The 57,671-nt window shown below is 60.4% G+C and carries 61 protein-coding genes and 1 riboswitch (2 of these 62 cut by a window edge); of the genes, 25 read left to right on the top strand and 36 right to left on the bottom strand.

Translation table 11 applies throughout. From position 1 onward, the window contains the following. The 11 genes from BDB13_RS07185 to BDB13_RS07135 all read left to right on the top strand — a co-directional run. Positions 1-184 carry the final stretch of an MlaE family ABC transporter permease gene (locus BDB13_RS07185; protein WP_094271032.1) on the top strand. It extends 662 nt beyond the left edge of the window, so 184 of the gene's 846 nt are visible here — the last part of the coding sequence; the start codon falls outside the window, past its left edge; it ends in the stop codon at positions 182-184. After that, positions 181-1,425, top strand: coding sequence for an MCE family protein (locus BDB13_RS07180; RefSeq protein WP_094271031.1), 1,245 nt, complete (start codon positions 181-183; stop codon positions 1,423-1,425). Before BDB13_RS07185 ends, BDB13_RS07180 begins: the two co-directional genes overlap by 4 nt. Further along, positions 1,422-2,432, top strand: coding sequence for an MCE family protein (locus tag BDB13_RS07175; RefSeq protein ID WP_094271030.1), 1,011 nt, complete (start codon positions 1,422-1,424; stop codon positions 2,430-2,432). The genes BDB13_RS07180 and BDB13_RS07175 overlap by 4 nt, the downstream gene beginning before the upstream one ends. Next, positions 2,429-3,421, top strand: coding sequence for an MCE family protein (locus BDB13_RS07170; protein WP_254922739.1), 993 nt, complete (start codon positions 2,429-2,431; stop codon positions 3,419-3,421). Before BDB13_RS07175 ends, BDB13_RS07170 begins: the two co-directional genes overlap by 4 nt. Beyond that, the gene (locus BDB13_RS07165) at positions 3,418-4,500 is read left to right on the top strand and encodes an MCE family protein (protein ID WP_094274742.1); all 1,083 of its coding nucleotides are present in this window, start codon (positions 3,418-3,420) and stop codon (positions 4,498-4,500) included. Before BDB13_RS07170 ends, BDB13_RS07165 begins: the two co-directional genes overlap by 4 nt. Beyond that, a complete protein-coding gene (locus tag BDB13_RS07160) occupies positions 4,500-5,678 on the top strand; it encodes an MCE family protein (RefSeq protein ID WP_094271028.1) in 1,179 nt (392 codons plus the stop codon). The genes BDB13_RS07165 and BDB13_RS07160 overlap by 1 nt, the downstream gene beginning before the upstream one ends. Then, the gene (locus BDB13_RS07155; protein ID WP_094271027.1) at positions 5,584-6,822 is read left to right on the top strand and encodes an MlaD family protein; all 1,239 of its coding nucleotides are present in this window, start codon (positions 5,584-5,586) and stop codon (positions 6,820-6,822) included. Before BDB13_RS07160 ends, BDB13_RS07155 begins: the two co-directional genes overlap by 95 nt. Continuing rightward, positions 6,819-7,373: a hypothetical protein gene (locus BDB13_RS32840; protein WP_254922738.1), complete on the top strand. Its 555-nt coding sequence runs from the start codon at positions 6,819-6,821 to the stop codon at positions 7,371-7,373. The genes BDB13_RS07155 and BDB13_RS32840 overlap by 4 nt, the downstream gene beginning before the upstream one ends. Positions 7,374-7,461: 88 nt before the next feature. Beyond that, positions 7,462-8,343, top strand: coding sequence for an A/G-specific adenine glycosylase (locus tag BDB13_RS07145; RefSeq protein ID WP_094274740.1), 882 nt, complete (start codon positions 7,462-7,464; stop codon positions 8,341-8,343). A gap of 183 nt (positions 8,344-8,526) precedes the next feature. Continuing rightward, on the top strand, positions 8,527-11,127 hold the full coding sequence (locus BDB13_RS07140; protein WP_094271026.1) for a response regulator transcription factor: 2,601 nt from the start codon (positions 8,527-8,529) through the stop codon (positions 11,125-11,127). A 28-nt stretch (positions 11,128-11,155) separates the two neighbouring features. Then, positions 11,156-11,581, top strand: a complete 426-nt coding sequence (locus tag BDB13_RS07135) for an HIT family protein (RefSeq protein WP_094271025.1) — start codon at positions 11,156-11,158, stop codon at positions 11,579-11,581. On the opposite strand, the gene BDB13_RS07130 is transcribed toward BDB13_RS07135, so the two are convergent. Beyond that, complete coding sequence (locus tag BDB13_RS07130) at positions 11,566-12,309, bottom strand: alpha/beta fold hydrolase (RefSeq protein ID WP_094274739.1); 744 nt, start codon at positions 12,307-12,309, stop codon at positions 11,566-11,568. The two genes, BDB13_RS07135 and BDB13_RS07130, sit on opposite strands and share 16 nt — an antisense overlap. 44 nt (positions 12,310-12,353) lie before the next feature. Between BDB13_RS07130 and BDB13_RS07125 the strand changes: the two genes are divergently transcribed. From BDB13_RS07125 to BDB13_RS07115, 3 genes are all read left to right on the top strand, one after another. Next, positions 12,354-12,662 carry an antibiotic biosynthesis monooxygenase family protein gene (locus tag BDB13_RS07125; protein WP_094271024.1) on the top strand — a complete coding sequence of 103 codons (309 nt, stop codon included), beginning with the start codon at positions 12,354-12,356 and terminating at the stop codon, positions 12,660-12,662. A 53-nt stretch (positions 12,663-12,715) separates the two neighbouring features. Beyond that, positions 12,716-12,856, top strand: a riboswitch (cobalamin riboswitch). A 24-nt stretch (positions 12,857-12,880) separates the two neighbouring features. Continuing rightward, positions 12,881-13,075, top strand: a complete 195-nt coding sequence (locus BDB13_RS07120) for a CbtB domain-containing protein (protein ID WP_094271023.1) — start codon at positions 12,881-12,883, stop codon at positions 13,073-13,075. Beyond that, positions 13,066-13,818: a CbtA family protein gene (locus BDB13_RS07115; RefSeq protein WP_094271022.1), complete on the top strand. Its 753-nt coding sequence runs from the start codon at positions 13,066-13,068 to the stop codon at positions 13,816-13,818. Before BDB13_RS07120 ends, BDB13_RS07115 begins: the two co-directional genes overlap by 10 nt. Positions 13,819-13,879: 61 nt before the next feature. Here BDB13_RS07115 and BDB13_RS07110 read toward each other — a convergent pair whose 3' ends face one another. Together BDB13_RS07110 and BDB13_RS07105 are read right to left on the bottom strand one after the other, a co-directional pair. Further along, the gene (locus BDB13_RS07110; RefSeq protein WP_094271021.1) at positions 13,880-15,706 is read right to left on the bottom strand and encodes a flavin-containing monooxygenase; all 1,827 of its coding nucleotides are present in this window, start codon (positions 15,704-15,706) and stop codon (positions 13,880-13,882) included. Positions 15,707-15,804: 98 nt separating this feature from the next. Next, entirely contained in the window at positions 15,805-16,260 is a 456-nt protein-coding gene (locus tag BDB13_RS07105; RefSeq protein WP_094271020.1) for a MarR family winged helix-turn-helix transcriptional regulator, read from the bottom strand. A 115-nt stretch (positions 16,261-16,375) separates the two neighbouring features. Between BDB13_RS07105 and BDB13_RS07100 the strand changes: the two genes are divergently transcribed. Both BDB13_RS07100 and BDB13_RS07095 read left to right on the top strand, forming a co-directional pair. Beyond that, positions 16,376-17,875, top strand: coding sequence for an MFS transporter (locus BDB13_RS07100; protein ID WP_094274738.1), 1,500 nt, complete (start codon positions 16,376-16,378; stop codon positions 17,873-17,875). Positions 17,876-18,040: 165 nt separating this feature from the next. After that, positions 18,041-19,309 carry a GAF domain-containing protein gene (locus BDB13_RS07095; RefSeq protein ID WP_094274737.1) on the top strand — a complete coding sequence of 423 codons (1,269 nt, stop codon included), beginning with the start codon at positions 18,041-18,043 and terminating at the stop codon, positions 19,307-19,309. Here the strand turns inward: BDB13_RS07095 and BDB13_RS07090 are convergent. The 4 genes from BDB13_RS07090 to BDB13_RS07075 all read right to left on the bottom strand — a co-directional run bounded on the left by BDB13_RS07090 (position 19,288) and on the right by BDB13_RS07075 (position 22,583). Beyond that, positions 19,288-19,962 carry a DsbA family oxidoreductase gene (locus BDB13_RS07090; RefSeq protein ID WP_254922737.1) on the bottom strand — a complete coding sequence of 225 codons (675 nt, stop codon included), beginning with the start codon at positions 19,960-19,962 and terminating at the stop codon, positions 19,288-19,290. The two genes, BDB13_RS07095 and BDB13_RS07090, sit on opposite strands and share 22 nt — an antisense overlap. Positions 19,963-20,030: 68 nt before the next feature. Beyond that, positions 20,031-20,690, bottom strand: a complete 660-nt coding sequence (locus BDB13_RS07085; RefSeq protein WP_254922736.1) for a DsbA family oxidoreductase — start codon at positions 20,688-20,690, stop codon at positions 20,031-20,033. A 56-nt stretch (positions 20,691-20,746) separates the two neighbouring features. Then, positions 20,747-21,400 (bottom strand): response regulator, encoded by a 654-nt coding sequence (locus BDB13_RS07080; protein ID WP_094271017.1) that lies wholly within the window; start codon positions 21,398-21,400, stop codon positions 20,747-20,749. A 49-nt stretch (positions 21,401-21,449) separates the two neighbouring features. After that, entirely contained in the window at positions 21,450-22,583 is a 1,134-nt protein-coding gene (locus tag BDB13_RS07075; protein ID WP_169633824.1) for a sensor histidine kinase, read from the bottom strand. 247 nt (positions 22,584-22,830) lie between these two features. Here BDB13_RS07075 and BDB13_RS07070 point away from each other — a divergent pair, with 247 nt between their 5' ends. Together BDB13_RS07070 and BDB13_RS07065 are read left to right on the top strand one after the other, a co-directional pair. Beyond that, positions 22,831-23,346 (top strand): DUF4352 domain-containing protein, encoded by a 516-nt coding sequence (locus tag BDB13_RS07070; protein WP_094271016.1) that lies wholly within the window; start codon positions 22,831-22,833, stop codon positions 23,344-23,346. Then, positions 23,343-23,825 (top strand): hypothetical protein, encoded by a 483-nt coding sequence (locus BDB13_RS07065; RefSeq protein ID WP_094271015.1) that lies wholly within the window; start codon positions 23,343-23,345, stop codon positions 23,823-23,825. Before BDB13_RS07070 ends, BDB13_RS07065 begins: the two co-directional genes overlap by 4 nt. Here the strand turns inward: BDB13_RS07065 and BDB13_RS07060 are convergent. Both BDB13_RS07060 and BDB13_RS07055 read right to left on the bottom strand, forming a co-directional pair. Beyond that, positions 23,800-24,234 carry an OsmC family peroxiredoxin gene (locus tag BDB13_RS07060; RefSeq protein WP_094271014.1) on the bottom strand — a complete coding sequence of 145 codons (435 nt, stop codon included), beginning with the start codon at positions 24,232-24,234 and terminating at the stop codon, positions 23,800-23,802. The two genes, BDB13_RS07065 and BDB13_RS07060, sit on opposite strands and share 26 nt — an antisense overlap. A gap of 64 nt (positions 24,235-24,298) precedes the next feature. Beyond that, complete coding sequence (locus BDB13_RS07055; protein WP_094274736.1) at positions 24,299-25,510, bottom strand: TetR/AcrR family transcriptional regulator; 1,212 nt, start codon at positions 25,508-25,510, stop codon at positions 24,299-24,301. Between the two features lie 240 nt (positions 25,511-25,750). Here BDB13_RS07055 and BDB13_RS07050 point away from each other — a divergent pair, with 240 nt between their 5' ends. Beyond that, entirely contained in the window at positions 25,751-26,527 is a 777-nt protein-coding gene (locus tag BDB13_RS07050; protein ID WP_094271013.1) for an enoyl-CoA hydratase, read from the top strand. Positions 26,528-26,547: 20 nt separating this feature from the next. Beyond that, on the top strand, positions 26,548-28,137 hold the full coding sequence (gene fadD5, locus BDB13_RS07045; protein WP_094271012.1) for a fatty-acid--CoA ligase FadD5: 1,590 nt from the start codon (positions 26,548-26,550) through the stop codon (positions 28,135-28,137). Positions 28,138-28,202: 65 nt separating this feature from the next. Here fadD5 and BDB13_RS07040 read toward each other — a convergent pair whose 3' ends face one another. The 4 genes from BDB13_RS07040 to BDB13_RS07025 all read right to left on the bottom strand — a co-directional run bounded on the left by BDB13_RS07040 (position 28,203) and on the right by BDB13_RS07025 (position 33,104). Beyond that, the gene (locus BDB13_RS07040) at positions 28,203-28,682 is read right to left on the bottom strand and encodes a nucleoside deaminase (protein ID WP_094271011.1); all 480 of its coding nucleotides are present in this window, start codon (positions 28,680-28,682) and stop codon (positions 28,203-28,205) included. Between the two features lie 83 nt (positions 28,683-28,765). Beyond that, positions 28,766-31,309, bottom strand: coding sequence for an ATP-dependent Clp protease ATP-binding subunit (locus tag BDB13_RS07035; protein ID WP_094271010.1), 2,544 nt, complete (start codon positions 31,307-31,309; stop codon positions 28,766-28,768). Positions 31,310-31,701: 392 nt separating this feature from the next. Next, positions 31,702-32,649: an esterase/lipase family protein gene (locus BDB13_RS07030; protein ID WP_094271009.1), complete on the bottom strand. Its 948-nt coding sequence runs from the start codon at positions 32,647-32,649 to the stop codon at positions 31,702-31,704. 116 nt (positions 32,650-32,765) lie between these two features. After that, on the bottom strand, positions 32,766-33,104 hold the full coding sequence (locus BDB13_RS07025) for a histone-like nucleoid-structuring protein Lsr2 (protein WP_094271008.1): 339 nt from the start codon (positions 33,102-33,104) through the stop codon (positions 32,766-32,768). 825 nt (positions 33,105-33,929) lie between these two features. Between BDB13_RS07025 and BDB13_RS07020 the strand changes: the two genes are divergently transcribed. Continuing rightward, positions 33,930-34,340, top strand: coding sequence for a hypothetical protein (locus BDB13_RS07020; protein WP_094271007.1), 411 nt, complete (start codon positions 33,930-33,932; stop codon positions 34,338-34,340). Next, positions 34,321-35,016: a hypothetical protein gene (locus BDB13_RS07015; RefSeq protein ID WP_094271006.1), complete on the top strand. Its 696-nt coding sequence runs from the start codon at positions 34,321-34,323 to the stop codon at positions 35,014-35,016. The genes BDB13_RS07020 and BDB13_RS07015 overlap by 20 nt, the downstream gene beginning before the upstream one ends. Here the strand turns inward: BDB13_RS07015 and BDB13_RS07010 are convergent. After that, entirely contained in the window at positions 34,964-35,842 is an 879-nt protein-coding gene (locus tag BDB13_RS07010) for an IS3 family transposase (RefSeq protein ID WP_176459483.1), read from the bottom strand. The two genes, BDB13_RS07015 and BDB13_RS07010, sit on opposite strands and share 53 nt — an antisense overlap. 11 nt (positions 35,843-35,853) lie before the next feature. After that, complete coding sequence (locus BDB13_RS32835; RefSeq protein ID WP_094271004.1) at positions 35,854-36,159, bottom strand: transposase; 306 nt, start codon at positions 36,157-36,159, stop codon at positions 35,854-35,856. Between the two features lie 789 nt (positions 36,160-36,948). Here BDB13_RS32835 and BDB13_RS06995 point away from each other — a divergent pair. Continuing rightward, complete coding sequence (locus tag BDB13_RS06995; RefSeq protein WP_141210620.1) at positions 36,949-37,653, top strand: hypothetical protein; 705 nt, start codon at positions 36,949-36,951, stop codon at positions 37,651-37,653. Then, a complete protein-coding gene (locus BDB13_RS06990; RefSeq protein ID WP_094271001.1) occupies positions 37,650-38,027 on the top strand; it encodes a hypothetical protein in 378 nt (125 codons plus the stop codon). Before BDB13_RS06995 ends, BDB13_RS06990 begins: the two co-directional genes overlap by 4 nt. 49 nt (positions 38,028-38,076) lie before the next feature. Here BDB13_RS06990 and lysS read toward each other — a convergent pair whose 3' ends face one another. Genes lysS through BDB13_RS06975 form a run of 3 tightly spaced genes read right to left on the bottom strand, consistent with a single transcriptional unit; the run spans position 38,077 to position 40,933 of the window. After that, positions 38,077-39,588: a lysine--tRNA ligase gene (lysS, locus tag BDB13_RS06985; RefSeq protein ID WP_094274735.1), complete on the bottom strand. Its 1,512-nt coding sequence runs from the start codon at positions 39,586-39,588 to the stop codon at positions 38,077-38,079. An 11-nt stretch (positions 39,589-39,599) separates the two neighbouring features. Then, on the bottom strand, positions 39,600-40,085 hold the full coding sequence (locus tag BDB13_RS06980) for an anthrone oxygenase family protein (RefSeq protein WP_206041589.1): 486 nt from the start codon (positions 40,083-40,085) through the stop codon (positions 39,600-39,602). A 14-nt stretch (positions 40,086-40,099) separates the two neighbouring features. Then, entirely contained in the window at positions 40,100-40,933 is an 834-nt protein-coding gene (locus BDB13_RS06975) for an NAD(P)H-binding protein (protein WP_094274734.1), read from the bottom strand. Between the two features lie 80 nt (positions 40,934-41,013). Between BDB13_RS06975 and BDB13_RS06970 the strand changes: the two genes are divergently transcribed. Then, positions 41,014-42,009, top strand: coding sequence for an AraC family transcriptional regulator (locus BDB13_RS06970; RefSeq protein ID WP_094270999.1), 996 nt, complete (start codon positions 41,014-41,016; stop codon positions 42,007-42,009). Here BDB13_RS06970 and BDB13_RS06965 read toward each other — a convergent pair. The 18 genes from BDB13_RS06965 to dacB all read right to left on the bottom strand — a co-directional run. After that, positions 41,944-42,366, bottom strand: a complete 423-nt coding sequence (locus BDB13_RS06965) for a rhodanese-like domain-containing protein (protein ID WP_094270998.1) — start codon at positions 42,364-42,366, stop codon at positions 41,944-41,946. The genes BDB13_RS06970 and BDB13_RS06965 overlap by 66 nt on opposite strands. A gap of 2 nt (positions 42,367-42,368) precedes the next feature. Then, entirely contained in the window at positions 42,369-42,881 is a 513-nt protein-coding gene (locus tag BDB13_RS06960; protein ID WP_094270997.1) for a cysteine dioxygenase, read from the bottom strand. Between the two features lie 263 nt (positions 42,882-43,144). Then, positions 43,145-43,960 carry a type III pantothenate kinase gene (locus tag BDB13_RS06955; protein ID WP_094270996.1) on the bottom strand — a complete coding sequence of 272 codons (816 nt, stop codon included), beginning with the start codon at positions 43,958-43,960 and terminating at the stop codon, positions 43,145-43,147. Positions 43,961-43,962: 2 nt separating this feature from the next. Further along, complete coding sequence (gene panD, locus BDB13_RS06950; protein WP_094270995.1) at positions 43,963-44,409, bottom strand: aspartate 1-decarboxylase; 447 nt, start codon at positions 44,407-44,409, stop codon at positions 43,963-43,965. A gap of 27 nt (positions 44,410-44,436) precedes the next feature. Next, on the bottom strand, positions 44,437-45,369 hold the full coding sequence (gene panC, locus BDB13_RS06945) for a pantoate--beta-alanine ligase (protein WP_176459538.1): 933 nt from the start codon (positions 45,367-45,369) through the stop codon (positions 44,437-44,439). Beyond that, positions 45,362-46,303: a Rossmann-like and DUF2520 domain-containing protein gene (locus BDB13_RS06940; RefSeq protein ID WP_094270993.1), complete on the bottom strand. Its 942-nt coding sequence runs from the start codon at positions 46,301-46,303 to the stop codon at positions 45,362-45,364. Before BDB13_RS06940 ends, panC begins: the two co-directional genes overlap by 8 nt. 132 nt (positions 46,304-46,435) lie before the next feature. Continuing rightward, positions 46,436-47,512 (bottom strand): DUF6779 domain-containing protein, encoded by a 1,077-nt coding sequence (locus BDB13_RS06935; RefSeq protein ID WP_217902118.1) that lies wholly within the window; start codon positions 47,510-47,512, stop codon positions 46,436-46,438. Positions 47,513-47,581: 69 nt separating this feature from the next. Continuing rightward, entirely contained in the window at positions 47,582-48,049 is a 468-nt protein-coding gene (locus BDB13_RS06930) for a DUF3180 domain-containing protein (protein ID WP_094274733.1), read from the bottom strand. 17 nt (positions 48,050-48,066) lie between these two features. Next, a complete protein-coding gene (folK, locus tag BDB13_RS06925; RefSeq protein WP_094270991.1) occupies positions 48,067-48,570 on the bottom strand; it encodes a 2-amino-4-hydroxy-6-hydroxymethyldihydropteridine diphosphokinase in 504 nt (167 codons plus the stop codon). After that, positions 48,567-48,932, bottom strand: a complete 366-nt coding sequence (folB, locus tag BDB13_RS06920) for a dihydroneopterin aldolase (protein WP_094270990.1) — start codon at positions 48,930-48,932, stop codon at positions 48,567-48,569. The genes folK and folB overlap by 4 nt, the downstream gene beginning before the upstream one ends. Position 48,933: 1 nt before the next feature. Further along, on the bottom strand, positions 48,934-49,746 hold the full coding sequence (folP, locus tag BDB13_RS06915) for a dihydropteroate synthase (RefSeq protein WP_094274732.1): 813 nt from the start codon (positions 49,744-49,746) through the stop codon (positions 48,934-48,936). Positions 49,747-49,790: 44 nt separating this feature from the next. Next, positions 49,791-50,408 carry a GTP cyclohydrolase I FolE gene (folE, locus tag BDB13_RS06910; protein ID WP_094270989.1) on the bottom strand — a complete coding sequence of 206 codons (618 nt, stop codon included), beginning with the start codon at positions 50,406-50,408 and terminating at the stop codon, positions 49,791-49,793. Positions 50,409-50,467: 59 nt separating this feature from the next. Continuing rightward, positions 50,468-53,044, bottom strand: a complete 2,577-nt coding sequence (ftsH, locus tag BDB13_RS06905) for an ATP-dependent zinc metalloprotease FtsH (protein WP_094270988.1) — start codon at positions 53,042-53,044, stop codon at positions 50,468-50,470. Between the two features lie 270 nt (positions 53,045-53,314). Further along, a complete protein-coding gene (locus tag BDB13_RS06900) occupies positions 53,315-53,692 on the bottom strand; it encodes a PH domain-containing protein (RefSeq protein WP_094274731.1) in 378 nt (125 codons plus the stop codon). A 101-nt stretch (positions 53,693-53,793) separates the two neighbouring features. Then, entirely contained in the window at positions 53,794-54,348 is a 555-nt protein-coding gene (hpt, locus tag BDB13_RS06895; RefSeq protein ID WP_094270987.1) for a hypoxanthine phosphoribosyltransferase, read from the bottom strand. Between the two features lie 3 nt (positions 54,349-54,351). Further along, entirely contained in the window at positions 54,352-55,356 is a 1,005-nt protein-coding gene (gene tilS / locus BDB13_RS06890) for a tRNA lysidine(34) synthetase TilS (protein ID WP_094270986.1), read from the bottom strand. Next, complete coding sequence (locus BDB13_RS06885; RefSeq protein WP_094270985.1) at positions 55,357-56,424, bottom strand: zinc-dependent metalloprotease; 1,068 nt, start codon at positions 56,422-56,424, stop codon at positions 55,357-55,359. Beyond that, on the bottom strand, positions 56,424-57,671 hold the 3' portion of the coding sequence (gene dacB, locus BDB13_RS06880) for a D-alanyl-D-alanine carboxypeptidase/D-alanyl-D-alanine endopeptidase (protein WP_176459537.1). Its footprint extends 138 nt past the window's final position; only the last 1,248 of its 1,386 coding nucleotides appear in the window; its start codon lies beyond the right edge, outside the window; the stop codon is at positions 56,424-56,426. Before dacB ends, BDB13_RS06885 begins: the two co-directional genes overlap by 1 nt.

The raw sequence follows: 57,671 nt of genomic DNA, 5'->3' as shown, positions 1-57,671 counted from the left end.
CGCGGTCGTGGTCACGCTGGTGCACTGCTACTACGGATACACCGCAACCGGTGGCCCCGAAGGCGTGGGACGAGCGGCCGGGCGGGCACTACGCACCAGCATCGTGTTTCTCGCCTTCACCGACGTTGCAATGACGATTGCGCTGTGGGGATTGAAGCCACAGGTACCGGGCTTGACCGGATGAACACGACAGATACCAGCCGAATCCGGCTTGCGTTTCGCGGACTGTTCACGATAGCGCTGCTTCTCGCCGCGTATGCCTTCCTGTTCACTCGCGGAACCGACACCCACAGCGCATCAGCCGAGGTGAGCGCCGTGATACCCGCAAGCGCCGGCGCACTCCGGGTGGGATCGTCCGTGCAGTATCGCGGTGTTGTCGTGGGATCCGTCGCGAACATCGAAGCCGGCCCGGCCAGTTCCACAGTGGCGCTGGCCATCGACGAAGGCTCATTCGCGGACATACCGTCGACGACACAGGTGCGTCTCATGCCTCGCAACATCTTCGGCGACTTCTTCGTCGATCTGGTTCAACCCGACGGCCTGATGCGCGGCTCCGCGCTCACACCGGGCACCGAATTGTCCGCCGACCAGTCCGAAGTGGCGGTACAGCTGTACCAATCGATCTCGCGCATCTACTCACTCGTGTCGTCACTGGACCCTGCCGACATCAACGCGGCCCTCACCTCGGTGTCGGACGCACTGAGTGGCAAGGGAAGTCAGTTCGGCCAATCCCTCGACGCCGTTCACACCGCCCTCGTCGGCGCACAACCCGTCATCGACCATCTCGGTGACGATCTCGACGACATCGCAGTCCTCGCCGGCCAACTCGAACGCAGTGCACCGGATCTACTGGCAACGCTCGAGAACTCGATCACCATCTCGAAAACCCTCGTCGAAAAATCCGATGGGTTTGCAGCACTACTCGCTGCCGGAACGCGCAGCGCTTCCGCATCCGCGACCATGATCGGCGACAATCTAGATCGTATGATCACTCTTGTCGACGATTCCGATTCCCTCACCGCCGCAGTCACTTCGCGTCCGGATCAGATCACGACCTTCTACACCGGCCTTCGAAGTTTGACCGTCAATCTTCCCCCTGCTTTGGCGCACGGACCCTGGCTGAGCACCGATCTGAAACTTTCGGTCCGTGACCTGTACCCCTACCGTGCTACAGATTGTCCCCGATACGACGGCCCCGAAAACACCGACGGCCCCAAAGACACCGCCGACGCTGCCGGACCCAATTGCCCGGCCGTTCCGACCACATTCGGTGGAACCGTCGGCCCGGTAGGCAGTTCGCCCGAACAAGCCCTGATCTCAGCCCTGACACAGAGTGGACCATCGGCGCCCACACAGGGTGGAACAGCTTTGGACACACTGCTACTCGGCCCCGTCCTCCGCGGAACCACGGTGGTGGGCGGATGACCGTGCAGAAGAGTTTGATCCGCTTCGGATTGTTCACAGCCCTCTCGGTCCTGGCCACCATCGTTGTCGTGAGTACCCTGATCAATCCGATTTCAGGGCCCAGTTCGCAGTACCGTGCCGTCTTTGTCAACGCCTCGGGCTTGGTCACCGGCAGCGACGTCCAAATATCCGGGGTTCGGGTAGGTCGGGTCGATCGCGTCGAACTGGTCGACAACCAGGCGGTTGTCACCTTCGACTTGGAAGCAGCACAACGCATCCCGTCCGACGGACGCGCTGTGGTGCGCTACGCCGACCTGCTCGGAGCCCGAACGGTTTCGATCGAACCCGGCCCCAGTGGCATCGCGTCATCCAACTACCTCTCCCCCGGCGCAACCCTCCCACTGGAGCAGACGCAACCGGCTATCGACCTGACCGACATCCTCGGCGGCTTCCGCCCACTGTTCGACGCTCTGGATCCCGAAGAGGTCAATCAACTTGCAACACAGATTGTTCAGGTCTTCCAGGGCCAAGGTTCAACTATCACAAGCCTTCTGGAAAGAACCGTCGCAGTTTCAGAGAACCTCGCCGCTCGCGATGCGGTTCTCGACCAACTGACGGCCAACCTCGACAGAGTCCTTGCGGTGACAACCCGGAACCGCCCGAATTTCGTGGAAATGATCAATGCCTTGGACACACTGGTCGCCGGTCTCGCCGAAGATCGCGAACAGATCTCGGCCACATTGGATTCCGCCGGAGCACTGACCGGATCACTGGCAGATCTGCTGTCAAGGGTCCAACCGACCTTAGCGACCACGCTGACCTCCGTCGACCGATCGGCTGCGGTTGTCATCGACAATCGTGATTCTGTGGCCACCGGGATCACGACCTTCGACAAACTCTTCACACAACTCGGGGTTGCGATGAGCTACGGAAGTTGGGCGAACATCTACATCTGCAACTTCCGCCTCAGTGCGCTCGGCCAGTCGGCCCCCCTCGGCGGACCCGAACGTTCGGCGGTGTGCCGATGAACTGGCTCACCGTCAAACATCCGGCTCGCGCCGGAATCGTCTGCATCCTCGTGGTTATCGGAATCGTTCTGGCAGCACTAGCTGTGCCCCAACTGATCCTGAAGGTGAAGACAAACGAGTTCCACGCTCAGTTTGCCACTGCAGCTGGTCTCTCACCCGACGATCCAGTCAATGTCGCGGGTGTTCCGAGTGGCGTCGTGACGTCACTGTCGGTGCGCGGCAACTCCGTCGACGTCGCGTTCCGACTCGACAACGGCGTCACTCTCGGTGAAGATTCGCGGGCCGACATCAAGATCTCGACTCTGCTGGGCCGACGCTCACTCGACATCACCCCCGAAGGTTCGCGTTCGCTGCCGTCCGGCAGTTCCATCGCGATCGAGAACACCAGCGTCCCCTTCACCCTCGACGATCTCGGCCGCGGCGCAGGAACGACCGCGGACAACCTTGATCTGCAACAACTTCGGAACATGCTGACCGTGGTCTCCGATACTTCCCCGGACGATCCCGAATTGATCCGACGGTCCCTCGACAGCATCACTACCCTCTCCGTGGTTGTCACCGACAACGACGACGCCGTTCGCTCACTCCTGACCGGGGCACAGCAGACCACCGCCACTTTGGTCGAGCAGAAAGAAACCCTGGAAACCCTACTGGGAAACGCCGATCTCGTGATGGCAACGATCGCAGACCGTCGGGAGGTGTTGAACTCACTTATCCGCGATCTGAATCAATTGACCACCACGGCAGCACAATTCCTCGGAGAGAACCAACCGCTGGTCGATTCCGTCCTGGCCGACGTTCATGACGTGACCGCAGTCCTCGCAGAGAACGAGCAATCATTGACGACGCTGCTGGAGAACTTCGCCCCGAGCGTTCGGTACGTCACCAACGCAACGGGTAACGGAAACTGGCTGGACCTCAACTCCCCGTCCACGCTCATTCCGGACAACTGGTTGTGCGTCGTGGGACTTGTACAGGGGTGCCGATGACCGCCACCGGGAAGAAACTCACAATCCTTGCAGTGGTAGCGCTCTGCGCGATCGGAGGCATACTGTTTGTCACCCGCGACAGCAACAATCTCAGGCTCACTGCAGAATTCGCGTCGACCGACGCGGTCTTCGCCGGCAATACCGTCACGATTCTCGGGGTTCCCAGCGGCCGAGTAGAAAGCGTGACCCCCGCCGGATCACGGGTCCACGTGGTGCTGAGCCTCCCGAAGGGAACCCGGATTCCGGTAGACGCCAATGCCTGGGTTCTGTCCCCCGCTGTCATCAGTGATCGGACCGTCGAACTCGGTCCAGGTTACGAGGACGGCGAGTTCCTCCCCGACGGCGCGCTGATTCCACTCGAACGCACACATTCACCACTAACCTGGGATCAACTCACCAAGTCGGTCAACGAGTTGACCGTCGCGCTCGGACCAGGCGCGGGTGGTTCCGGGATAGGCGATCTCATCGACTCCAGTGCTCAGATACTCGATGGCAACGGCCAGGCATTCCACGATGCCGTGCAGTCGATTTCGCAGGCCAGCTCGGTACTGGCGGGGGCAAGTCCGGACATTACCGAATTGGTGGCCAACCTCGGAACCCTGGTTCAGTTGATCGCCGACAATCAGTCTCAGGTCGACTCACTGTCAAATTCCGTCACCGCCACCGCCCGTGAATTCTCTTCGCAGCGAAGCGATATCAGCGGCGCGCTGACCTCTATGACGACTGTATTGGGGCAGGTGTCGGCGCTGCTGACCGAACATGGCAGCACCGTTCCCACTGACCTGGGTAAGCTCGCCCAACTGACGGGATCGATTGCCACTAAACAAGATCAGCTTCGCGAGATCATCGATACCGCACCGACCGGATTTCAGAACGTCGCAAACCTCGTCACCGAGGAGGGCCGAGCGCGAGTCCGACTCAATGTCGCGACCAACGTTTCGCAGTTCGACACAACGCGAGCACTCTGCGAGAGAATGCCACTTCCGTTGTGCAGTGGTCCGGGGCTCGTCAACCCCATCGAATTCCCTTCGACGGCAGCAGGTCCTGATCTTGCCTGGATTTTGGGCGGGGGTCGTTGATGTCTGTATCACGATCAACACTGGGAGCACTTGCTGCACTGGCACTCACGTCGATACTGACTGGATGCAGCCTCAATTTCCAGCACCTTCCTCTCGGGCAAGGGATGACTGGTGATTCGTATCCGTTGACCATGGAATTTGTCGATGCGTCGCTACTCCCGATCGGTGGCGAGGTCAGAATCGGGCAGGCTGTGGTCGGCCGCGTCACGTCGATGAGCGCCGATCACTTTGCGGCAGTTGTTCAGACCGAGATCGATTCGACCATCTCGCTACCCACGGAGACTCGGGCGAGAATCGAATTGTCCACGCCTATCGGGGACGCCTTCGTCAATCTCGAGGTCCCAACAGAGTCGAGCGGGGCAACGTTCGAATCAGGGGCGAAGCTCGAACCCGGGGCAAGGATCTTGCGCTCACAGACCCTGCGCGGGCCTGACGTCGCACAATTGCTCGGCGCCGTCGGAACTCTGCTGAACGGAAGCGGTTTGGCGCAGGTGAAGAATATCGTGCACGAAGCTAATCAAATTCTGGACGGCCGCGAAGGCACCGTCACGGATCTCCTAGCCCGCCTCGATTCACTTCTGGGCACCCTCGACGAGCGGAAGGACTCCGTCAATTCCGCATTGGACTCACTGAACCGTCTCAGTACGGTCATCAGCGACGAAAGCGCCACTATCGACGAGGGGTTGCGAACTCTCACACCCGCATTGAGCGTCGTCGCCGACCAGCGGCAACCCTTGCTCGATCTGCTGGACGAGACGGACAGGCTCAGTACCGCAACAAATTCCGTTCTCGACCAGTCATCCGATCAGATAGCCGACGTGACGGAACGGTTGTCGCCGATCCTCGATCAGTTTTCGGCGATGGGCCCGACACTGGGTGACACGATGACGAACCTCGACAACGCCCGGGTTCTCCTCGAACGCGCCAGTCCGAGTGATTACGTCAATATCGATCTCAATGTTGATATCGAGGGAACTGTCACCGGAGTGCTGAACGAGATAATCCCGGGTGCGGCACCGCCGTTGCCACCGCTTCCTGCTACGTCACCGGGAACACCGGCAACACCTCTGCTCGGGGGACACGATGAAGAACAGGACCGTCTACTTCGAGATCGTTGCGTTTCTTCTGATCGCCGTGATCAGCACGACTTACGTTGTGCGCCAGGTCGGTGCCGGTGATCCGTTCACCGGGAGCTTCGCGGTAACAGTCGAATTGGAAAATGCCGCCGGAATTGCGCAGGGTTCGGAAGTGGCCTATCGCGGGGTCACCGTCGGAGATGTCGAATCTGTGCGGCTGTCAGCTGAACGAGACCTGGTTGTTCTCACTCTGAACATCTCTGCCGATCGAGAGATTCCACTCGATACCGTTGCGGCCATCAGCCAGGACACCGCTGTTCCGGTACTAAAAGTACAGCTGTCTTCTGAATCCGACAGCGGCCCTTATCTTGTCGATGGATCCGTCGTACCTCGTGAACGAACATCGATACCGGTGCCACTGGGTACGGTCATCGCAAACTTCAATACGACTGCGGACACCGTCGATCCCGCCGACCTCCGGACGCTCTCACGTGAACTCGGCACCGGACTGGGGGGACTAGGACCGGATCTGCAAGCCCTGGTTGACAATTTTGATGTTATCGCCCGGTCCGTCGCGCTCAACCAACCCCACCTCAACACTCTCGTCGAGAATTCACGCACTCTCTACACGGCCAACGAGGACAACGTGGCAGCACTCCCGGATGTTGCTCGGACACTTCGACAATTGACTGATCAAGTCAGGTCTTCGGATCCACAGCTGCGCACTCTGCTCGATCGAAGTCCCGCCGTCCTCGACAATCAGATACTGCCTCTCATCGAGCAAAGCCGTGAACCGTTCAGCCTCCTGCTGGCGAATTCTCTGGTTTCCAGTCAAATCGTCACAGCGCGGATGCGGGCTGTCGATACGCTACTCGTGGTGGTACCCAAGGGGTTCGAGAAACTCGGTAGCATCGTCAGGGATGGTCGTGCGCAGCTGGATTTGATCACCGCGGTCGGTCCCGTCTGTATCTACGACACCCCACGCCGCACCGTGCAGGATGTCTCGCCGACCACACTCGACAAAGACCAGCACTGTACTGACCGATCGGGCAAAATCCAGAACCGCGGCTCGCAGAATATTCCAGCCGGAACAGGAACAATCGGAGGTGTTGTCGAATACGACCCCGCAGTGGGCACCGTCGCGGCCGGCGACGGCACATCGATTCGTCTGGGTTTGAACGGCGGCCAGAAAACAGTGCTCGGAGACAACTCATTTGCCGCACTACTAGTACAAGGAACACATTGAGCGATCTCACGAAGTCCGATGTCACAAAGTCCGATGACGACGAATCCCAGGCGCCAGCACCCACAGTCCCGAAACGGCGCTTCGGGAGGAACACTCTGCTGGCCGTCGTCGGCGCTCTGGTTGTGGTCTCGGCCCTCGGCTGGGGTGGATACACCACGTGGCAACACTCACTCGACGACGAAGCCCGCACCACCGCGCTGGAACGTGGGCGACAATTCGCGACAGATCTTGCAACGTACAACTTCCAGAACCTCGATCAGAATCTGTCCGTCGTACGGGAAAACTCGGTTGGCGAGTTCGCCGGCCAGTACGCCCAGGTCGCTGCCAACCTCCAAGACATGATCGTTCAGTATCAGGCCACGTCGTCGGCGCAGATCATTTCCGCGGGGCTGGCCGACAGCGATCGTGACAGTGCCGAGGTCCTGGTCTTCCTTGATCAGACCATCACCAACACCAATTCACCTGACCCTCGCATCGATCGCAACCGTATGCAGCTCTCGCTCGTTCGCGAAGACGGGAAATGGAAGCTGAGCAACGTCCAACTGCTCTGATACGCGTCGGCACCTGCCGGTACAGTGACGCCGAACGTCGATGCCAGGTCGATGCGGAGATCAAATTCCCGGGAGTGTGTCAGTCAAGGTGGCAGTCGAGTCTTCTGTCCTGCTGAAATGGTATGCGGCGACGGCAAGAGATCTTCCGTGGCGACGCGAAGGCGTCAGTGCCTGGCAGATTCTGATGAGCGAGATCATGCTCCAGCAGACGCCGGTGGTCCGGGTCGCCCCCATCTGGGAAGAGTGGGTGCAGCGGTGGCCGGTCCCCTCGGCGATGGCTGCGTCGAGCCAAGCGGAGGTACTACGTGCCTGGGGAAAGCTCGGGTATCCGCGGCGCGCGCTTCGACTGCACGAATGCGCGGGCGTCCTCGCTACCCACCATGGGGATGCGGTTCCAACTGACGTCGACACCTTGCTGACGCTGCCGGGAATCGGCTCGTACACTGCTCGCGCGGTGGCATGTTTTGCCTACGGGCAGCGAGTTCCCGTCGTGGACACCAATGTTCGACGCGTAGTTGCCCGCGCAGTTCACGGTATCGCTGAACCGGGAAATCCCTCGAACACAAGAGATCTGGCCGATGTGGCCGAGTTGCTACCGCGGACGCGGGAGCGGGCTGCCACGTACTCTGCCGCGCTGATGGAACTCGGCGCCTTGATCTGCACGGCTCGGGCACCCAGCTGTGACGATTGCCCGCTGCCGAACTGTGCCTGGGTGGCGGCCGGAAAACCCGCTCACACCGGGCCGCCGAAGAAGGTGCAGAAATTTGCCGGAACCGATCGTCAGGTTCGCGGCAAGTTGATGGCGGTGCTGCGTGAGTGTCACCGTCCGGTCGAGCGTGCGCAGTTGGACATCGTGTGGCCCACCGACCCTGGTCAGCGCGATCGCGCGTTGCATTCCCTGCTGGTCGACGGATTGGTCGAACAGACGGACGATGGTTTGTTCGCATTGGCCGGCGAGGGCAACGCCTGAGACTGCATCGGTCGGCCAATCTATTGTGGCGGATATTTCCCAGTAAAAATGCCCTAAATCGGACATATTTGATGCGTACCGACTACGATTCCCCAAGCAACCGGATTGTTCCGATATTTCCCGATATGACTAGTCGGATTAGGTAGGGCCTTCCGAATACAAGAAAACAAAGGGAATACACGGATGTTGGGGCGGGACGGGGAGTTGACGGCGAACATGCCCGAACGTCGATCCCTCTCCGAGTTGCTCCCCCGCCAAAGCCTCTTTGCGACATTGGATCGTCGAACCGCACTGACGATCGTGCGCGCACCGGCTGGATACGGCAAATCTGCGCTCCTGGCATCCTGGCTCCACACGCGTAGCACGTCCGGACGCCTACCCGTCTGGGTTGCCGCCCCCCATCCCAGTTCTAGCACCGCGGATTACTGGTCGATGGTCCTCCGCCAATGCAGTCAGTCGGGTATCGCAATTTCGGCCACACCCGCCGATTCGTATACAGATCTCCTCGCAGCGCTGGCCGAGTCAGACAGATCCGTACAACTCGTGTTGATCCGTCCGGATCGGATTCCGAACGCCGAGTTGGAAAGCCAACTGATCGAACTTGTATCTCGATGCCACCACCTGGATCTCGTCGTAACACTGTCGGGCCTGACACTTTTCCCCGAGCCCTATCTCCTCGACATCGATCACACACTGATCGGTGCTGACGACCTGCTGTTCAGCATCGAAGACACCCGAATGCTCTTCGGCCTCTCCGACACAACTCTGCTTCCCGGCGAAGCCGAGCAGATCACCGCGACGACGGGCGGACTGCCCGCCCTGGTGCGATCAGTCGTTTCAGTCGTCAAAGCCCTTCCGCAACAAGACCGTCGAGGGGATCTTCTCGAACTGAACCTGCAACGCGCCATCAACAAATACATACACGAGAAAATCCTCGCCGATTCCGAAATCGCCGACCATCGCGAGTTCATCGTGACGTGCGCGACGGCACGAACCCTTGACGTGGATACCGCACGCCATCTGTTCGAGTCAGGCGAATCTCGCGAGCACATTCGCGGGCGCCTCCTCCTCCTGGAGACCGTCGGCACTTTCTCCCGAATTGAAACCGAGACCGAGGAAACGTGGGAACTTGCTCCAGCAGTTCGACGTTCGATCCTCGCACTGCAAGCGCAGTCCGGAATTGATCCAGCACAACAGATGTCGCTGCTCGCGCACTACCGACTCGATTCCGGACGCCACGCGTCGGCACTGAAGTACGCCGTCGAAGCACATGATTGGCAACTCGTCGTCCACATTATCGAACATCATTGGGTCACGATGATCTCCGACAACTTGGAAACCATTCGCTCTGCACTGCAAAGGCTTCCGGAAAAAGCCGTCGGAAAGAACGTTGCCGTCAAAGCGGGACGCAACCTCTACACCATGCACATGACCAAAAATGTCAGCCTCGTCGATACGCTCCCTACCTCTCCGGAAGAACTTCGGGCACTCGGCGCCGGAGATAGCGCAAAAGACGCACTCAGCGTCGGCTGCGTGCAATCGATCATGTTGCGCATAGCCGGCGAATACGAGCAGGCAGCCGAAACAACCCGTCGCCTATCGCAATTGAGCCGAAGCGCTCTCGAGAACAATCCTGACGACGTGACCGCGCAACTCCCGATCATGCACCTGCAATGGGGAATCACATTTCAGTTGAACGGAAGGTTCGCAGAGTCGACTATCGAGATGCGAACGGCCTACCGGGGAGGCCAATCGCAGGGAGCCGACTATATCGCCATCAACGCTGCCGGAAGTGCTGCAATGAACTGGGCGATAGTCGGCGAACCCCTGCAATCGCAGCGATGGACCCAACTCGAGTACCGGCATCCGGATGCTCACGACAGGCTCCGATCGATGGTCAAGGTATCCGGATTGGTCGCCCGCACGCTTGCATCGCTCGACACTCTCGACTTTGCTGCGGCAGACGAAGCCCTCACTGCGCTGGGTCACGCGGCCGAGAGGGAAGAACTGTGGGCATTTGTCATCTACGCCCATTGCCAATACGCGCTGGCTCGTCGGGACACATTCTCCGCACTGTCCTTGTTACACAGCGCGGTTGACGCACATCAGAAGCACCTGAAACCAGGTTCGTTTGCCGGCCCACTGATGCGTTCGACCGAAATCGATCTCACTCTTGCTCTCGGGGACGGAAACAAAGCGTCGGCGCTGGCCGCCGAGATCGACGACCCGGCAGACAATCCGTGGACCCTGACGTCTGTTGCCCGACTCCGCCAGAAGACGGGACAGAACGAAGCCGCAGTGGCACTGTGCCACCAATTCGATTGGGCCGGTGAATCATACCCGCGCGCACAGATGGAAACACTCCTCGTTCAGGCCGTCGCACATTGCCAGTTGGGTGAACACCGGCGAGCCGCAGAGGCCTGGTCCAAAGCGTGCAGCATCGCAGATCAGACCGGCAATCTGCGGTCGTTCTCGACCATTGCCCGGCCCGACATCGATCAGCTCGAATCCCTGGCGGAAACCAATTCCAGCGCACTCGCACAGTTCTTGAAAGTGATTCCAGCCGAAGCTTTTCCACAATCGTTGCAGATCGTCACATTGACCGAACGTGAACGCACCGTCCTCTCACTGATCGACGACGGACTGAGTTCGGCGGCAATGGCCGACAAACTCTTCGTATCCGTTAATACGATCAAGACCCAGCTGCGCACGATGTATCGCAAACTCGGTGCGCACAATCGAAAGGAAGCCCTCACCCGGGCACGGGAACTTCGACTGCTCTGAATCGGTCGACCGGATACATTCTGTAGGCATGAACACCGATACCTGCATCTTCTGCAACATCGTCGGAGCCGCCCAACCGGCGATCCGGATCCTCGAAACCGAGACCGTGCTGGCCTTCCTCGATGCACGACCGGTCAGTCGCGGGCACACGCTCGTAGTCCCCAAGCGCCATGCGACAAACCTGGACGAACTCGAAAACCACGAGGGCGCTGAGATGTTCCGCGTCGGGACGCTGGTAGCCGGAGCACTGCGTCGATGCGATATCGCGGCGGACGGAGTCAATTTTCTGGTCAACGACGGACGCGCGGCTGGGCAGACGGTCTTCCATTCCCACCTACACGTCGTCCCGCGGCACCTCGGAGACAAAGCGAAGTTCGCCGCGGGCCTGCTGGCCCGGCGAGCTGTCGAACTCGAGCAGGCAGGAGAGTCGATCCGCAGTCAGCTCGCTCTCTGAGCTATCAAGAATTCCGTCACGACGTCCCGATAACTCTGCGGTTGATCGTCGTGGACCAAGTGTCCGGCGTCAGCAATGCGTACGTACTGCGTTCCCGGACGCTGCGCCATCTCACGCATCTGACCGTCCGGTGTAATTGTGTACTCGCCCTCGATAAGCAAGGTCGGCGCAGTCACCGCAGCCCACTGGTCCCAGAAATGGCGCGTTCCCCATTCCTCGGAGATATCCCGGAATGTGGAGACGTCACCGTGGAGGTACCAACCGTCGTCGCGACGGGTGAATGAATCCAGAAAGTATTGTCCGGCAACCGGACCGAAAAACTCCTTTGCCGCATCCTCGGTAGCAAAAGGCTGAGGCCACGCCGATACCATCTGCGCCCAGTTCTCCGCGGTGCGTCCGCGGAAGTCGGGTGCCATGTCTTCGAGGACCAACGCCCGTACCTTTTCCGGATGTGCCGCTGCAAAACACCAGGCGTGGAGAGCGCCCATCGAGTGCCCGATCACGATCATCGGCTCGTCGATTCCCGCTACTGCCGCCGCGACGTCCTCGACGAACGCCTCCGTCGTCAGCTCCTTCGGTGCAGGTCGACCGTGCCCGGCCGCGTCAAACGTGTAGACGTGTCCGAACTCGCGAATCCACGGCACGTGCCGGCGCCAGGTTCGTGCACTACCCATGAGGCCGTGCAACAAAAGAATCGGCTGACCCGTCCCACCTTCGTCATGCAACACGAGTGTCACCGTACGCGGTGAGCGCGCGCGGTAATGTCGGATACATGGCAGTCGTGAAGATCAATGCAATCGAAATTCCCGAGGGCGCCGGCCCCGAACTGGAGAAGCGCTTCGCAGCACGCGCATCCGCAGTGGAGAACTCTCCCGGTTTCCTCGGGTTCCAACTCCTCCGCCCCACCGCGGGCGAGAGCCGCTACTTCGTGGTGACGCAGTGGGAGACCGAGCAGGCGTTCGCCGACTGGCGCGACGGTCCGGCCCGCGCAGCGCACTCCGGTGAGCGCGCGAAGCCCGTCGCTTCGGGTGCGTCGCTGCTCGAATTCGAGGTAGTTCTGGACGTCCCAGCCAAGAGTTGAGTGACGATCGTGAAGGATTTCGCTCGCCTGGCGAACAAAATCCTTCACGATCAGACGCCATTCGCTGCTATGGTTCGCTTGTAAACGCGATGGTCCGACAGGAATCCGGTGAAAGCCCGGAGCGGTCGCGCCACTGTAATTCGAGGTGAACAACCTCGACAGCCAGACACTTCGGCCATCGCATGGACCTAGGGGACGCGAAATCCCAGGAGGCTTCGATGGCACTCGCTTATTCTCCCGACACGTCGATCGATTCGACTCGTCTCGCTTTCATCGCCGCAGCAATAGTTGTGCTCGCGATGCTGACTCTCTACGTGGTCGGATTCGACCAGGGCGCAATCTCGCGCACCGGCATGTACATGCATGAACTGATGCACGACGGACGCCACTTGATGGGCGTGCCGTGCCACTAGCCGACAATTTCACGAAGCTTCTGATTCGTGGCTTGTTGGCCGGTTTGATCGCGGGCATCCTTGCCGGCGGGGTTGCATACGTGCTGGGTGAACCGCACGTCAATGCCGCCATCGCGATCGAGGAAGCCAGCAGTGCCGGCGGACATACCCATGGCAGCGAAGAAGCACCCCTCGTTACTCGTGACGGTCAACGCGCCGGACTGTTTCTCGCCACATCATTGGCCGGATTGGCATTGGGCGCGATCTTCGCCGTAGTTGCCAACTACACCCGACGGATCACCTCGATGGCCGGGCCGTTGTTGGCAATAACCATCGCTACAGGCGGGTGGCTCGCTATCGAAGCCGTGCCCTTCTTCAAGTACCCGGCCAATCCTCCCGCTGTCGGCGATCCCGACACCATCAACCAGCGGACGCTGCTGTGGCTTGCCACCGTCATTCTGGGCTTGTTGGCCGTCACCGCTGCGGCAGCCGCCGCGAAAGCTGTTTCAGCTCATGAGTTCCTCAGTGTCCGGATCGCCGCTCCAGTTGCTGCGTTCTTGGTGATCGTCGCGATCGGTTACGTATCACTGCCCACGATCAACGAGGTCGGCGACGATTTTCCGGCAACTCTGCTGTGGGAGTTCCGATTGTCGTCGCTCGCTACGCAGGCGACGTTGTGGCTCGTTCTCGGATTGGCTTTCGCCTTCCTCACCGAGCGCGCCTCGAAGGAAGTCGAAATCGCGAAAAAGTTCGCTGTTCGCTGAAACTGCTGTGCGCCTTTATTAACCGCCCGCGGTTAATAAAGGCGCACAGCACAAGCAGGCGTCAGCTCAGATGATGCACTTCCTGCAAGCCGTACACCGGCGTCGGGATGCCCTCGTAACGCGCTTTGAGTTGAAGCGCGAGATACAGCGAATAGTGCCGCGACTGATGCAGATTACCTCCGTGGAACCAGAGAGCTTCCTGCTGCGTCGGCTTCCACATGTTGCGCTGCTCGCCTTCCCACGGGCCCGGGTCCTTGGTCGTGTCCGAGCCGAGGCCCCACACCTTGCCGACCTTGTCCGCAACATCTTGACCGATCAGATCGGCAACCCACCCGTTCATCGAGCCGTAACCGGTTGCGTACACCACGACATCGGCCGGCAGTTCCGTACCGTCTTCGAGAATGACACTGTCAGCGGTCAATTCACGAACATTCCCGTGTGCCAGCTTGATATCTCCGTTGGCAACCAACTCGGCTGCGCCGACGTCGATGTAGTAGCCCGAGCCGCGTCGTAGGTACTTCATGAACAGGCCCGAACCGTCGTCGCCCCAGTCGTGCTCGAAGCCGGCCTTCTCGAGCCTGTCGTAGAAGTCCTTGTCCCGCTCACGGATTGCGTCGTACACGGGAATCTGAAATTCGTGCATAATCCGGTACGGCAGTGATCCGAACGTGAGATCAGCTTTGTGTGTGGTCATTCCGGCAGCCAGTGCACGCTCCGAGTACAGATCACCCAAGCCCAAGTCCATCAACGAATCCGACTTCACGATGTGCGTCGAACTGCGCTGCACCATCGTGACGTCGACGCCGTTCTCCCACAGCGCCCCGCAGATGTCGTGTGCGGAGTTGTTCGCCCCGATGACCACAACCTTCTTGTCTACGTACTGATCCGGGCCGGGATGCTTGCTCGAGTGGTGCTGATCGCCGAGGAATGTGTCCTGCCCCGGGAACGTCGGAACGTTCGCCTTGCCGGACATCCCGGTCGCCATCACCAACTGTTTGGGCCGCAACGTCAACACTTCACCGTTTCGGTTGACGTTGACTGTCCATTCCTGCGCCTTCTCGTCGAACGACGCCGAGGTGCAGGTGGTGGAACTCCAGTACGGAACCTCCATGACCTTGGTGTACATCTCGAGCCAGTCGCCGATCTTGTCTTTGGGGGCGAATACCGGCCAATTGTCGGGAAACGGCATGTAGGGCAGGTGGTCGTACCAGACCGGATCGTGCAGGCACAGGGACTTGTAGCGTCCGCGCCACTGATCGCCGGGGCGTTCGTGACTGTCGATCACGACGGCCGGGACACCGAGCTGACGCATACGGGCGCCGAGCGCGATACCGCCCTGTCCGCCGCCGACGATCACGACGTAAGGCTGTGCGGTGTAACCGAGTTCGCGGTCTTCGATTTCCTTCTGCTCTGCCCAGGTCACGCGGTTGGGGTCGGCACCGTGCTTCGCCCCGCGGGGTCGACGGGTTCCTTTACCTTCTTCGTGGCCTTTGAGTTCCTGGAGAGACGTCAGCAATGTCCAGGCCTCATCACCCTTCAATCGAAGGTGTCCGTGGGCCCGGCCGGTTGCAGTCTCGAATTCGATCCAGGCAGAAATGACTCCGTCAGCTTCGTCCGGCGTCTCGGTGGTGCGAAATCCAGACGGATCGGTGTCGTCGAGACGCTCGGTGAGCATGTCGACAATCTGCTCACGTCCTTCGACGGTTTTGATGTTCCACGTGAACGTCACCAGGTCACGCCAGAAACTGTCGTAGGCGAATTTTTCTGCGACGCGTGCGATGTCGCGAGCTGCCAGTGCTGCTTCGAAATCTGCCAGCCAGGCGTCGACGCGATCCTGAGGTGTCACAGCCACTGTGGGTGAAACCGTGGAATCGATGGTTTGCGTCATCACTTCTCCTTCTCGGAATGTGATACACAGCACACCGCATCGCAGGCTCAGGTCACAAGCGTTGCAATCCGTTGCAATGCCGGAGGACCGAACTCCAACTACGTACGGGGCCAGGGCCGCCCGGCAAGCCTTTCGATGTCGGTATTGAAACGCTGCAGCCATGACGCAAAGGTGGCGACGTCCTCGGGATCCCAATCTTCCATTACCTGACCCAGGCCGACGATATTGTCGGCACGCTCGGCTTCGAGCTTGCGCGCCCCCTCGTCGGTGATCCGAAACTTGCGCGCCATTCCCCCCTCCGGGTCCGAAATACGTTCTACAAGTCCGGAATTCAACATCGATGATGTTTGACGACTCAGCGTCGACGTATCCAACCCGAAGGCGTCAGCGAGTTCACCGATGGACATCGGGCCGTCAATACTGATGCGACTCAACAACGTGTAGGCACTGCGGTCGAGATTGCTGCCGTCACGCTTGGATCGAGGGACCTGCATGGTCAGATATCGCCCCAGGAGCATGGTCTCGAATTCGATCAAATGCGTGGGCTTGTCCATGCCGGTCCTTCTGTCGATCCACTCTTTGCCCCCGTCCATACGGGATCCGGCCCGACGGTACCCCACCGGTATGTGCACACTACAAACGATATGTATGCTGCACATCTCTTGCATGATGCAACTCGTTCGCATCGTAAACGATTCTTTACTTTATACAAATAAGGAGAAGCGCGTGGAAAGTTCGACGCAACCCGACGTCCGCCCCGGCGGCCTCGTCGGAGTGCTCGCATTTGCGGGCATCGTCGCTGCGCTCATGCAGACGATCGTCGTGCCACTGATCGGGGATCTCCCCAAACTGTTCAACACATCGGCATCCAACGCGTCGTGGGTCATCACGGCCACATTGCTCGCAGGCGCAGTGGCAACACCGATCACCGGCCGACTCGGCGATCTGTACGGCAAACGAAAGATGATCCTGATCTGCTCGATTCCCCTGATTGCCGGATCAGTTGTCGCCGCTACGGCGTCGTCATTGATGCCGATGGTCATCGGCCGCGGACTCCAGGGCATCGGCGTCGGCATGATCCCGTTGGGTATCAGCGCACTGCGCGATCTATTCCCCCCGGAGAAACTGCATTCCGCAATCGCCCTGATGAGCTCTTCCATGGGCATCGGCGGAGCCCTCGGACTCCCCATGGCTGCTGCCGTGGCAGAGCACACCAGTTGGCGCGTCCTCTTCTGGGGATCTGCCGTCCTCAGCGTTGCCATCGCAGTGCTGATCTGGTTCTTCGTTCCCACCACACCCGTGCACAATCCCGGTGGCCGCTTCGATCTGATCGGCGCCCTCGGCCTGGGAGTCGGCTTGATATCGCTCCTCCTGGGCGTCTCGAAAGGCGGCGACTGGGGCTGGACCAGCGGATCGATCCTCGGACTGTTCGCGACCACCATCATCGTCCTGGCAGCCTGGGGTTGGTGGGAGCTGAGCACCGACGATCCGTTGGTCGATCTCCGCATCGCCGCGCGGCCTCAGGTGTTGTTCACCAATGGGGCTTCCATCGCAGTCGGCTTCGCAATGTACGCCCAGGCACTGATCCTTCCGCAACTCCTTCAGCTGCCCGAAGCCACCGGATACGGCATGGGACAGTCGATGCTGGCAATGGGACTGTGGATGCTACCCGGCGGGTTTGTCATGATGACTGTCTCAGTCGCCGGCGCAAAACTCTCCGCTAGCCGGGGGCCCAAAATAACGCTGCTGCTCGGAACTCTGGTCATCGCCGCGGGTTACGGATCCTCGATGTTCCTCATGGGAACGCCCTGGGGACTGTTGATCGTCACGTGCATCTGCAACGCGGGAATCGGCCTTGCCTACGGCTCGATGCCGGCACTGATCATGGGCGCTGTCCCGCCGTCCGCTACCGGATCGGCAAACAGCTTCAACACACTGATGCGCTCGGTCGGCACCTCGATCTCCGCTGCCGTCGTCGGCGTTGTTCTCGCGCAGATGAGCATGGACTTCGGCGGGCACACCCTGCCGACGGAAGCCGGATTCCGCACCGGCCTTCTCATCGCTTGCGGCGCCGCACTGTTCGCGGCCGCCATCACGACGCTGATTCCGGCCCGAAAGGTGAATCCTCCAGTCGAAATGGTTGCACCGCAGCCTGTCGCGAAGGTCTGACTCTGCACATTGCAACCACCTGCAACCCTTCTATAGTGTGGTCGCCATCACATATAACTCTCTCATCGGCCAATGCCAACGAGGAGACCTGGATGAGCGCCACAACCACCGGATCGATCAGCCGCTGACATGTCCACTGTCGAGACTCGGCTACCCGAACCCGCGATGCCACCCGGCGAGGATCCTCGTAACTACGCGAGGACCCTCGCCGCGGTGTACGACGCGACGATGGCCGGCGACAAATCGCCGGCACGCCCCCGCGATGTGGTGCGTCAGTCCTGGCAGCGCTTGAAAGATCTCGGAGTAGATCCCGAGCAGAATCACACCGAACCGTCGATGGATGTAGCCGAACTAGACCTACGACGCCGCGAATCCGGCCTCTACGACGTTCTCGACGATGTGACTCGCGGGCTCGAATCAGTTACCGCGAGCGGTGAAAACATCATGGTGGTCGCGGATATCCACGGAACAGTGCTGTGGCGCAGCGGTTCCCATCGCGTACTGGATCAGGCCGCACGGCTCGGATTCATCGAGGGCGCGAACTGGGCAGAGAATTCGGTCGGCACCAACGCCATCGGCACCGCACTGGTGTCAAGTCAGGCCGTCCAGATATTTTCGGCCGAACACTATGCGCGCAGCCATCATTCGTGGACCTGCGCCGGTGCACCGATCCGAGATCCGCGCGACGGTCGTGTCATCGGTGTCGTGGACATCAGCGGCCCGGCCAAAACCGTCCATCCCACCACTCTTGCCCTGGTCGACGCCGTCGCACGCCTCGCCCAATCGCACTTGCGCGACAAACATCGCGACAACCTCGACCAATTACGTTCTGTCGCAGCACCGATGCTTGCGCGTGGCAGTTCTCCGGCACTGGTTACCGATTCTCACGGCTGGGTTGCTGCAGTCGATTCGCTCCCACATCGCACGCGAATCCTGCTTCCCACTGCAATGACGCCCGGCAAGACCTGGTTTCCGTCGCTCGGTCTGTGCGAATTGAATCCGCTCCCCGGCGGTTGGCTAATTCGCCCGACGACGTCCGGCACCGAGATCGCGGCCGCCGCGATACACATCGACCTCCGAGACTCCGAGAACATGTCCGTGACCGTGACATCAGGATCTGGGGAATGGACGTACTCTCCCACACCGAGGCATGCGGAAATTCTGTTTCTCCTGGGATCCGAGCGGAGCGGACGAACAGCATCGCAGTTGGCGCATGATCTGTTCGGAGACTCGGCCCGCACGGTAACCGTACGGGCCGAAATGTCTCGTCTACGTAAGAATTTGGCGGGAGTTGTTGCGGCGCAGCCCTACAGGTTTGTCGACGCTGCAGACGTCACCCTCTCCGTCCCCGACGTCGGCGCATACCTACTGCCGTTCTCGAGTGCTCCGGCAGTGTGCGCCAGCCGATTGCATCAGGCCGACTCGGAGGCCTGAGTGAGCAACTGCAAGAACACCTCTTCGGGCTGAGCACCGGACACTGCTATTGCACGATTGGCAACAAAGAACGGAACACCGCTCACCTGGAACTGACGCGCCATCGACAGATCCTCGCGAACCGCGTCGGCTGCTGCGTCGGAGGCAAGTTGCGCGCGGACGGTATCCGCATCCAATCCCACACTGACAGCGATGCGGACCAGTTCTTCGCGGTCGTCGATCACCTTGCCGTCACTGAAGTGCGCTTTGAACAGAGCCTCGAGTAGGTCAGCCTGCTTGTCTCCGGCCAGATGAAGCAACCGGTGTGCGTCGAAGGTGTTGGCGGCGATCGCGGTATCGAAATCGAGATCCAGGCCAACCTCGGCTGCCGTATTCGCAACCGAAGAGAACATCTGCCGCACCTGATCCGGAGCCATTCCCTTCATCTCGACCAGAGCCTCGAGTTCGGTGCGGCCCTCGCCCACCGGAGTCTCGGGAGCCAGCTGGTACGAACGCCAGATGACCTTGACGCGATCCTTGTTCTCGAAACGGTCGAGAGCAGCTTGGAATCGGGTCTTGCCGATGTAGCACCACGGGCACGCAACATCCGACCACACCTCGACGGTGAGGTCCTGGCCGGTCACATCTTGGTCAATCACAATTTGATCAGTCACCGAAGGTCCAACAACAAACACTGCTCCGAATAATCCCGACGTCATCCGGCCAGGCCACATCGGATAGCTCAGGCAGGTTGGGAAGCCGCAGCGAGTAACTGCAAGAACACGTCTTCCGTTTGTGCACCGGAGACCGCTATTGCACGGTTGGCAACAAAGAACGGAACACCGCTCACCTGGAACTGACGCGCCATCGACAGATCCTCGCGAACCGCGTCGGCTGCTGCGTCGGAAGCAAGTTGATCCCGAACCGTATCCGCATCCAATCCCACGCTGACGGCGATGCGGACCAGTTCTTCACGGTCGTCGATCATCTTGCCGTCCCTGAAGTAGGCCTTGAACAGTGCATCCAGAAGGTCCGACTGCTTATCCCCGGCCAAGTGAAGCAACCGGTGAGCGTCAAAGGTGTTGGATGCGAGGGCAGTGTCGTAATTCAATTCCAGACCGAGCTCGGCTGCCGTGGCCGTGACGTGGTCGAGGACTTCTCCCAGCTGATCCGGTGTGGTGCCTCGCCGCGCGGCCATGGCATCAACCACTGCGCGGCCCTCACCCACCGGAGTCTCGGGAGCCAGCTGATACGAACGCCAGATGACCTTGACGCGGTCCTTGTTCTCGAACCTGTCGAGCGCAGCGTGAAAACGGGTCTTGCCGATGTAGCACCATGGGCAAAGAACATCCGACCACACCTCGACAACGATGTCCTGGCCGGTCGCGTCTTGGTCAATCACAATTTGATCAGTCACCGAAGGTGCAACAACACAAACGGGTCCGATTAATCCCGACATCAGGTGACCAGGCCACATCGGTACGCAACCAACGACGCACTCACCCGGTTGTTCACTCCGAGTTTCGAGAACAACGACGAGATGTGCGACTTGATCGTGGTCTCACCGAGGTACATGCGCGCCGCAATATCGCTGTTCCCCAGACCTGTGGCCAACTCTGCCAGAACCTCGCGCTCACGGTCGGTGAGGACCGACAAAGCCGCCTGATCCGGAACCTGCTGACGTGGAGCAGACGCCACGATCGCTCGAAGCGAATCCCGACTGAACAAGGCGTGATCCGACGCAACGACGCGTACAGCCTGCTGAAAGTCTTCTGGTGCACCGTCTTTCCGCATAAAACTGTGCGCTCCGGCCTCCACCGCCTCGACTACGACGCCATCCACGTCGAATGCCGTCATCGCAATGACCTTGGGCGGATTAGGCATGGACATCAGCTCACGCGTCGCCTCCAAACCACCGACACGCGTCATCTTGAGATCCATCAGCACGACGTGAGGGCGAAATCGAGTGACCTTGGCAGCAACCTGGTCTCCGTCCTCGGCCTCGGCAACCACCACGATGTCCGGAGCGGCCTCGAGGATGTCTTTCATCCCGCGCCGAACCCAGGCGTCGTTGTCGACAATCAGCACCGTAATGCGCGAGTCTGTGTTCATGGTGCGCTCAGATTACCGAGCGCCACCGACAGATCCAGACACAGAAGGGCTACGCGAACCAGGGCACCCAGCAACTGACCACGAAATCGGGACCGACAACGCCGGCCTCGACCTTTCCGCCGATCTCTCGTGCCTGCTCGGCCAAACCTCTCAGTCCCGACCGCGAACCGACCTTCGTCATCGCCGGCAGATCGCTGAGCCTGTTCCGTGCCATGATCCGAATGCCGTCATGCGGTGATCCCGTGACAGAGATGACCAGAGCCTGGTCACTGGCGTACTTCTGCGCATTCGTGAGCGCTTCCTGCACAACGCGATAACAAACGTGTCCGGCCAACATGCCCACGTCACCGGGAAGCAATTCGGTTTCGAGGCGGCAATGGATTCCGGCGGCCCGCGCTCCGTTGACCAGGTCGCCGACGGCGTCGATGCCCTGATGCCCGCTTCGAGCACCTCGATCACCGGTTCCGCGAAGCACTCCCACGATGCTTTTGAGTTCGTCCAACGCCTCATGTGCCGTCGTCCGAATCATTGCCGCCGTGTTGACCACCTTCTCGGGATTGTCAGCGGCACTGACTTGCAGTCCGCCCGCGAACAACGAGATTCGACTCAAACTGGCCGCGATGGTGTCGTGCATGTCGCGGGCAATGCGCGTTCTTTCCTCGGTGCGAATCATCTCGTCACGCATGACATCGGTTTTCTCGGTAGCCAAATCACGGACGTGCTCTGCCTCGACAAGCGCCGATTTGGTTCGGACGAGTAGTGACAGCGCGAGAACGACGCCGACCATTACTGCTGCGACAAGCCACGGAATCCAGATTGCCAAGTTGTACTGCTCGAGCTCCGTGCCGTCTTTCGGCATGGCAGTTCCCAGAGTGAGTGCCGAGTACTCCCGATCGCGAAAAGCGTCGTAAGTCAACGAGATTCCACACACCACATAGACCGCCACCCCGGCAGCAATCAGCCGCGGCCCGCGGGCGAAGCGAGCAACTGTGAACAATGCGATCAGTGCGGCAGTTGCATCGGTTACGAAGAACAGAGGCCCCACCAACGTGATTGCGAGAACTTCCCAGGGACGCTGATGGCGCCAGATGAGAGCGATCCCGCCGGTCACGCTCAAGACAAATCCGATACCGATATTCCACGGTGGCATATTTCCCGACGACCCGGCAATGCTCACTGTCATGAGCGAACAGAAGATGCTCAAGGAGACGGCGGCAGTTGTCCATACGCGTCGCCGCACAGTACTTCCTCGGGTAGTGATCACCGAGTAAGCGTATCTACTGCCACCGACGACTCGAATCAACCGAAAGGACCCCCGACGCGCAAGAACACCGACCGAAAGGAGGAGCCGACCCGATCATTCGGCCGACGCGCCAGGCACCCGCAACACCGTTGACTAGTGCCATACCCACTCTCGAAAGGCGCACATCATGCGATCCCTCCGCACTCCCCTCGTTATCCTGGCCGTCGGCGCAGCACTGTTCGCGACCATCGCTTCGGGCGAATCCAACGAAGCAAAGAAGGCCGAAGGCGGCGGATCATCGTCGGCGCCCGCTTCGACATTCGGAGTCGGCGACGTCGTCGACCTCGGAGACTGGCGCGTCCAGGTACACGGCGTTGTCGACCCGTACGTCTCGACAAACCAGTTCCTGGCCCCGGATCCCGGAAATCGCTACGTCGTGATCGACACAGAGGTGACCAATAACAACGACAAGCCCGAGACTGTGTCCTCGGTGATGTGCTTCGAACTACAGGACAGCGCGAACAAGTCCTACAACATGACCATCACCGACAGCAGTACGTCCACCGTCGACGGCGAACTCGCCCCCGGAGCAGCCAAGCGCGGCGAACTGTCCTATGAGGTCCCCGAGGCAGCTACGGGCCTGCGCCTGCAGTTCAAGTGCGACCTGTTGTCGTCCGGTTCGGCAACCATCAACCTCTCGTGAACCGCCCAGGCGATCTGCTGCTGCGACCGTTGGTACTCATCTCCGTCGCCGTAGTCCTGATCAACGATCACGTACTCAAAGATGCGTTCGGGAATGTGTTGACCGGGAAGCTCTCCGATATCGCCGGAGTATTCCTGTTCCCGATCCTGCTACTTTCCGTATTGGAAGTTGCTCGCCGAACTTTAGTAGGCACCGCAGCGATCGCCTGGTCTGTCGCTGTCACCGGAATCGGCTTCGCTGCTGTGAAACTGATTCCGGTGGTTGGCGACGCGTATGAATACACGATCGGATTTCTCCGTTGGGCGGCAAAGGGATTCAGCGGTGATTTCGCGCCGATCCTCGTCTACCGGGACCCCTCGGATCTCTGGGTACTCCCGATCCTGATCGCGAGCTATTTCGTGATCACGCGAAACCGTACTCGAGCGCCGGAGGGGGCGCTCGAGTACGGAACCGTTAATCCAGTGCCGCGTCCAGCGTGATCTCGACGCCCGTCAGGGCCTTACTGACCGGGCATGTTTCCTTCGCTGCCTGCGCAACTTTCGCGAATGCGTCCGCGTCGAGACCGTCGACCTCGGCGCGGACGGTGAGCGTGATGCCGGTGAGCTTGAAGCCGACGGTGTCGGGGCCCAGCGAAACATCGGCGGTGATGTCGAGACTCTGCGGAGTTCCGCCGGCCTCAGCGATCAGCGCCGACAACTGCATTGCGTAGCAGGAGGAATGCGCTGCTGCGATCAGTTCCTCAGGACTTGTAGTGCCGCCGGCTTCGTCGGCAGCACGTTTGGGAAATGAGACGTTGAAGGTCGCGGCCCCGGAACTGGTGAGTTCGACCTGCCCGGACCCGGCTTCGAGTGTGCCGTTCCAGGCGGTGCGTGCGGTACGAGTTGGCATTGGGTGTCCCTGCTTCCGTCGACGGATGGATCGGTGAACGCCTTGCCGTTCAAACCTACCCACTTCAGCCGAGCAACGTCGCGCACAACAATGCCGAGACTCGTTCCGCTTCCGAGAAGCCAACGATGCGACCTACGTCGAACACCAGTCCCAATGCCGCGTGAACAAGGAATCTCGCTTGCACCACCGTCAATTCGGGCCTCGCTTCGACGCACAGGTGCGCCCACTCTTCGATGTTGAGTCGCTGAATCTTGCGCAATTCCGCACGTGCATCATCGGGCAAGTTTCCGATTTCCGCGAAATACACGGCGAGTAACTCACTCTGAGCGAAGAAGACAGCGACGTACCTCTCGGCAAGGGTGTGGGCTGCCTGCAGCGGGGTCTCCGATTCTGCCAACGCCGAACCCAAAGTCACGTTCAGTCGATCAGACGCACGATGGAATGCCGCAGCAAGAAGATCTGCCTTACTCGGAAAGTACCGGTACACACTCGAAGCGGTGATGCCGGCAGCAGTTCCGATTTCCTCGATACTGACCTCGTGATAACCGCGTTCGTAGAAGAGAAGTACCGCTTCATGAAGCAGTACTTCACGTTTCGACGTTCGGACAAGTCCCGGAATCTGCTTCATTATTTTCGTGGAATCGGCCGAAGGCGCGATCTGCGATAGATCGATATCGATAACCGACCAGCACACGGAGAGCATCAATGCTTCGATCTGTTTGGGCGGCAACGCCGACCGATGTGCCGTGACACTTCCGATCACACTCAGGACGGCTAATGTGACGAGGTCGAGGTGTGCACGATCGAGTTCCGGACGGACCGTCGACAATGGGTCCGCTATCCGTTGACGTAACGCAAGCACCTCGAGGCGCAGATTCTCGCGATCCGCCTTTTCCAGATAGCGGCCTTCCCATCGATAGAGTCCGCCCCGACGCCGATTCTCGAGGGTGACGCCGATGACCGCAACCATCACGGCTTGCAACTGTTCGCGTGGATCGTCACGCGCGCACCGTGCCGCATCAGTCGCGTCGAGCAACGCCCGGGACAGGTTCTCTACCGCGTGGACGAACAACGCGTACTTGTTGGGGAAATGGCGATACAGCGCCGGACCGGACACTCCGACCGCCGACGCAATATCGTCGATACCGACCGCGTGGTAGCCGCGTTCGCTGAAAGCCTCGGCCGCAACGGCCGCGATCTGCGCCTTGCGATCCTTCGGTCGGGTACGTGGAGCGGATTCACCACCACCTACAGCGACGCGCGTCCGTGTGGGCATGTATCCCTCCATCCGTTCAGCAACCGTACTCATTTTCTCCGAACACCCTTGACAGGCTCACTCAGGGTGTTATGTTAACCGACATTCGCACAAGTCTTGCAGAAAAGTCCACCACCGAAGTCAACACCACCGGCACGAGTTTCGGCTTGCACCAACGGAACACCTTCGATCAGACCGACCGTAAGAAAGTAGCTGTGAGCTGATGATTCGCATGTTTTGCAAAACCCGTTCCGGTTCGGCATGACGACCGCCACGGCCGGCCTGCTGTCGGAACTCCACAACGGCGTCCTGCGATTGACGTTCAACCGCCCCGAGCGCATGAACGCGATCGACCTGGAAACGATGAACGCGCTTGCCGACGCCATTGCCGGTGCCGACAACAACCCTGACGTTCGCACCATCGTCATCACCGGAACCGGACGTGCCTTCTGCACCGGAGCCGACCTCGCGGCTGCCGCGATGAATCCGGCCGATCCCCATGTCGTCATGGACTCTGCAAACGCCGTGATCCGCGCTATCACGAGCACCGCAGTACCAGTGATAGCCGCAGTCAACGGCCCGGCCGCCGGCGTGGGCGTCTCCATAGCTCTTGCCGCAGACCTGACGTACGCCGCCGAAAGTGCGTACTTCCTTCTGTCATTCGTCAACATCGGACTGATGCCCGACGGCGGCGCCAGCGCCTTGGTACCTGCAGCCATCGGACGAGCCCGGGCCGCCGAGATGTTCCTACTCGGCGAAAGGGTGTCGGCCGAGAATGCAGAACATTTCGGCCTCGTCTCTCGAACGCTTCCCGACGATCAATTCGCGGCCCACATCGAAGCCATCGCGACGCGTACCTCGAAAGCACCTCGACTCGCTCTCGAACTCACAAAAGCTGCCCTCAATGCCGCGACACTCGACCGCATCGATACAGCCTTGGAACTCGAAAAGACTGGTCAAGTAGAACTTCTTGTCAGCGCCGACTTTGCCGAGGGCGCAACAGCAATGCTCCAGAAACGCGCACCGAACTTCAAGTGATTCAAGAGAGGAAACCGTACATGGCCTCCATCGATACAGCGTCCGAGGTACAGCGTTTGCGACGTACCAACTGGAACAACCAAGTCGCTCACCACGCGCAGATGATTCCTGATCACACCGCATTGCGATTCCTCGGTGATTCCATCTCCTGGAGCACACTGAGCGAACGCGTCGACAAACTTGCCGACGCCCTCTCCCGGCGCGGCGTCAGCTTCGGCGACCGCGTCTTGATCCTGATGCTCAACCGCCCCGAATACCTCGAGGTAGTGCTTGCCACCAATGCGTTGGGCGCGATCGCAGTACCGGTGAACTTCCGTCTCACCCCGCCCGAGGTCACCTATCTGGTCAACGACTCGGGATCCAAAGTCATTGTCGCAGAAGGACCGCTCGCTCCACTAGCTGCCGCAGCGCGCGCTGCCTCCGATGGTATCGACATCTCCATCACCGTCGGAGCGCCGGCCGAAGGTGACAGCCTCACATACGAGGACTTGATCGCCGAGACCGGAGACAGCCACATCCCTCGCGACATCCCCGATGACACACCGGCACTCATCATGTACACCTCGGGAACCACTGGGCGTCCGAAGGGTTCGGTGCTCTCGCACTCCAATCTCGCGTCGCAGTCGTTGACCTGCATCCGCGCATTCCATCTGTTCAAAGAGGATTCCATCGGATTCTGCGCGACGCCGATGTTCCATATCGCGGCCCTCGGATCCATCGCTCCCAGCCTGCAATTGGGCACTGCCACTGTTATCCACCCGCTCGGGGCTTTCGACCCGGGTGCACTTCTCGACGTTCTCGAAGCCGAGAAGGTCACCAGCCTGTTCCTCGTTCCGGTTCAGTGGCAGGCGGTGTGTGCCGTCCAAAAGGCGCAACCCCGCGCATTGTCACTGAAGAACATTTCCTGGGGCGCGGCGCCGTCATCGGACACGATCCTGCGTGCAATGGCGGAATCTTTCCCCGATGCGTTCAACGTCGCGGTCTTCGGCCAAACCGAAATGTCACCTATCACTTGCGTTCTCGACGGTGAAGACGCAATTCGCAAACTCGGATCCGTGGGACGTGTCATCCCGACGATCTCGGCGCGTGTTGTCGACGAGAACATGGACGACGTCGCCCCCGGAGAGATCGGCGAGATCGTCTACCGCGGCCCGACGATGATGAGCGAGTACTGGAACAACCCGCAAGCCACTGCCGACGCTTTCACCGGCGGATGGTTCCACTCCGGCGATCTGGTTCGTGTCGACGACGAAGGCTTTGTGTACGTCGTGGACCGCAAGAAGGACATGATCATCTCCGGCGGTGAGAACATCTACTGCGCCGAGGTCGAGAATGCTCTCTACGAACACGACTTGATTGTCGAAGCCGCAGTTGTCGGGCGCTCCGACGCCAAGTGGGGCGAAGTGCCCGTAGCGATTATCGCCATGGCACCCGGCGCCAGCGCTGATCTGACAATCGAAGAACTCGGCACGTTCCTCGACGATCGCTTGGCCCGCTACAAGCATCCCAAGGACATCGTTGTAGTGGAAGCCCTGCCGCGCAATGCAAGTGGCAAGGTAGTCAAGGGTGAACTGCGCGAGAAGGTTCGATCAGTCGACGCAGTTTCCTGATTCTCACTGAACAAGCCTGACGGGCGGCGCCTCATCGAGGTGCCGCCCGTAGATCGTCCGAAACATCAAACGCTGCGCGAGTGCAGCGTGTGATGTAGTTCGCGAACCTGTGGCAGCAATTCTGAAATCGGACCTTCCACAGGAACATTCGGGGCAACCTCGTTGATCGACAGAGACTTCACCGGCGCCGGCGGCACTCCCCACTCCGCCAACCATTCACCGAGTTGCGCGGCAGAACAGATATATACGATCCTGCCCAGTCCCACCCAGGCATGAGCGGCCGCACACATCGGGCAGTGCTCACCGGAGGTGAATACCGTTGCGGTGGAACGCTCTTCCGGCGTCAAGTACTGAGCAGCCCATCTGGCCAATTCGAATTCCGGATGGCGGGTACTGTCTCCACCGGCAATCCGGTTTCGATCCTCAGCGAGAAAAGTTCCGTCAGCAGCAGCGAGGACGGACCCGAACGGCTCGTCGCCGGCATCCAAGGCCTCCGTTGCCAATTCGACGCAACGACGAAGATGCCCCATGTCGATATCGTTCATTTCCTTCTGCCCCTCCACTTTCAAATACACGAACGGGCGGCACCCAATGGGTACCGCCCGTTCTCGTTAGTGCTCTGTACTACTTACTCTGCAGCGCTTTCACTCTCGCCGGCCTTGGACAGCTCGATCGGCGGCGCGTCCGGCACATCGATCGGCTTCTTGGTAGGCGTGAACGTGAACTTCGCGTCCTCGCCCGAGCCTTCGCCGTCCCAGCCTTCGACGTCGACGAGCACGATGTGCCCGGGTCCGATCTCTCCGAAGAGGATCTTCTCCGACATCTGGTCCTCGATCTCACGCTGGATGGTGCGACGCAGCGGCCGCGCACCCAGTACCGGATCGAATCCGCGCTTGGCCAGTAGCGACTTGGCCTTGTCGGTGACCTCCATGGTCATGTCCTTGTTCTTGAGTGCCTTCTCGACACGAGCAAGCATCAGGTCCACCATCTGAACGATCTGCTCGTTCGTGAGCTGATGGAACACGACGATGTCGTCGATACGGTTCAAGAATTCCGGACGGAAATGCTTCTTCAGCTCGTCGTGCACCTTGAGCTTCATACGCTCGTAGTTCGATCCGCTACCCGAGCCCGAACTGAAGCCCAGGCCGACAGCCTTGGAGATGTCGGACGTACCGAGGTTGGACGTGAAGATCAGCACCGTGTTCTTGAAGTCGACGGTACGACCCTGACCGTCGGTGAGACGGCCGTCCTCGAGCACCTGCAGGAGCGTGTTGTAGATCTCCTGGTGTGCCTTCTCGATCTCGTCGAACAGCACCACGGAGAACGGCTTGCGACGGACCTTCTCGGTGAGCTGGCCGCCCTCTTCGTATCCGACGTACCCGGGAGGGGCACCGAACAGACGCGAAGCGGTGAAGCGGTCGTGGAACTCGCCCATGTCGATCTGGATCAGAGCGTCGTCGTCACCGAACAAGAAGTTGGCGAGCGACTTCGCCAGCTCCGTCTTACCGACACCCGACGGGCCGGCGAAGATGAACGAGCCCGAGGGACGCTTGGGATCCTTCAGACCTGCACGGGTACGACGGATCGCCTTGGAGACAGACCTGACGGCCTCTTCCTGTCCGATGATCCGCTTGTGCAGTTCGTCTTCCATGCGGAGCAGACGCGTGGTCTCCTCCTCGGTGAGCTTGAAGACGGGGATGCCGGTCCAGTTGCCCAGAACCTCGGCGATCTGCTCGTCGTCGACCTCGGCGATGACGTCCAGGTCGCCCGCACGCCACTGCTTCTCACGCTCTGCGCGCTGAGCGACGAGGGTCTTCTCCTTGTCGCGCAGGTTCGCAGCCTTCTCGAAGTCCTGCGCGTCGATCGCAGATTCCTTCTCGCGACGCGCGTCGGCGATGCGATCGTCGAATTCGCGCAGGTCCGGCGGTGCAGTCATCCGACGGATGCGCATTCGCGCGCCCGCCTCGTCGATGAGGTCGATCGCCTTGTCCGGCAAGAAGCGGTCGTTGATGTAGCGGTCCGCCAGCGTCGCAGCTGCAACGAGTGCACCGTCAGTGATGGATACGCGGTGGTGAGCCTCGTAGCGATCACGAAGACCCTTGAGGATCTCGATGGTGTGCTCGACGGTGGGCTCGCCCACCTGCACGGGCTGGAAACGACGCTCGAGAGCAGCATCCTTCTCGATGTACTTGCGGTACTCGTCGAGAGTGGTGGCACCGATAGTCTGCAGCTCACCGCGGGCCAGCTTGGGCTTGAGGATGGAGGCCGCGTCGATAGCGCCCTCGGCCGCGCCCGCACCGACAAGAGTGTGCAGCTCGTCGATGAACAGGATGATGTCGCCGCGAGTGTTGATCTCCTTGAGAACCTTCTTGAGGCGCTCTTCGAAGTCACCGCGGTAACGGCTGCCGGCCACGAGCGACCCGAGGTCGAGCGTGTACAGCTGCTTGTCCTTGAGGGTCTCGGGGACCTCGCCGTTGACGATTGCCTGAGCCAGGCCCTCGACCACAGCGGTCTTACCGACACCGGGTTCACCGATGAGAACCGGGTTGTTCTTGGTACGACGCGAGAGAACCTGCATGACACGCTCGATTTCCTTCGAGCGGCCGATGACCGGATCCAGCTTGCCTTCGAGGGCAGCTTGCGTCAGGTTGCGACCGAACTGGTCGAGCACCAGCGAGGTGGACGGCGTGCCGGCCTCTCCGCGAGTGCCACCGGTTTCGGTGGGCTCCTTGCCCTGGTAGCCCGACAACAGCTGAATGACCTGCTGGCGGACGCGGTTGAGATCGGCACCGAGCTTGACCAGAACCTGAGCTGCGACGCCCTCACCCTCGCGGATGAGACCGAGCAGAATGTGCTCCGTGCCGATGTAGTTGTGTCCGAGCTGCAGCGCCTCGCGCAGACTCAGCTCCAGGACCTTCTTGGCACGCGGAGTAAAGGGGATGTGACCGGACGGAGCCTGCTGGCCCTGGCCGATAATCTCCTCGACCTGGCTGCGGACTCCCTCGAGGGAGATACCCAACGACTCCAACGACTTGGCGGCAACACCTTCGCCCTCGTGAATGAGGCCGAGGAGGATGTGCTCCGTACCGATGTAGTTGTGGTTGAGCATCCTGGCTTCTTCTTGAGCCAGGACAACAACGCGCCGCGCGCGATCGGTGAACCTCTCGAACATCGCTCTCCCTCACACTCTCCGGCGGGCAGGTTCGAGACCGGATGTCTCGTCCCTGGTCGCCGCGTTTCGCTCCGGCACTACAGACTGATCGCCTCGCCGGTCAGCGGACATGACGTCCACGAATCGACTTAGGTTGCACGACCCCACTTATTACTCTAGTGGGCGCGAAGTCCACCTGCTGCTCCTCCACCCGATTGGCAGGGGATACCGGCTTGCTTACATTCCATAACGTCGCAGCTCCGGCAATCGTTTCCCGGTTCCTGTACGCCTGAAGCGAACAGGTGCGCAAGGCGAGTTCAAGACCAGTTGAGCCGATTATCGGGAGCGGCATCGTCGGTACGCATGAGGAATCGTCGGTTCCCGGCGCCGGTCAAACGACTCTCACTGGAAACTCAACCCACAATGGGCCAGACCGGATTGCACGGTACCGGTCGCGGGTGCGCAGGATCGAGCGCGTTGAGAGCAAAGGTCGCAGCTCGCAGCGACGCGGCAATCGCGAGGTGATCGGAGATGTCCTGCTCGCAACTGTCCTGCACAACGATATTTGTTGCATTCGGTCCTGGTTCCAGACCGTTTGTGTACGGAAGGACCAGTTCGTCGTAGCGCGTCGTGATGTTGGTGTATCGAACACCGGGCGCATAAACGCCACCGGCGCGAAGAGCCTCGATGAAGTCCGAACCCGCCCCCATGTTCAGGCAGGCTTTACAGATGGGGAACCCTGCCTGCGCCGTCTCGGATACTCCGAGATCACGCAGAGTACGACCGATGCTTACCTGCTCGTTCCCGAGCGTTCCTTTCCACAGCGGCGCCACCGAGACTACGTTGTCCACCTTGCCTGCACCGCCGAGAGACTTTGCGTAATAGCCACTGATGATCGTGCCCTGGGAGTGGCCGATCAGGTCAACTTTTTCGGCACCGGTGGCCGCTAGAACTTGATCGACAAAACTCGACAATTGTTCTGCACTGGAGGAAATTTCCTGCATCGCACCGATAGCCGACAGCGGCCAGGGCTGATCGGGAAAATTGCCGTAGGTCAATGCGAAAACGCAGTAGCCCTCATTGGCAAGCAACGGCGCGTAGGTAGCCCAGTTGGTCTGACGATTACCACCCGTACCATGCACGAGCACAACAGGATTGGGATGTGCCGCAGTCGGCTTGCATGAAAAGTCATTCGATCCCGGAGCAGATCCACCCGGATTACCCAACTCCAGTGGAACGCCGGCAAGAAATGCATTGGGAACAGGCAAGGGGGCCTGCGCCGACGCCACCGACGTCGAAACCGTCCCGACGAGCATTGCCGCGGCAAGGACCGCTCCCCCGAAAAAACCGATTCTGCGCACGATCGACTCCTCTGATGACAGATGCGAACGGACGCGACGCTAACAAACCGACACCTGCCCGCATGGCGTTTCGAGGAAGTGAGTCCGAAATCTGCCCAGTCGACGCTTGTATCTACTCAGATTGCGTTCTCGTAGGCCTTGCGCACTTCGATCGAGATGCGACCGCGCGGAGCCATCACATAGCCGGCGGTCTTTGCCCACTCACGAATGTTCGCACTCTCATCCCGTTCGGAAATCGGACGATACTTCGAAGTCGCACCGTTGGCCCCCTTGCGCGCATCAGACTTGCGTGCGTGAGAAATCCACGCGCTCAACATATCTCGCAGTTCCGCAGCATGCGCCGACGTCAGATCGATTTCGTATCCGACCCCGTCGATCGAGAATTCGACAGTCTCGTCAGCCTGCGAGCCCTTGTCGAGATCATCGACCAATGTGACGACAACTTTCTTCGCCATGACCCCGTCCCCACTAGTTGTAAAAATGCTTGTCAAGCTGCGACGTTAACACTTGGACGAACGTCCTGTCTGCTTTATGCAGGATCCTGTTCCGACCCAATTGTCCGCGTTTCACTGAGAAACATATTTTGGCCGCCGCTCATCGAGGTGCGTTCGATACCTCACCGAGTCCGCTCGACCGAGCATGTTGAAACCATCGCGCCGGAATGAGCAGTGATTCAACCATCGGCGCCTCGAGAACTTTGCAAGGATGTTGTTCGAACGAACTCGGCGACCTCTAGCCGACAGAATTCGTGCGGGCACATCAGGGGGTGATGCGCGAACAGGGGAAATATGGCAGACAACGACGCAAGAAAAGTATCTCTACCGGGCGATACTCAACATCGGAGGCGCCATCGTCGGACTCTACGCCTTCGTCTTCATCACGGGCCACATCGGAAACTCACGCATCGACGATGTCCCCAGCCCTGAAACACTCGAATCAGCCTTAGCACCAGGAACATACGCGAGCTTGATGCCGACAACACCTCCACTTCCACTACCACCAGGATTCCCGTCGATGAGCCAACCTCCACCGGTGATTCACGTCGAACCCGGCCAACCCCAACCCATTACCACCAAATTCGGCCTCACCTACGACATTCCACCAGGTTGGCGAAATATCGCTCGATCTGTCGCTGGATGGAACACCAAAGACGAACCAATCACGGTAGGTGCCATCGGACAATACGGATACAACTACTGCGCGGATATCAAAGGCAGCACACTAGCGATGACCGGCGCACCCGGACGCAATGGTGTCGACATAGATACCGCCGCACAAGAATGGGTCCACAAGCCGACGCAATCTTCGCCGATAAGAACGGCAATACCGCCAGCATCATCTACAACGAACCCACCCACTTCACCATCTCCGGCCGCCCCGCCATCCACTACACCGCAACCGCCACCAACATCCCGCCAGATCACGAATGCGACCCTCCGTCAGCAACATTCGATGTCCTGACCACGCCCGGCTATGCCACCGCCGAAGTATTGGTTTTCGTAATCGAGTCCTACCAAGGCCTGCCGAGCGCCCTAGACCGTTCCACGGTCGATCAAGTCATCTCCACCATCCGTCCGACGGAACGGCAGGCCACCACACACAACTACTTCGACCTCAAACCGATAGAGTTTGTGCGGACACATCAGGGGGTGATGTGCGAACGGGGGAAATGTGGCAGACAACAACTCTAAAAGAGATCTCTACCGGGCGATACTCAACATCGGAGGCGCCATCGTCGGACTCTACGCGTTCGTCTTCATCATGGGCCACATCGGAAACTCACGTATCGACGACGTTCCCAGCCCGGAAACACTCGAATCCGCCTTAGCGCCAAGCACATACCTGAGCGCGACGCCGACAACACCTCCACTTCCACTACCACCCGGCTTTCCGTCGATGGATCGCCCACCAACCAAGATTGCGGTCGAACCCGGCCAACCTCAACCCATTGCCACCAAATTCGGCCTCACCTACGACATCCCACCCGATTGGCGAAACATGGCAACCGCCGCATCCGGTTGGACCACGTACAAAGACACAATTCTCTTCGGCGCGATTGGTCAATACAAGTACAACTTTTGCGCCGAATCAGACGGCAGCACTCTCGCGATGACCGGGGCAACTGGGCGAAACGGCGTCGACATCGACACCGCCGCACAAGAATGGGTCCACAAGGCCGACACAATCTTCGCCGACAAAAACGGCGCTCCCGCGATCATCACCTACAGCGACGCAACGCACTTCACCATCTCCGGACGCCCCGCTGTCCGATACACCGCAACCGCTGAGGTTCACCCCGAAAAGTGGACAGTGGTCACGCGACCATCAAGGTCGCGGTCAGTGACTTTTCGTAGTTCGTGGGGCTGAGCATCCCGATCGTGGAGTGCCTACGGCGAGTGTTGTAGATGTGCATCCAGTTGTCAACTGCAGCAACTAATTCCGATGCATAGGCGAAAGCGTGTCGGTAGTAGTACTCGTGCTTGAACGTGGACCACAGACTCTCCGCGCCGGCGTTGTCCCAGCATATTCCGGTAGCTCCCATCGAACGGCGCAGCCCGTACCGTTCGCACGCCTGCTTCATGATGTCGGCCGTATATTGACTTCCTCTGTCCGAGTGCATGATTGTGCCGGCGACATCCCCGCCGCGAGCTGCTACCGCCATGTCCAAGGCTTCGATGACCAGTTCGGTCCGCATGTGATCGGCCACCGACCATCCCAGAACCTTCTTCGAGTGCTCGTCCTTGATTGCGCACAGGTACATGTCACCTTCACCGCAGGTCAGGTACGTGATGTCGGAAGTCCACACGGCGTCGACGCGGCCCTGATCGAACCGTCGTTGCACCAGGTCGTCCGGAAAGGAAGCAAACGGGTCGGCGACGGTGGTACGGATTTTGAACGTGCGCGGGCTGATTCCGACGATGCCGAGTGACCGCATGATCTTCGCGACGGTCTTCTCGGTAATAATCTCCCCGCCGTCGTGAAGTTCGGCGGTGATCCGCGGGGACCCGTACACACCTTTCGATTCTCTGTGGATGTCGAGGATCTTCACTTCCAGGTCCGCGCGCCGCTGTTGCCGTTCACCCAATCGTGTTCGGACACTGCGTTCTTGGTGTTTGTAGAAACCGGAGGTCGAGACATTGAGGAGTCGCGCCATCCGGTGGATCGCGAAGTTCGCGCACTCCGCAGCGATCAACGTGTAGAGCTCTACTTTTGTTGATGCGCCGCGAAGTACGCGGACGCTTTTTTCAGGAACGCTATGTCTTTCTCCTGCTCGGAGACCTGCTTGCGCAGTCGTGCCAGTTCGGTACGTTCCGCGGCGGTCAACGGTTGATCTCCGGACGTTGCAGCAGCATCGATGCGTCGTCGTTCGTCGGCGACCCACCGCCCGAGCAGATTCTCGCTTAACCCGAGGTCGCGGGCGACCTCGGCGATGGTGCGGCCGGTATCGATCACCCGGCGGGCGGCTTCGACCTTGTACTCGGTCGTGAACGACCTGCGCTTGCGGGACATGAGGACATCCTCCCAGCGGAACCTTTAGTCCCGCTATCTCGGTGTCCACCATCCGGGGTGAACCTCACGCCACCAATATCCCCCAGAGGACGGGTGTGATCCGCCCTCCGCAACATTCGACATCATTGCCACGCCTGGCTATGCCACCGCCGAAGTCATGATTTTCCTAATTCAAGCAGACCAAGGACTTTCAGACTCACTCGACCAGAACACAATTAGCAGCATCATCTCAACGATCCGTAAATCGGAAGACTAGGGAAGGCGGGCACCAACTATGGGCAAAACATTGACCGTTAACTCGACTGAGATTGCCGGACTGTCAAATCTTGCTACCCACATCGGCGAGGACGCTGGTGTCGGCTGTCGTTTAGTGCTGCACCACACCCCTCCGTTCGGAGATTTTGACGGAGAGTTGATGCGACTGCTCGCAACTCCACTCCAGGCGTATACCGATGTCACGTACCGCCGCTACGCCAACCTAGCCTCGGACTGTGGCACGACCGGATTTAATCTCAATCGAGCAGCGTGGATGTACCACGATCAAGAGAACCGTAACTACGACGCACTGAACGCTCATAGTGCAATGTCGATTGTGGACACATCTCCTTACAATTCCGAAAATCCTATCCCCGGGGCTGCGTTGCCCTACGAAAGTCCGGCCGAGTACAAACCGGCAAACCCCGTCGACTTTCCCTCGCCCCAGTCCGCGACCGACGATATCCGCAGAGTCATTGCCGACGCAGCTGGATGGGTAGGGGACGTCGACAACGGGATCAAAGTTCTGACAAATTGGAGCCCGCTCGAGCACCTGATCAAACCGCTCAGCGGAAACTGGAACGAACTCAAGCGAATTGGCGACGCTACAAGACTTCCGGCGACGGGATCGAGAAGTGCGGCAAGAACCTCGAGCAAGGCACGAAACGCGTCGACGAATCCTGGGATGGCATGGCCAGCGTCGAATTTCAAGATTACTCACGCAAACTGACGGCCGCGATGGTCTGGGAGGGCCCCGTCGGCAATGTATCCAAGGAAGTTCTTTACGTCATTTCGGACATGATCAAACGAGGGATCGAAACGGCGCTGAGATTTTTGAAGAACAAGCTCGAAGAATTGGTGACAATCGATGGCGTTACCGCCGCAGTCAAAATGTTTCTCAGTAAAATTCCCATGATCGCCCCGGTTGCCACAAGTGCCGATCTCAGTATCGGAATCCTTGCAACCGCCGGAAAAATCCGTGAGATCGTTGAGGACATCCGCACCCTAGTAGACGCTTTGCGTGAATATCTTGACCTCGTCACCTCGCCGTCCGGCGCACTCAGCGAACTGTCCGAAAAGGTACTGGCCCCCGTTGTCGCAAAGATGGACACTGCAAAGAAGAGGACGGAACTGACGCTCGCGGTGACTCGCACTGCCGATGCCGAAGGCCCGATGAATGTTCCGAAATCCGGCTACTCGCCAGGTTCCGGAAAAGATCCCTGGGCTGATGCCGTATGAGTAGCGATGTCCCGCCCGAATTGCGCAGCATCTACAACAAAATCATGAATGCCGCAGCGCAAGTAGATACGGCCGCAATAAGATTGGATCGGGTTTCCAACGGAGACTGGGATCCCAGAACCGATGTGACTGACGAACTGATGGATGCGCTGGCAGCGAAAGAAGGGGCATCACCGGAGCTTCGGCAGTACGCCGAGCGAGTGGCCAATGGCGAATGTCGTTGGGACCAAATCGAATCGCGGGTGAAGGTTCTGCCGATCGAAGTTATCGAGTTGAAGCAGTCACCACGCGTCATCTGGTATCCGGCGCCACCGAAGCCCGTCGTTGACGAGTACTACGACCCGTACCGAATTCCGTGGGAGCGACCAATCTGAAAAGGGTTCGGCCGCAACATGTGCAGCCGAACCCTCATCGAGTACAGATCTAGCGAGCTGACGGCCGCACGATCGGGAACAGAATCGTCTCACGAATACCGAGGCCGGTGAGGGCCATCAGCAGGCGATCGATGCCCATGCCGGTTCCGGTGGTGGGCGGCATACCCTGCTCCATGGCTGCGAGGAATTCCTCGTCCAGGACCATGGCCTCGTCGTCACCGGCCGACGCGAGTCTCGCCTGATCGACAAAACGTTCACGCTGGATGACCGGGTCAACCAACTCCGAGTAGCCGGTGGCCAACTCGAAACCGCGAATATAGAGGTCCCACTTCTCCGTGACACCCTTCTTGCTGCGGTGATCACGCGTCAACGGTGATGTTTCCACGGGGAAGTCGCGCACGAACGTCGGCATGTACAGCTGATCGCCGCACTGGTGCTCCCACAGTTCTTCAACGAGCTTTCCGTGGCCGTAGCCCTTGTCCTTGGGAACCTCGAGGCCGACCTTCTCCGCCAAGGCAAGAAGTTCGTCGACCGTCGTATCCGGGGTGACCTCGGTACCGATGGCCGCCGACAGCGACGGGTACATCTCGAGAACCTGCCACTCGCCACTGACGTCGTATTCGGAACCGTCGGCAAGTGTGAGGACCTGGGTACCGAATGCTGCCTGCGCGACTTCCTGAACGAGTTCGCGGATCATCTTCGCGGAATCGTCGTAAGTCCCGTAAGCCTCGTACGTCTCGAGCATCGCGAACTCGGGCGAGTGAGTGGAGTCGACGCCCTCGTTGCGGAAGTTGCGGTTGATCTCGAAGACCTTCTCGATACCGCCGACAACACAACGCTTGAGGAAAAGTTCCGGCGCGATACGCAGGTACAGGTCGATATCGAGTGCATTGGAATGTGTGACGAACGGACGCGCCGCAGCGCCGCCATGCAACGTCTGCAGCATCGGCGTCTCGACCTCGAGGAAACCCCGATCTTCGAGCGCATTGCGCAGTGCGCGAACCACCGCGACGCGCTTGCGTGCGTTGTCGCGAGCTTCGGGGCGAATGATCAGATCCGCGTAGCGCTGACGCACGCGAGACTCTTCGCTCATCTCCTTGTGCGCGACCGGCAGGGGACGCAGCGCCTTGGAGGCGATCTGCCACGCGTCGGCCATCACACTGAGCTCACCGCGGCGGGAGCTGATGATCTCGCCGTGAATGAAGACGAAGTCGCCGAGGTCGATGTCGGACTTCCAGGCAGCCAATGCGTCTTCGCCGACGCCGGCGAGGCTGATCATGGCCTGCAGTTGGGTACCGTCGCCCTCCTGCAGGGTGGCGAAGCACAGCTTGCCGGTATTGCGCATGAAGATGACGCGGCCGACGACGCCGACAATCACGCCGGTAGCGGTGTCAGGCTCGAGTTCCGGGTACTCGGCGCGGATCTGCGCCAAGGTGTGGGTGCGATCCACGGAGACCGGGTACGCCTCCTGCCCTTGCGCCAGGATTCGCTCACGCTTTTCGCGTCGGATCCGGAGCTGCTCGGGGGTGTCGTCGACTGGCTGCGCTTCTACATCACTCACGGGGTACAAGACTACTGGGCCGCGTCCACCGTGCGTATCGCTGGTAGTACTGCTGAGACGGCGAGCACGATTCCCGACGCCAGGTAGAGGCCGACGCGAACGTGATTCCACATCGTCCAGCCGGCCGCGTAAGCAATCCAGGATGCTTCGTCGGCAGTCCCGACCGATGCAAATGCGTCGTTGCGGGGGACGTGGTAGATCACGGTCACGGCAAACGCAGCGAGAACGCCGACGCATCCGACGAGGGCAAGAACCCAGCCTTCCGGTCTCGATATCGATGCCCAGACTGCTGCAGCGATCGCCATGACTGCCGATCCCACCAGAGGCAGCATCAACGCGCTACGCGGCGCTTCGACATTCATCGCCTGCATCGACGTGATTGCGGAGTGCGCATCCACCGATCGCAGAGCCGGCATCACGAAAGACGAAAATGCGAACAATGCGCCACCGGCCAGTAACGCGCCGAAAGCGGTCAACCCGATCAGGACTTCCAACATGACTTCCTCTTTCTTCACGACCAGACCCCCGTTCGCGCAGCCTCAGCAGCAAAGACGCTGAAATCCCGAGCCGGCCTTCTCAACACGTCCTCGACGACGCCCGTCGCATATTCGTTGCGTCCGTCGAGAACCTCGGAGAACAGGTACGCCAGGAGGCCGACAACGTCATCGGGGACACCTTCCTCCTTCATTCCTTCGGAAAACTGTTGCAGTTCAATTGTTTCGAAAGACACCAGGCGTCCCGACGCCACCGAAATCGCATCCACAGCCTCAGCGAACGTCAGTGTCCGCGGGCCTGTCACCTCGAGAACTCGGCCGACGAGATCCGCACGCGTCAACGCGGCTACCGCTACATCGGCAAGATCGTCGACATCGATGAACGGCTCCCCCACCCCGCCGACCGGAAGTGCCAGATGCCTTGTCTGAATCGGTTCGAGCAGATAACCCTCACTGAAGTTCTGAGCGAACCAACTTGCCTGCACCACTGCCCAAGCCAAGCCGCTCACGGAAAGAGTCTGCTCAGCTTTCTGCGCGGCCGGTTCACCGCGGCCCGACAGGAGAACGATCCGGCGAACACCACTACGTTGTGCAATGTCCGCAAATTCTTGAACATCGGCACTCGATTCGGGCACCGCCAGATCGGGTGCGTACGTCACATATGCACCGTCGACGCCGGTCACCGCCGCTCGCCACGTATCGCGGTCATTCCAGTCGAAAATCGTCCCGGATGTTCTGGATGTGATTCGGGTTTCCACTCCCGCCGCCGCCAACCTCTGAGCAACGCGCTTACCGGTCTTTCCGGTACCACCGATCACTACCGCCGATTGAATGCCAGGTGTTGTAGTCATGTACTCATTCGACCGCGCCAAAGCAATACGATCCATAGCTGAAAGTCGCAAAAACATACGCCTGCGTCTACCGTGAAATTATGGATGCACTGTCGATGATGCTGTCGGGATCGCGAGCAGAGGGAGCATTTCTGCTGCGTTCGCTTCTTGATCCGCCCTGGTCACTTCGCATCGAAGACCACGCGCCAGTCACGGTGCTGGCTGTCCTCCACGGCAGTGCCGTCGTCATCTCCGATACCGGCCAGACCGAGAACCTTGCAACCGGAGACGTCGCACTTCTGCGCGGACCCGACTCTTACACGGTCGCCGACCATCCCGACACCCCGATTCACGTCATCATCGACGAAATGCAGAACTGCACAGCGGTCGACGGTTCACCACTCGAGGACATGTCGGTTCTCGGCATTCGCACCTGGGGCAACTCGACGAACGGCCAGACCGTCATGCTCACGGGCACATACCGTTTGGACAGCTACGTCAGTCGGCAGATTCTCGACAGTCTTGCTCCTGTCGCGGTCGTACGACGAAGTACCGAAACAGAGTCGATGACAACGCTTCTGGGACAACAGATATCCGCCGACGGACCCGGACAGGAAGTCTTGCTTGATCGTCTCCTCGACTTGGTTCTGATTTCAACCGTCCGAACGTGGTTCACCAAGCATCCGGATCATGCACCACAGTGGATCACAGCGTACGAAGATCCCGTCATCGGTCATGCCTTGCGGCTCATGCACAACCGACCGGAACACCGGTGGACCGTCGAAAGCTTGGCCCATGAAACCGGCTGTTCCCGTGCCGCTTTCGCGCGCCGATTCACCGCACAATTGGGCATCGGACCAGTTGGGTATCTGACGCAATGGCGACTCTCCGTTGCCGCGAATCTACTCGCCGACCCGAGCCGGACGGTGTCGTCCATCGCACGAGAAGTGGGCTACTCCAGTCCCTTTGCGCTGACGACGGCATTCACCCGCCATCACGGCATGAGTCCGAGATCGTTCCGCGAAGCGGGACTAGTGAGCTGCGACCGCCGCCAACTCACGGGTGCAATGACGCACACCGCTGAGCGCACCGAGTAGTCCGGCGGCCTTGATGGCCTTGTATCCGCCCGCGAGATCGGTAGCGTTTCGCAGGCCGAGCTGCTGCAACGACGCAGCTGCCAGGCTCGAGGTGTATCCCTCGGAGCAGACGATGACCCACTCGACGTCGTGGTCGGTGGCCAGAGCGAGGTGCGCGCTGCTGCTGGGATCGAGACGCCATTCGAGGACATTGCGCTCGATGGCGAGAGCGCCGGGAAGGGTTCCTTCAATGGCGCGCTGAGCCTGCGGGCGAATATCGACAAAGATCGCCCCGCGGTGGAATGCCTCGGTGAGCTGGAAAATGTACATGCGATCGATCTGAGTGCGGGCGTCGTCAAGCATTTGGTCGATAGTCATTTTCAGGCTCCTTCGGGCTGGTCGGTCAGCTCGGTACGGGTGCGGCGAAGTGTGCGGTGATCCGTCACTTCGTAGAAGGACATTGCCGTCAACGGCGGAGAGTAGGCATGAACACTCAAAGTTGGTGAATCAGCACTGATTTCGATTGGCTCACTGGATGCCTCCGGCGTCCGTACGACGTCGTGTACCCACCCGAGTTGAAAGGCCGCCTGATCGCCGGCGTCGAGTTGACGCTCCAGCAATTCTTCACCAGCCCAACGATATTCGGTGAGCGAACCACTGAGCACCGTGAGCGCACCGAAAGATCCTGCATGGTCATGCAATTCGGTGTTGCGTTCCGGCACCCAACTGATGAGCCAGACATCGACGTCGTCGTCGGAATGCAGGCGAGTTGCCCAGCGCTCCGTGGTGGAAAACGCCTCGGGAATGAGGTGGTCGAAACGTCCGTCGAGAACACCGTTGGCACCCTCGTCAGTGAGGCGAAGGAGGTCAGCGGTACGCAACCGCGTCGGCAACGAAGCCCCGGTGCGGCGACGTCCGGAAGAGCCACGATTAGCACTGCGACCTGCGGAAACGCCGCCGTCAGATGCAAGAGTAGGGACTAAAACAGAGAGATCTGCAGAATATGTGGATAGCACGAGCTAGCTCCAAGGAGATGTGAATTGGTCAAGGCAGCGGTCAGCCTCGACAACACTCCTGAGCACTCATGCAACGATTCACGTTGACCATTGTGGCACAACTTCTGCAATCGCGAAACAGGTGAACCGAATCTACTTCGTCACTCGACCGGCCGACGACCCGATCCACGACGTGCCTGATTGCGTTCGAACACCAACCTCAGCCCTTCCAGAGTGAGATCACGTTCGAGATGTTCGATGGTGGAGGATTCCGGAATGATCAGGGGCGCACTGTCTCCGGTAGCTATGACGGCCACATCGGGGCCACTGAACTCCGGCAACTCCTCGCGGACACGGCGCACCAACCCGTCGACCAGTCCGGCAAACCCGAACACGGCCCCGGACTGCATGCACTCCACCGTGTTCTTTCCGACCACCGAACGCGGACGGACCAACTCGACCTTGCGCAGCGCGGCAGACTGCGACGCCAAGGCATCGGTCGAGATTTCGAGCCCGGGCGCGATACAACCGCCGAGGAACTCCCCCTTGGCCGAAACGACGTCGATACACGTCGAGGTACCGAAATCGACGACGATGCACGCACTCTCGTAAAGATAGTGCGCGGCAAGACTGTTCACGATCCGGTCGGCACCGACCTCTTTGGGGTTGTCCACCAGGAGCGGCACCCCGGTACGGACCCCGGGCTCGACCACCACATGCGGAACATGCCCCCAGTAGCGTTCGAGCATCACCCGAATCTCACGCAACACCGACGGAACAGTCGACAGCGCAGCAACTCCGGTGATTTGATCGACGTGCTGACCCAGCAGCCCCCGGAACGTCAACGCCAACTCGTCAGCTGTCATCCGCGGGTCGGTACGCATTCGCCAGTCCTGCACCAGCTTCGAATACTCACCGACCCCGGTGAACAGGCCGAGAACGATGTTGGTGTTCCGCACATCGACCGTGAGCAGCACCGCTACACCAGGCTGGATTCGCGCGAAGCATCCAAAGTCGACAGCATGCGCGGCGTGATCAAACCGGAGCCTTCCGGCGCATGTGCCGGATCACTGCCGAGTTCGATCTGCTTGTTGTCAGCGTCGACGAACACCACGCGCGGCTGATATTCCTTGACTTCCTGCTCGTTCATCACGCCATATGCGATAAGGATGACCAGATCGCCAGGCTTGACCAAATGCGCTGCCGCACCGTTAATTCCGATGACACCCGTGCCACGCTCGCCCGCAATGACATAAGTCTCGAGCCGGGCGCCGTTGTCGATGTCGACGATGCACACCTGCTCACCTTCGAGCAGATCAGCAGCATCCATCAGATCCTGATCGACGGTGACCGAGCCGACGTAATGCAGGTCGGCGTGCGTCACCGTGGCGCGGTGGATCTTCGACTTCATCATTGTGCGAAACATTTCCGGGCCTCTTCTCGTAAAAAGCGATCAGTGAGCGAGCAGGTCGTCTACAGCGTCAGCGGAAGGATCGGTGTCGCGCTCGAGGAATCCTGTTCCCACAGCAACACCCACGTTGTCGATCAGACGCGTCGTACCGAGCTTGGCGGCCACCAACAAACGGCCGTCGCCGCGCTCCGGAGCGGGTCCGAGATCAACGCCGCGAACCTCGAGGTAATCCACCTCGATCTCGGGAACCGCAGCCAGCACAGCGCGTGCGGTCTCGAGAATTCCTTCGGCTCCGCCCGCTGCGGCATGTGCGCCGGCAATCAGGGCCGCCGACAATGCAACAGCAGCCGTGCGCTGACCCTCGTCGAGGTAGCGGTTACGCGAGGACAAAGCCAAACCGTCGAACTCACGGACCGTCGGAACCCCGATGATCTGCACGTCGAAGTTGAGATCCCACACCATCTGACGGATCAGCGTCAGCTGCTGGTAATCCTTCTCGCCGAAGTACGCGTGATTGGGAGCAGCGATCTGCAGCAGCTTCGCCACCACCGTCAACATGCCCGCAAAGTGCGTCGGACGTGCGCCGCCTTCGAGTTCGCTGCCCAACGGCCCCGGCAGGATCGTGGTGCGCTGGCCACGCGGGTACATCGTCTTGACTGTCGGTGCGAACACCAACTCGACGCCCTCGGCGCGAAGCAGTTCCAGATCGGCGTCAAGAGTGCGCGGGTACGCGTCCAGATCCTCGCCGGTGCCGAACTGCAGCGGGTTGACGAAGATCGACACGATCACAACGGCGCCCGTGAGCTTTGCCTGACGAACCAGCTCGATGTGCCCGGCATGAAGCGCACCCATCGTCGGCACCAATGCCACCTGGCGTCCGACGCCACGCAATGCCCGCGAGACCCGCCGAAGCTTGTCCGCATCGTGGTGCACTGTCAGTTCGCCGCGCTTGTATCCGCCCTGCAAATCACTCACGACGGTCACCTCCTGTTTCAGTCAAGATGTCGAACAATGTGGTGGGGGCGCCCACCCGCTGGGCCGATCGCAAAGACATCGCCCGATATCCGGCTGCAAGCTCCGGGTCGAGATCCGTCAGTACTCGTAAATGTGTCGCAACGGCCTCGGTATCACCGCGAGCCACCGGCCCGGTCAGGGCCGAAGGGCCGCGTCGCAACGCGTTGTCCAAAGCAGCAGAAAGGAGTGGCTGCAAAACTCGTTCGGCGACGCCACCCGGATCACCGTCGATCAGTTGCTGACCGAGCAGCTCGTCACCCTCCAACGATGCGCGCAGAGCCTCGACGGCATCCACCACCAGCGTGACCAGGTGATTACTGCCGTGCGCCAGCGCAGCGTGATAGAGCGCGCGGTTCTCTTCGCGAACGCGTACCGGCTCGCCACCGATTTCCAGAACGAGCGACTGCGCGATCGCATATCCGATGTCGTCTGCGGCCGTGATTCCGAAACATGCCGACGACAACCGTGCGGTGTCCTCGTCGTGGCCGGTGAACGTCATCGCCGGATGAATGGCCAGCGGAAGGGCGCCCAGGTCCGTCAGCGGCGCCAAGATGGCGATGCCGTTGGCCCCGGAAGTATGAGCAACAAGGGTGCCGGGCTTTACCGACTGCGTCGCTGCCAGGCCCTTGACCAAGTCCGCCAACTGATCATCCGGAACAGCAAGGATCAGCAGTTCGGAGCGTGCAGCAACATCGGCGGCCGGAAGGATTTCGGACTCGGGAAGACGCTTGGCCGCCCGTGCAACTGAAGCTGCGGACACCGCGGAACAAGCGCCGACGATATGTCCGGCACGCTCCAGCGCGGCACCTACAGCAGTTCCGACCCGACCTGCCGAGACAATTCCAACTGTCAATCGCGCAGGCACAGGTCCATTAGTGATCCCGAAGGAAGTCACCGGATTCCTCTCGTTCGTTCCAGTCCCGCTCGGCGGGTACCAGACGTTCTATCCGAGAGAATATCCTCCGCGAGACATGCGACGCTATGGACGAGCGGGTGATCTAGGACTCAGTCCTCGCGGCTGTCAGCCTCACTCCTCACGACGCCGACGACGCCCCGAGCCTTCTCCTGAATTCGCGGAACTGAGATTCGCCATGATCTCGGCAACCGTCAGCCCATTGGAATGCGCACCGCTGTCCGCGTCTTCCGGAACAGCACGACGTCGACGACGCGGCTCGTCCGAGGATTCGGATTCCGCCTCTGTGACTGGGGCGTCCGGCGCATCCACGGCAGATTCTTGGACACCAGCGGCCTCTTCGACCACCACTTCTTCGACGACAACTTCTTCGACAACGGACTCTTCGACAACAGGTACGGCAAGTTTTGGTGCCGACGGGGCGCGGTCTTCGAATACCTCGGCATCGTGAACACGCTGAGCCTTCTGCGAATTACCTTTCACCGGAACAGTTTTCGATCCCGGGTTTTTCGCAAAGGACTCACGCCACGAAGTTTCGGCGAACACGACTGTGGTCTCGGCTGTGACCGGACCGTCGTTGGGCGAAGCGAGGCCCCCCACCTGAGGGCTCGGCGAGGCGAGGCCACCCACTTGAGGACTCGGCGATCCGGTGGCATTTTGCCCGGCTCCGGGTACATACAGACCCGATGCGGCCGGCTGATAAGCCCGATACGGACCTCCGCCAAGCTCTCCGACGCGGGTCGAATCAGCTTTCAGAGCTGGCCGCTCGGGAAGCAGACCACCGTCGAAGAGCGCTTCGAGATTGCGTCGCAGCGCCACTAGTTCCGCTCGCAGAGCGGACAGTTCTTCGGCGTCGGCACTGACTTCGCGGCGGACGCGGCCCTCGACACTCAATTCGTATTCTCGTCGCGCCGAGATCTCACGCTCGAGTTGTAGCTCGTAGACGGTCTGCAGATCTGCGACCTTGGCTTTGTCGAGTGCTGATTCGCGACGGTATTTGGTCATCGCGATCGCGCCCAGGGTGGCTGCCCAGAGCGCCACCACCAGTCCCACGCGAAGGAGTTGAACACTGTTACTGAAGATCAGGAACAGTGATGCGATGACGGCGAGAGCAAGAAGACCGGCAACGATCATCTGGCTCGCGCTGCGCTTGCTACGGCGCGCAGACTTCGATCGACCAGAATTCGTCATGGTTGCCAGGGTACTGGTCAAGCACGCGCGAGCCACGGACCTCATCTACGCGATTCGCCCACCACGCCTTCAGTGAGCTGGCTCGTCAGGTGTATCTTCCGGCGTCCGGCAGCAGTGTTCGAGCCACAAAGCAGCCGCTACCAGCGCAATTGCGGCACCCAGCCCGACCCAAGCCCCTGGTGTGTCAGCGGCGGCGGCCCTCAAAACCGATCGTTGTGGGATGAGATACACCAACGCCCCAATCCACACACCAGCGGTAGCTGAACCGACCAAAACGGACGCTTTAGCGAGTGCAAGTATCCGAGCAGCGGTGATCGGATGAAGCTGTCGGTACCCGTCGCCGACCTGTCGCTCTTTGATCCGGGACCGAATGACAAACGCGATCACAACTTCGGCTCCGGCAGCCAAATACAGCGAAGCACCTGCGTACACCGGAATCGGCGGCATCGAACCGTAGAACACACGAATCAGAATCCACGTGGCGACCGCCGCCACCACTGCCAAAACCAGGAGTTCACTGATCTTTGTCGGCTTCATCCCCTGATCCTCTTCAGTCACCGAAGGAGAACCGAATCCGTTGCGAGTACTCCCTCTCGCTCCGATTGATCAAGACCCTGAAGTATCTGCGCCGCCGACACCACAGCACCATCGACCGCCAACGTCGCGCCCGGATCGACGTCGAGCCAGGGAATGAGAACAAATGCCCGCTGATGTGCGCGCGGGTGCGGCAAGGTCAACTCCGGATCGGCACTGACAATCCCTTCACAGTCCACGACGTCGACGTCCAGACTGCGCGGCCCCCAGCGTTGATCCCGAACCCGATCAGCATCTTCTTCGAGTTTCCGGGCCCGCAGAAGCCAGTCGTAGCTGCCGGCATTCGGATCGTCGACCAGGATCACCGCGTTGAGGAAATCCTGCTGCTCGACGCCACCCCACGGGGCCGTCGAATAGACCCGTGACACTGCCACGACAGCGTCGCCGAGTCCGTCCACCGCAGACTGCAGGTGAGCCAGGCTGTCTCCTATGTTGGAACCGATCGACAGAACGGCCCGAGTCATTTCTGCCTCGTTCGATACGCGACGACGGCAACATCGGCAAAAACCAACGGAATGGGCGCCGACGGCTTGTGAACGACAACCTCGACGCTCTCCACCCGCGCGTCGGTCATTACGTTGTCTGCGATCTCAGCGGCAACAGTTTCGATGAGATCCCGCGACGGACCGCCGACGATCGCAGCGGCGGCCTCGGCCAACTCCCCGTAATGCAGGGTGTGCTCGAGATTGTCCGACGCGGCTGCCGGAGCCAAATCCATCCACACGGTGATGTCGATGAAAAAGTCTTGGCCATCACGCTTTTCGTGGTCGAAGACGCCGTGGTTGCCTCGAACCTTCAGCCCTCGCAACTCGATCCGATCACCCATGTCAGGCCCTTTCTCGTCCGCGGGACCAGGCTGCGACAACCGCAACGGCATCGAGCGACGCCTGCGCGTCGTGCACACGAACGCCCCACGCGCCGTCGCGCGCAGCAAGTGCTGAAACAACAGCCGTCGCGGTTTCGCGACCTGCCGGTGGCCTCGGGGTTCCATCGGAATCGCTGAGCAGGGACCCGAGGAAACGTTTACGTGACGCGCCCACCAGTACGGGAAAACCCAAGGCATTGAACTCGGGCAGTGCATGCAGCAACGCCCAGTTGTGGTCGGCGTTCTTCGCGAAACCCAGACCCGGATCAAGAATGATCGCGGACGGATCGACACCGACTTTCAACGCGCAGTCAACCTGCGTCATCAGTTCTTCGCGCACATCTCGAACGACGTCGTCGTAATGATCGGCGCCACCGCCGTGCACGTAATCACTCGCCGAACGCCAATGCATCAGAATCCACGGGACACCGGCGTCAGCGACCACTGCTGCCATATCGGAATCAGCGCGACCACCGGATACGTCGTTGACAATCGCTGCACCGGCTTCGATTGCGGCAGCGGCAACCGACGCCCGCATCGTATCGACGCTGCAACGGATCCCGGCGGCTACAAGTTCTTCGATGACCGGCACGACGCGAGCCACTTCGAGTTCCGAATCGACTCGAATTGCACCCGGCCTGGTCGATTCGCCGCCGATATCGACAATGTCGACACCGATAGCTTGAAGTTCGAGTCCACGTGAAACAGCCGCATCGCGATCGAGGAAACGACCACCGTCCGAAAACGAATCCGCAGTGACGTTGAGAACTCCCATCACCAGCGTCCGGGCCGGGGTTACTCCCGCTGAGTTCACGTCAATCACTTACGAAGTATGAGGTCCAGAGCCTCGGAACGCGAAGCAGCACTGGACTGAAGGAGCCCACGAACCGCCGACGTCGTTGTGCTCGCTCCGGGCTTGCGAATGCCACGCATTGCCATGCACAAGTGCTCGGCCTCGATGACGACAATCGCACCGCGAGGATCGAGCTTGCGCATCAGAGCGTCGGCGATCTGGCTGGTCAGACGTTCCTGCACCTGCGGCCGCTTGGCATACAGATCGACCACGCGAGCAAGCTTGGACAGACCCGTGACCTTTCCGGATTTACCCGGAATGTAGCCGACGTGGGCGACCCCGTGGAAGGACACCAGGTGGTGCTCGCAGGTGGAGAACATCGGAATGTCCCGCACCAGCACCAATTCCTGATGGCCTTCGTCGAACGTCGTGTTGAGCGCCTCATCCGGCTCGGTGTACAGCCCGGCAAAGATCTCCCGGTACGACCGTGCCACACGGGCCGGGGTATCGATCAGACCTTGACGGTCGGGATCTTCGCCCACCGCGATCAGCAATTCACGAACTGCTGCTTCTGCCCGGGCCTGATCGAACTGGCGCCCTGTTCCAAGCGACACCAGATCACTGGCCACATCATTCACCGACAACCGAACGCTCCTCGAAAAGTTATTTCATTGCCCCGCCGTACGAGCCTAACGGCGAGTGATCAACGAGATCCGTCCGGTCCGTCCCAGCGCATCGTGCTCGGACCTTCGTCTCCCGAAGTGGCGTTCTGCTCAGGTTCCGGCGCCTGCCACTGCCCAGTGCTTTCGACACCGGAATTACCGCGGTTCGGATCAGCGAACGGGCCACCGTTCGGATACTGCACCGGGTAGTTCGGCTGAGCCGGCGGCTGTCCCTGATACTGCTGTCCCGCGTGCTGCTGCGGGCCGGGGTACTGCTGCTGGTTGGGGTACTGCTGCTGGTTGAGCTGCTGCTGACTGGGATATTGCTGCTGCTCGGGATATGCCTGCTCACCCGGGTGACTCTGCGGCTGACCGTACTGACCGGGAGCGGGCTGCGCACCGGGGTTCTGTCCCGGGTTGGGAGCACCCTGATATCCGCCGGACTGCTGGCCGGGGTAAGCCTGAGTCGGGTTTTCACGCGGCGGCCAGCCCGGAGCAGACCAACCGGCAGGCGCACCGTAGTCGGGCGTACCCGGCTGCGGTGTGGGCTGCTGGGGCGCGGACTGCTGAGGAGCGGACTGCTGAGGAGCGTTGGGCTGCACGTAACCATTGGAAGGTCCACCGTTCACAACAGCAGACGCACCGGCCTTAACCAGTACGGGTGCCGGGACGGGCTCCGGCCACGTTTCTCCGCGCTCGATTGCCAATTCACGAGGTGTCTTGACCGGCGGACGATCCGAAGGCGTACGGCCACCGAAATCATTGAAAGCCGTGATGCGCGGACGCTTTTCGACGCCGACAAGAATCTTCTCGAGGTCCTTGCGCGTCAACGTTTCACGTTCGAGCAGTTCAGTAGCAATGAGGTCGAGTGCGTCACGGTACTCACTCAGGATTGCCCAGGCTTCGGTGTGCGCGGCCTCGATGAGGTTGCGCACCTCCTCGTCGATTTCGCGAGCGATCTCGTGCGAGTAGTCCGACTGCACGCCCATCGAACGGCCGAGGAACGGATCGCCGCCCTCCTGGCCGTAGCGGACTGCACCGAGCTTGGCACTCATGCCGTATTCGGTGACCATCGCGCGAGCGATCTTGGTAGCCATGTCGATATCCGAAGAAGCGCCGGTGGTGGGCTCGTGGAACACCAGTTCCTCGGCAGCGCGTCCACCCATTGCCATGACCAGACGAGCGATCATCTCGGATCGCGTCATCAAGCCCTTGTCGTCCTCGGGCACCGTCATTGCGTGACCGCCGGTGCGGCCGCGAGCGAGGATGGTGACCTTGTAGATGGGCTCGATATCGGGCATCGCCCACGCCGCGAGAGTGTGTCCACCCTCGTGGTAGGCGGTGATCTTTCGTTCGTGCTCACTGATGATGCGGCTCTTACGACGCGGTCCACCGACAACGCGGTCGACGGATTCCTCGAGTGAGGCTTCCGTGATGACCGTGCCGTTCTCGCGGGCCGTGAGCAGCGCAGCTTCGTTGATGACGTTGGCGAGGTCGGCGCCGGACATACCGACGGTCCTCTTCGCGAGACCTTCGAGGTCAGCGTTGGGGTCGATCGGCTTACCCTGCGAATGGACTCGCAAGATTGCGCGACGGCCGGCGAGGTCCGGAGCACCGACGGGGATCTGACGGTCGAAACGGCCTGGACGCAGCAGAGCCGGATCGAGGATGTCGGGACGGTTGGTTGCAGCGATCAGGATGACGCCGGTGCGGTCACCGAAGCCGTCCATCTCGACGAGCAACTGGTTGAGGGTCTGCTCGCGCTCGTCGTGTCCGCCGCCGAGTCCTGCGCCACGCTGACGGCCGACTGCGTCGATCTCGTCGACGAAGATGATGCAGGGACTGTTCTGCTTGGCCTGCTCGAACATGTCGCGAACACGCGAAGCGCCGACGCCGACAAACATCTCGACAAAATCGGAACCGGAGATGGTGAAGAACGGAACGCCGGCTTCGCCTGCGACAGCGCGAGCGAGCAGCGTCTTTCCGGTACCGGGAGGTCCGTACAGCAGGACACCACGCGGGATTTTTGCGCCCAAGGCCTGGTAGCGGGCCGGGTTCTGCAAGAAGTCCTTGATCTCGTACAGCTCTTCGACAGCTTCGTCCGCACCGGCGACGTCGGCGAACGTGGTCTTGGGCATGTCCTTGTTCAGCTGCTTGGCCTTCGATTTACCGAAGCCCATCACACCGCCGCGGCCACCGCCGCCCTGCATGCGGTTCATGACGAAGAAGAAGATGCCGAACAGGATGACCATCGGCAGCACGAACAGGAGAATCGACGTCACCCAACTTTGGGTGGTGACGGTGGTGTTGAACTTCTCGAGCTCTGCTTTCTGGATGTCGGTGAAGATCTCCTGCGACGCACTCTCAGGGAACTTCGCGAGAATCTGCGTCTGGCCATCGGTAGCGTCGTTGCCGTCCTTGAGCCACAGGCGAACAACCTGCTCACGGTCGTCGATCTGCGCAGACTTGACGTTTTTGGCGTCGAGTTGGGAGATCGCGACCGACGTATCGACGGTCTTGAAGCCACGGGTGTCATTGCCGAAGTAGCTGAAGGCGTAAATCACCAACAGCACTACGGCTACGAGTAGCACGTTACGGAACACAGTCTTACGGTTCATACAGGTCGGCCGATGTGGCCGGTCCTTTCGGGAGTGCGGGTCTGCCGGTCGCCGCCGGCTGTCAACCGACACCTGCAGGTTACCGTGGTCGGTCCCGTCTGTGCCCGTCAGCAGCCAAGCAGCTCGCTCAAATGCTCGTCACTTATCCCAACGACGACCGTGCCCGTCAGGTTCCCGAGCTATGGCTCAGCACCGTTTTGTGTGAGCAAAACACGTTTGCTGGGGTTGCGAAGGCATGGCGGCTAACTGTCCCGCGATCTCGGCCGAGAGTCAGGACACGACGAAATGCGACAGAATTGCCTGGACTTCGTAGATGTCGACCTGCTTGGTGAACTGCTTCTGGATGGGCGTCGCGCTTCCCGAGATCCAGATCTTGAGCTCAGCATCAAGATCGAAGGTTCCCGCCGTCTCGACGGCAAACTGCGTAATCGAGCGGTACGGCACGCTGCGATACTCGATTTTCCTGCCCGTCAACCCCTGTTTGTCGACGAACAGCAGACGACGATTGGTGAACAGGAATGCGTCGCGGACCAGCTGATACGCCGCATGAATCTGCTCACCGTTTCCGAGCAGACGCGCGTACTCCTGATGTGCTGCCGCTGGATCGATCTTTCCAGCGTTGCCGATCAAACCATCCATGAGACCCATCAGGTCTACTACCTCCACATTTGTTCTCGGTGCCTGCCCAATCGAGCGCAGGCACCGAGAAAATCGCCCCCCGAGGCGAAGGTGTTAACGAGTGAGCGGCCTCAGCCGCCGTAAACCTCGGGATCGAGCAGACCGATGTACGGCAGATCGCGGTAACGCTCGGCGTAATCGAGGCCGTATCCGACAACAAATTCGTTGGGAATGTCGAACCCGACGTCACGAACGTCGACGTCGATCTTCACGGCGTCAGGCTTGCGGAGCAGCGTGACAACCTCGAGCGAAGCGGGGTTGCGAGTCTTGAGGTTGCGCATCAACCACGAGAGTGTGAGACCGGAGTCGATGATGTCCTCGACGATCAGCACGTGGCGGCCGGCGATGTCCTTGTCGAGGTCCTTGAGGATGCGCACAACGCCCGAAGAGGAGGTCGAGGAACCGTAGGAGCTGACGGCCATGAATTCCATCTGCGACGGAATCGGCAGGGCTCGCGCGAAGTCCGTCATGAAGAAAACAGCGCCCTTGAGGACACCGATCAACAGCAGGTCACCCTCGGGTGCACCGACCGGGTAGCGCTTGGCAATCTCCTCAGCCAGTTCTGCCGTTCGCTGGCGAATCTGGTCTTCCGAGATCAATACCGATGCGATGTCACCCTCGTACACGCGTCAAACCCTTCGTCGGTCTTCGAATCCAACGATCAGCCTGCCACGTCGACGGACCACCACCAACCTCGCCTCCGGGGTTCCGCCGCCGATCGCGACACCACCCTGCCCACGCCAATCGGTAACCAGCGCGTCGACGGCACGTAACTGCTTGTCCGTCAATGCTTTTGCGCCGCGTTCATGTAGCCAGCTCCGAATGACGCGTCGGCGGATCGCGCTCGCCGAATCCGCGAGTGTGGCGACTTCCACTCCCTCGTCGACAACAACGCGCCCACGAACAGTCGCGGCACGTTCGTCGAGGACCTCTCCGTCCTCACGCAATTGCACTGCGGTGCGAGCCAATGCCTCGGCAACGCCGCCTCCGAGGATCTCTTCGAGAAGTGGCAGGGCCTCATGCCGCAACCGGACGCGAGTGAACTCGTCGTTGGTGTTGTGTGGGTCTTCCCAGGGCGTGATCGACAGGTCGACGCACGCTGCTCGGGTTACCGACCGTCGCACACCGAGCAGTGGGCGGCCCCACGGATCGTCGAAGGCCTGCATTCCCTGAATGGAACGGCCACCGGATCCCCGGGCAAGCCCGAGGAGAACCGTTTCTGCCTGATCGTCGAGAGTGTGCCCGAGAAGGACCGGCAAGTCTCCCCTGGCACCGTCCAGGGCCCGGTAGCGCGCATCACGGGCTGCCGCCTCGAGGCTTCCACTGCGGTCCACGTCAACTGCCAGCACGTGAACTGATCGGACTCCCAATGCCAGGGCCTGATCTGCGGCAACACGAGCGACATCGCCCGAACCCTCCTGCAGGCGGTGGTCGACGATCAACGCGTCAACCGACTCCGCCTCGGCCACGGCAGCCGCCGTCAGAGCAAGCGAATCGGCTCCACCCGACAACGCCACGACAACAGCCGGCGACATTCCCGCTCGCTCCGCTCCACCGCTCGGCCCGTACAACCGCAGCCACGCCCGCACCGCCAGCCTCAATTCCAGCAGCGCCGCAGTTTCAGGCAGCAACATCTAGCCGAGCACTCGCTTCACCCACGCGTCGGGGTTGTCGATCTCGTCGAGCAACGGCAAGGTGTCCGGCCCCGTCCAGATGGTGTTGAACTGCTCCATCCCGACCTTGAGGACGACGGCGTCGACAAAGGCCTTACCGCGGACGTACTGCGCCATCTTGGCGTCCATGCCGAGAAGCATCTTGATGATGCGCTGCATCGGGTTGGACTTGCGCTGCCGACGCTTGTCGAAGGCAGCACGAATCGTGGTCACCGACGGCACCACCGCGGGTCCGACGGCATCCATCACGTGATCGGCGTGGCCTTCGAGGAGCGTTCCGAGAATCAGCATGCGGTCGAGAGCGTCGCGTTGCGGCTCTGCTTGCGATGCTCGCAGCAGCCCGATGATTCCGCCGGGGGTGGAGTCGTCTGCAGCGGCCGGGTCTTTTCTGGACCGTAGTTCCGCAGCGAGACGCCCGACGACGTCCGTCATCGACTCGTCGACCGTCGCACTCAAGGTTTCGACGGATTCCTTCATGTAATCCGCCAACCACGGTGACGACGAGAACTGCACGCGATGAGTTACTTCGTGCAGGCAAACCCAGAGCCGGAAGTCACTCGGGTTCAGTCGCAGCGAACGTTCGACGGACACGATGTTGGGAGTGACGAGCAGCAGCGTTCCGTGCTCGCCGGTAAACGGGTCGTACTGCCCGAGAATCGCCGACGACAGGTAGGCGAGCATCGCGCCGGCCTGCAGACCTGCAGGCTTGCCCACCAGAAAGGTTCCGTTGCCGTCCGGATCTGCTCCGGTGAGGTTCGCCATGGACCGCGATGCTGCGGTAATCCAGCCGGCGCGATCGAGGACATCAGCGGCGGGGACGGGGAGGCCGTCGGCTAGGCCGGTGACTTCACGCACCGGCAACTCAGCGCGTTCCGACGCGTCGGCCAGTTCGGCCGTGGCCGTTTCGAATGTGTACCTCGACATCGCGGGACCGCTGGGAGCAAACTTAATGCCGGCCTTCGCAGCGAGACTCCAATCGACTGCCCCACCCAGGGTTGTCGATTCTTCGTCAGGAGTCTTGTCGGCCACTATTGGCACCCGCAATTCCTCAATGCTCCAGCGATGGCGTCCAGAGCTGGACGACTCACTTCAGGTGGTCGATCGTTCGACATGAGCGCGAAGGTGAGCACTCGGCCGTTTTGATCGACTACAAAACCTGACAACGCGCTCGCGGTCGACAGAGTTCCCGTCTTGGCGCGCACCCAACCTGCGCCCGTTCTGTTGCCCGACGCGTATCGATCGGACAAACTGCCCGTTCCACCGGCAACGGGCAGGTAGTCGAGCAGCGGGCGAAGTTTCGGATCCCCGTCACCTGCGGCGGCCGTCATCACACGATCGAGAACTTCGGCAGGAATCAGATCGTCGACGGACAACCCGCTCGAATCGAAGAGCGAAACACCGGTGTAGCCGAATCCTGCTGCCTGCAGAGTCTTGCCGGTCGCGTCGACGGCACCGGCGAACGAGGCTTCGATGCCTGATGCAATCGCCACCTCACGTCCGATGGTCTCGGCGAGCACGTTGTCGGAATGGTCCATCATCTGCATCAACCGGTCACTCAGCGGCGCGGATTGCACGGTCGCGATCGGCTTGGCGCCTGCCGGTGCAACTCCTGCGCTGACCTTGGATTCGTCGATACCGAGCTCCTTGGCCAAAACCTTGCCCGCATCCAATGCCGGAGTTTCCGAGCGGGGCGACTCGTCCTTGGTTCCGTCGAAGCGACCGCCCTCGATCATCACGGACTCGATAGGCGTGATGTATCCGGCAGCGACGTCGGCGTCGAACCATCCCTTGGCCATCGTCTCGCCCTTGAACAGGCTGCTGTCCACGACGACGCTGTCCACGGCTGTTCCCGACGCCTTGATCTGATCGACCAGGTCGGCAATGTGCGCTGCATTGGCGTAGTACCCGCTCTGGCCTTTGGGCGTGGCGGTCAGTGTCGGGTCACCCCCACCGACCAGCACCACCTGTCCCGGTACCGAACCGGCAACAACCGTTGTCGACACCCGGTGATCGAGCGGCAACTTCAACAGCGCCGCGCCTGCGGTGAGAATTTTGGTCGTGGATGCCGGTGTCATGGGCGTCGACGGGTCGACGCTCCACAGCACCTTCCCGGTCAATGCGTCAGCGACGACACCGGAGAACTTCCCCAGATCCGGGTTCGCTACAGCCAGACCGATAGCCGCGGCAATTCCTGCTTCCGACGGCATCGGCGCATCCGTCGGAACGGGCACCACCTGCGGCGACGGAGTTACCGGCGTCGGCTGCGGCGACGTCGT

It is taken from the genome of Rhodococcus sp. OK302 (genome assembly GCF_002245895.1).
GTDB lineage: Bacteria > Actinomycetota > Actinomycetes > Mycobacteriales > Mycobacteriaceae > Rhodococcus_F.
This window is presented reverse-complemented; position numbering and strand designations above follow the sequence as displayed.

Bases quoted from the DNA above. Each gene is read 5' to 3' on its own strand.
- BDB13_RS07180 (WP_094271031.1), top strand. From the start codon at position 181: ATGAACACGACAGATACCAGCCGAATCCGGCTTGCGTTTCGCGGACTG.
- BDB13_RS07175 (WP_094271030.1), top strand. From the start codon at position 1,422: ATGACCGTGCAGAAGAGTTTGATCCGCTTCGGATTGTTCACAGCCCTC.
- BDB13_RS07170 (WP_254922739.1), top strand. From the start codon at position 2,429: ATGAACTGGCTCACCGTCAAACATCCGGCTCGCGCCGGAATCGTCTGC.
- BDB13_RS07165 (WP_094274742.1), top strand. From the start codon at position 3,418: ATGACCGCCACCGGGAAGAAACTCACAATCCTTGCAGTGGTAGCGCTC.
- BDB13_RS07160 (WP_094271028.1), top strand. From the start codon at position 4,500: ATGTCTGTATCACGATCAACACTGGGAGCACTTGCTGCACTGGCACTC.
- BDB13_RS07155 (WP_094271027.1), top strand. From the start codon at position 5,584: ATGAAGAACAGGACCGTCTACTTCGAGATCGTTGCGTTTCTTCTGATC.
- BDB13_RS07140 (WP_094271026.1), top strand. From the start codon at position 8,527: ATGTTGGGGCGGGACGGGGAGTTGACGGCGAACATGCCCGAACGTCGA.
- BDB13_RS07135 (WP_094271025.1), top strand. From the start codon at position 11,156: ATGAACACCGATACCTGCATCTTCTGCAACATCGTCGGAGCCGCCCAA.
- BDB13_RS07125 (WP_094271024.1), top strand. From the start codon at position 12,354: ATGGCAGTCGTGAAGATCAATGCAATCGAAATTCCCGAGGGCGCCGGC.
- BDB13_RS07120 (WP_094271023.1), top strand. From the start codon at position 12,881: ATGGCACTCGCTTATTCTCCCGACACGTCGATCGATTCGACTCGTCTC.
- BDB13_RS07110 (WP_094271021.1), bottom strand. From the start codon at position 15,706: ATGACGCAAACCATCGATTCCACGGTTTCACCCACAGTGGCTGTGACA.
- BDB13_RS07105 (WP_094271020.1), bottom strand. From the start codon at position 16,260: ATGGACAAGCCCACGCATTTGATCGAATTCGAGACCATGCTCCTGGGG.
- BDB13_RS07100 (WP_094274738.1), top strand. From the start codon at position 16,376: ATGCAACTCGTTCGCATCGTAAACGATTCTTTACTTTATACAAATAAG.
- BDB13_RS07095 (WP_094274737.1), top strand. From the start codon at position 18,041: ATGCCACCCGGCGAGGATCCTCGTAACTACGCGAGGACCCTCGCCGCG.
- BDB13_RS07080 (WP_094271017.1), bottom strand. From the start codon at position 21,400: ATGAACACAGACTCGCGCATTACGGTGCTGATTGTCGACAACGACGCC.
- BDB13_RS07075 (WP_169633824.1), bottom strand. From the start codon at position 22,583: ATGACAGTGAGCATTGCCGGGTCGTCGGGAAATATGCCACCGTGGAAT.
- BDB13_RS07070 (WP_094271016.1), top strand. From the start codon at position 22,831: ATGCGATCCCTCCGCACTCCCCTCGTTATCCTGGCCGTCGGCGCAGCA.
- BDB13_RS07060 (WP_094271014.1), bottom strand. From the start codon at position 24,234: ATGCCAACTCGTACCGCACGCACCGCCTGGAACGGCACACTCGAAGCC.
- BDB13_RS07055 (WP_094274736.1), bottom strand. From the start codon at position 25,510: ATGCCCACACGGACGCGCGTCGCTGTAGGTGGTGGTGAATCCGCTCCA.
- BDB13_RS07050 (WP_094271013.1), top strand. From the start codon at position 25,751: ATGACGACCGCCACGGCCGGCCTGCTGTCGGAACTCCACAACGGCGTC.
- fadD5 (WP_094271012.1), top strand. From the start codon at position 26,548: ATGGCCTCCATCGATACAGCGTCCGAGGTACAGCGTTTGCGACGTACC.
- BDB13_RS07040 (WP_094271011.1), bottom strand. From the start codon at position 28,682: ATGAACGATATCGACATGGGGCATCTTCGTCGTTGCGTCGAATTGGCA.
- BDB13_RS07035 (WP_094271010.1), bottom strand. From the start codon at position 31,309: ATGTTCGAGAGGTTCACCGATCGCGCGCGGCGCGTTGTTGTCCTGGCT.
- BDB13_RS07025 (WP_094271008.1), bottom strand. From the start codon at position 33,104: ATGGCGAAGAAAGTTGTCGTCACATTGGTCGATGATCTCGACAAGGGC.
- BDB13_RS07020 (WP_094271007.1), top strand. From the start codon at position 33,930: ATGGGTCCACAAGCCGACGCAATCTTCGCCGATAAGAACGGCAATACC.
- BDB13_RS32835 (WP_094271004.1), bottom strand. From the start codon at position 36,159: ATGTCCCGCAAGCGCAGGTCGTTCACGACCGAGTACAAGGTCGAAGCC.
- BDB13_RS06990 (WP_094271001.1), top strand. From the start codon at position 37,650: ATGAGTAGCGATGTCCCGCCCGAATTGCGCAGCATCTACAACAAAATC.
- BDB13_RS06980 (WP_206041589.1), bottom strand. From the start codon at position 40,085: ATGTTGGAAGTCCTGATCGGGTTGACCGCTTTCGGCGCGTTACTGGCC.
- BDB13_RS06975 (WP_094274734.1), bottom strand. From the start codon at position 40,933: ATGACTACAACACCTGGCATTCAATCGGCGGTAGTGATCGGTGGTACC.
- BDB13_RS06970 (WP_094270999.1), top strand. From the start codon at position 41,014: ATGGATGCACTGTCGATGATGCTGTCGGGATCGCGAGCAGAGGGAGCA.
- BDB13_RS06965 (WP_094270998.1), bottom strand. From the start codon at position 42,366: ATGACTATCGACCAAATGCTTGACGACGCCCGCACTCAGATCGATCGC.
- panD (WP_094270995.1), bottom strand. From the start codon at position 44,409: ATGTTTCGCACAATGATGAAGTCGAAGATCCACCGCGCCACGGTGACG.
- BDB13_RS06935 (WP_217902118.1), bottom strand. From the start codon at position 47,512: ATGACGAATTCTGGTCGATCGAAGTCTGCGCGCCGTAGCAAGCGCAGC.
- BDB13_RS06930 (WP_094274733.1), bottom strand. From the start codon at position 48,049: ATGAAGCCGACAAAGATCAGTGAACTCCTGGTTTTGGCAGTGGTGGCG.
- folK (WP_094270991.1), bottom strand. From the start codon at position 48,570: ATGACTCGGGCCGTTCTGTCGATCGGTTCCAACATAGGAGACAGCCTG.
- folB (WP_094270990.1), bottom strand. From the start codon at position 48,932: ATGGGTGATCGGATCGAGTTGCGAGGGCTGAAGGTTCGAGGCAACCAC.
- folP (WP_094274732.1), bottom strand. From the start codon at position 49,746: ATGGGAGTTCTCAACGTCACTGCGGATTCGTTTTCGGACGGTGGTCGT.
- ftsH (WP_094270988.1), bottom strand. From the start codon at position 53,044: ATGAACCGTAAGACTGTGTTCCGTAACGTGCTACTCGTAGCCGTAGTG.
- BDB13_RS06900 (WP_094274731.1), bottom strand. From the start codon at position 53,692: ATGGGTCTCATGGATGGTTTGATCGGCAACGCTGGAAAGATCGATCCA.
- tilS (WP_094270986.1), bottom strand. From the start codon at position 55,356: ATGTTGCTGCCTGAAACTGCGGCGCTGCTGGAATTGAGGCTGGCGGTG.